Genomic DNA, 57,671 nt, shown 5'->3' on the forward strand with positions numbered 1-57,671 from the left:
AGGCCGAGGGTCACACGCGGGGTGGGACGCAGCAGGCGCAGCCGCAGGGTTTCGTAGTCGGCCAACAGGGTGGCGGCGGTGACGTTCAATGCGCCCTGCTGCCACAGGCGCAGTGCACCGGCAGCATCGCCGAGGGTGCCGCTGACCCAGATGTCATCGCCAATCTGTGCGCGATCACGACGCAGGGCCTGGCCGCGAGATACCTGGCCCATCGCGGTCACCGACAGCGACAGCGGGCCACGCGTGGTGTCACCACCAATCAGGGCGATGTCGTGCTGGTCGGCCAGTGCGAAGAAACCATCGGCGAAGGCATCGATCCAGTCTTCGCTGGCCTCGGGCAACGATAGCGCCAGCGTGCACCAGGCCGGGCGCGCGCCCATCGCAGCGAGATCGGACAGGTTGACGGCCAGGGTCTTCCAGCCGATATCGAACGCCGGGGTCTCGGCCGGGAAATGCACGCCGCTGTTGAGCGTGTCGGCGGTGACCACCAGTTGCTCGTTCGGGCGCGGCTGCAGCAGTGCAGCGTCATCGCCGATGCCGAGCACGATGTCGTCGCGCTCGACGGTGCGGGCGCGGATGCGGTCGATGAGGGCGAATTCGGCCAGGGACATGGGGCGCTCCCGCGTTTGTACGTGCCGCGCCGTGCGCGGTGGGCGGTAGTGCCGGCCGCTGGCCGGCAACCTCAGAATCCCTGCAGTTGCCGGCCAGCGGCCGGCATTACCACAGGTGGGTCAGTGACCCGATTCGACCTTGCGCCATTCCACGGCGGCACGATCCAGCACGCCGTTGACGTAGGTGTGGCCATGTTCGGAACCGAAGCGCTTGGCCGATTCGATGGCTTCGTTGATGACCACGCGGTACGGCACGTCCAGGCGGTAACGTAGTTCGTAACCGGCCAGGCGCAGCACGGCGCGTTCGATTGCGTCCACTTCGTCGATGCCACGGTCCAGGTACGGGCCGAAAGCTTCGTCGATGTCGCGACGGTTGTCGAGCACGCCATGCACCAGTGCTTCGAAGTACGCCAGGTCGGCGATTTCGCGTGCCTGCTCGTGGGCGAACTGGGCGATCAGCGACTGGCCGTTGCCGCCGGAGATCTGCCAGGCGTAGATGGCCTGCACGGCACGACGGCGCGCGCGCGAGCGCAGCACCGGATCGATGCCATCGCGGCGCACGGGTTTACCGGAGGGCTTGCCCTGGGTGTTCTTGTTCATGGCAGCTGCTCCAGAAGGTTGACCATTTCCAATGCGGCGAGTGCGACTTCCTCGCCCTTGTTGCCGTGGCTGCCGCCTGCGCGGGCCTCGGCATCTTCCACACGTTCCACGGCCAGCACGCCGTTCAGCACCGGCACGCCGAAGTCCAGCTGCACGCGCATCAGGCCTTCGGCACAGCGGTCGGCCACGTGTTCGTAGTGGCGGGTGTCGCCACGGATCACGCAGCCCAGGGTGAGGATGGCGGCGTGTTCGTGGGCGGCGGCCAGGCGCGCGGCAACCAAGGGCAGTTCCCAGGCACCCGGCACGCGGATCACGTCGATGCTGGCTTCGGCAATGCCGTTGCCGGCCAGGCTCTGGCGGGCGCCAGCAACCAGCACATCGGTGATGCGGGCGTTCCAGCGGCTGGCCAGGATGGCGAAGCGCGCCGATTCGGGAGTGCGAAGATCGCCTTCGTAGTGGCTCATATGCGGCTTGGGATTCGATTAAGGGGTAATTCTACCGTGGATGGGCCCCGGCCGTGGTTGGCGGGGGCCAGGGGGCGTGCCGACCAACGGTCGGTACCCACCAGCTGCAGTGGGTCGCCCCTTTGTGGGTGCCGACCGTTGGTCGGCACACCAAGCGGGTTACGGGGTGACCGTCTCCACCACTTCCAGGCCGTACCCGGCCAGGCCGATCTGGCGGCGCGGGGTGCCCAGCACGCGCAGCTTGCCCAGGCCCAGGTCGGACAGGATCTGCGCGCCTGCACCGTTGCGGCGCCACTGGCTCACGTCCTTGTCTTTGCCCGGGACCACCGGCGCCGGCTGCTGGCGCAGGCGGGCCAGCAGACCTTCGCTGTCGCGCGGGGCCGACAGCACCACCATCACGCCACTTCCTTCGGCATCGATGGCACGCAGGGCATCAGTCGCTGCCACGCCGAAGTCATCACGGCGCCAGTGCAGCAGATCGGCCAGCGGGTTTTCCACCTGCACACGCACCAGAGTCGGGGTGTCGGCATCCGGGGTGCCACGGACCAGGGCGAAATGCAGGTCGTGGGCGATGCGGTCGCGGTAGGTGACCAGCTTGAACGGACCGAATTCGGTCTCGATCTCGCGCTCATCGACGCGCTCGACGGTCTTTTCGGTGGCCAGGCGGTAGGCGATCAGATCGGCGATGGAACCCATCTTCAGGCCGTGCTCGCGGGCGAACACTTCCAGCTCCGGGCGGCGCGCCATGCTGCCGTCCGGGTTGAGGATCTCCACCAGCACGCCGGCCGGTTCCAGCCCGGCCAGCATGGCCAGGTCGACGCCGGCTTCGGTGTGGCCGGCGCGGGTCAGCACGCCACCGGGCTGGGCGATCAGCGGGAAGATGTGGCCCGGCTGGTGCAGGTCGGCCGGCTTGGCGTTGGGCTTCACCGCAGTGCGGATGGTGTGCGCGCGGTCGTGGGCGGAAATGCCGGTGGTGACGCCTTCCGCCGCTTCGATGCTGACGGTGAAGTTGGTCTGGAACTGCGCGGTATTGGCCTGCACCATCGGCGCCAGGCCGAGGTCGGCAGCACGGGTACGGGTCAACGGCAGGCACACCAGGCCGCGGCCATGGGTAACCATGAAGTTGATGTCGCTGGCCTTGACCAGCTCGGCCGCCATGATCAGGTCGCCTTCGTTCTCGCGGTCTTCGTCATCGACGATGACGACCATGCGGCCGAGGCGGATGTCTTCCAGGATGTCGGGGATGGGGGCGAAGTTCATGGTGCATCTCCCTGTGCGTGCTGACCGTTGGTCGGCACACTGATCAGCCGCTCGACATAACGAGCGACCAGGTCGATTTCAAGATTGACCGCGCTGCCCACGCCGGTGGCCGAGAACGCGGTATTGGCCACGGTGTGCGGGATCAGCGCGACTTCAAAGCCTTCGTCGTCCACTTCGTTGACGGTGAGGCTGACGCCGTCCACGCAGATCGAGCCCTTCTTGGCGATGTAGCGGCGCAGTGCGGCCGGCGCGGCGAAACGCCAACGCTGGGCACGGGCATCTTCGTGGATGGACAGCACCTGGCCGAGGCCGTCGACGTGGCCGCTGACCAGATGGCCGCCAAGGCGGTCGGTCGGGCGCATGGCACGTTCGAGGTTGATGACTGCGCCTTCGGCCAGCTGGCCCAGCGTGGTCAGGCCCAGGGTCTCGGTGGACGCATCGGCCTGGAAGCTGCCGGCGTCGAACGCGATGACGGTGAGGCAGACGCCGTTGATGGCGATGCTCTCGCCCATCTGCACGTTGTCGAACGGCAGGTTCCCGACATTGAAAGTGAAGCGGACATCGCCGCCGATGGATTCGCGAGCGGCCAGACGGCCGACGCCTTCGATGATTCCAGTAAACAAGTAACGTTCTCCGCGAAAAGTGAGCGAAAAACGCCGCAAGGCAAACAGGCGGGCGCAGGGCCGCAAAGGCCCTGTGGCACCGTCTTCTTTCATCCGGACTATGACCGTCGGCTCCGGCATTGGACCGGATCTGCTGACCCCCGACGGTAAGGCCGGGGCGCTCGCGGGCTCGTGCTTGCGCACCTACCGCCGGTGGGGAATTGCACCCCGCCCTGAAGACGTTTGTGTACCGGCGAACCGGCCCGCCAAGTGTAACAGCCCGGGCTGAACGGGGTCGGATGCCCCAGGGTCGGATCCCTTTCCGCAGGAAAGGGCTCTGACCCCGCCTGTCCTATTACTGGGGTCAGAGCCGTTTCCCGTGGGGAAACGGATCCGACCCCGTCGCACACCAGCTGTGACGGCCGTCGCTCGCATTTCGTAAAACTTTCATTAAAATCGGCGCTCGGACGACATGAGGTCGCCACGGACTGCCGCATAGGTGGACCGCCAATGGACTGATATTCACAGGAATTCCCATGCGCAAGATCCTGATCGTGGCCGCCATGCTGGCCGCCGCCCCGTTCTCGGCCTCGGCCGACGCCCTCAGCTACACCTACGTCGAAGGCGGCTGGACCCAGGTCAAGACCGACGACGACGTGTTCAACGATCCGAAGGTGGATGGCGGCTATGTGCGCGGTTCGATCGCGCTGGCCGAGCAGGTGCACGTGTTCGGCGGCTGGAACTACGGCAGCAAGTCGTACGACTACGACTACGGCTCGATGAAGCTGAAGTTGAACCAGCCGGAGCTGGGCATCGGTTACCACATGCCCTTCAGCGACCGCGTCGACTACACCGCCGACATCGCCTGGGTCCGCCAGCAGGCGGAGATCACCGTGAAGGACGTGGACTACGGCCGCTTCAGCGTGAAAGACCACACCAATCTGGTGCGCGCCACCATGGGCCTGCGTGGCAAGCCTTCGCGCATGACCGAAGCCTGGATCAAAGCCGGTTACATGGACGGCGGCAACGAGTTCAAGGGCACTTGGGTCGGCACCCTCGGCGGCCAGATCAACTTCACCCGTACCTGGGGTCTGGTCGGCGAAATCTCCGGCTACCGTGATGTCACCCAGTACTCGGTCGGTGTGCGCGCCAGCTTCTGATTGCCCGATCCTCGTCGTGTGATCGAACGGGCCCCGCAAGGGGCCCGTTTTTTGTTGGCCGCTGCGCGCAATGCGCTTGGCTGTCGCACGCCATCGAATGCCATGACAATTGCGCTAGGCTTGCCGCCCTCTGGAACAGGAACACCGTCATGAAGACCCCCATCCGCGGCCTGCTGGCCACCGCACTGCTGTGCGCCCCGTTGTTCGCTGCGGCTGCACCGGCGCAGCTGACGCCGGAACAGACCTTCGATCTGTATGCACGCGCGTTGCTGGAAGATGACGCCGCTGCCGCGCGCACGCTCAACGATGCATTGAAGCCGGCCTTCGACGGCCAGGACTCGGTAACGCCGGTGCCGGGCATGATGGCCCAGGCCCTGGCCGAGCCGTGGCAGACGGTGCTGGCCGTCGCTGGAGTGAAGGGTGATCCCGCAGCGGCTGAAGCGATGTACGCCAAGGCGCTGAAGGCCTCGCAGTGCCGTGCCACGCGCAGCACCGTGGAAGACAACGAGTACGTGGATGACCAGAAGATCGCCCGGGTTGATTTCAGCTGCCAGCTGGCCGACCTGGGCAGCGTACGCCCGCTGTTCACTGCCAGCTTGAGCGGCGATGACAAAGCCGCCCGCACGCGCTTCACCGAGGCGTATACCAAGGGCCTGCAGCGTGGCCCGCGCAAGACCGTGACCGGCACCCTCACCCTGTACACCGCCAAGGACAAGGGCTACTGGTACAGCAGCAACTTCGACGATCTGGTGGGCCCGGTACTGGGTGCGCTGGCGCCGTTCGAAGAGTGGCTGCAGGACGTCGAGGCCGCCAAGGCACCGAAGGTAACCGGCGTGCCGGCCTGCGACCTGCTGCTGCAGCAGCACCGCAGCTGCGTGGCGAAGATTGCCCCGGACCAGATCAGTGGTGTGGATGCGATGGCCGAAGAGTTGAAGGCCAAGACGCAGGTGATGTCGGCCGAGGAGATGACGCAGGAGTGCAAGTCGCTGCGTCCGATGGCCGAGATGATGTGGACCGATGCGTGCGCGTGAGGTCACTGCGCTGAAACGACTGGGGCTGGCAGCGCTGCTGCTCGCCCCCGTCGCTGCACTGGCGTCAGCACCTGCGCTGACGCCCGAGCAGGCATTCGACCTGTATGCACAGGTGATCGTGCACGGCGATGCAACGGCACAGGCAGCGCTGGCCCGTTACCTCGATACTGACAACGCACCTGCCTTCGCCGCAGCACTGGCAGCAGCAAGCCATATGGAAGAAGCGCCCGAACTGACTGATTGGCCGAAGGCTGCTGCAGCACTACGCAAGCGGCAGAAGTCAGTGCACTGCGCTATCGACAGCGTGCGCCATCCGCAGACCGACAGCGCCGACGTCGACTATCGATGCCACCTGCCCGACCTGTCGGCACTGCTGCCCGTGTATCGGCAGCATCGCGTACCGTTCAATGGGCCGCATCCGCCGCAGATGGCGAGGGAACTGGCGACGGCATATGCGCAGATGATTGCCGTGGCACCGGACCGGGAAAGGATCATCACGGTGTCGTTCAAGCGCGATGATGACGATGGCCCCTGGCGCGTACAGAACCCGACGCCGCTGATGAGCGGGCTGGCGGACGCGTTCCTGCCGTTCTTCGAATGGAACGAGCACCTGCCCGACGAGGCCGAATGATGCCGCGCCTGCTGTTTGTCCTGCTGTGGGTTGCTTCAGCGGCCTCTGCGCAGGCACCGGTGCCGACGCCGGAGCAGAGCTTCGATCTGTTCGCGCGGTTCACGCTGGAAGGTGACACCGACGCTGAGGCACAGGTGGCCGCCTTGACCGGCATGCCAGTGCGCACCGAGCGCTGGGAGGACGCGGTGGACCGGATGGTCGTTGGCGACACTCCGGCGGACGACGCGCGCACGCGCGCTGGCCGCGAACTCTCGCGCCAGGTGGCGCTGGCACTGCGGCAGACCCGCTGCCGCAGCACGGGCAGCGAACGCCAGGACAATGGCGATGTACAGATTGCCATCGTTGCTTATGCCTGCCAGGTCCCCGATTACGCGCAAGTGAAGGAGAGAAGGTCAGACGACGCGGCTCCCGAGCCGGGAGATGAGGATGGACTGGCAGGTGTCAACGAAGTGATCGCCCTGCTGCAACGCGCTCCCAAGCGCGTCCACACTGGAAGCGTGACCTTGGCACGCGGCGACGAGAACGATGTCTGGGCACCGCAGGACCTGCCACCGCTGCACCAGTGGATCCAGCTACTGCTGGCGTTGCCCGAATAGTCGCAGCACCTGCCTGCGGTAGCGCCGGGCGGGGCCCGGCGGATGCTTTCGGGCCGCGTGGGCGGCGCGCGATTCGCACCACGCGAACCGCGGGAATTTCAGACAAGTTGTATGGATCTGCAAGCGCAGGTCCCTGATCCTCGGGGGCTTCCTGGATTGCACAGGCCACGCCATGTTGAAACCCGTCTTCATCCTTCTGCTCGGAGCGCCGCTCGCAGCCACTGCAGCACAACCTGCTGCGCTTTCACTGGAAGACACCTTCGACGCCTATGTGCAGGTCATCCTCCACGGCAACGAGGCGTCCAAGGAAGCGCTACGCAAGCGCAACCTCCTGCTGGAGATCAACGACGGCACTGATGTGATCGTCGATACCCTCGATGTGCTTCAACTGCCCAAGGCCGCTTTCAAAGGTACGGCAATGGAGCCGGTTTCCCGCGCTCTGGAGATGCGGCGGAAGACCCTGTCCTGCACCATCACCAACATCACCAGGGAGACGGTGCATTCGACGCCGCAGGCCAAGGTGGCGTATCGATGTGCCTTCCCCGACCTCTCCGGCTTCTTCGCGACCTATCGAAACGCGCAGAAGCGACGCGCCGTCGTTGGTGACGATCCTGAAGACGCCAAGGCCCTCTTCGTCGAGTTCGCCAACGCCCTGCGCGACGCGCCGGATCGGTCACATGAGGGCAGCGCGGTATTCCTCAAGATGCCAGACAACGGTCCTTGGTTGAGCAGCAACCTGCCGCAACTGGGTATGACATTGCTGCAGCAGGCACTCCCCTTCGACACGTGGAATACGCGTATCGAAGCGGAGTCCGTGCCCACGGTCACCGGCATTCCCACCTGCGACCTGATGATGGCCGCGAAGCTGAGGTTCTTTGACCGGCACCACCCCCAGAGCCCCTTCCTGAGCAACGGCATGCTGCAAAGCAATCTGCTCAAGCGTGTGGAGGGAATGAGCGACGAGGAGGCAACGCGCGACTGCCGCATGGTCCATGAGCGCAACCGCGCGCTGTGGAACAGGGAGAAGACCGACTGATGCGGCGATCGGTCGTGATCAGGCATCTTGTGATGCTGCTGCTGGGCCTGCCACTCTGGGCCGTAGCCTCGGAGCCTGCCGATCTATCGCCGCAGGCCGAATACACGCTGCAGGCGCGGGTACTGCTGCACGACGATGCCGGGGCCCGGCAGATACTGCGCGATCGGGGAGAAGGATACGAGCCTGCCGTCGCGCTGGAGTGGCAGCTGCTTGTGGACGATGTGCCCGCAGCACTCTCCCGGCAGGGAGCCGCTGCACCTTCGCCGGCAGCCACGCATGCCTTCGTGCAGGCACTGGCGTTGCGACTGCCCAGGGTCAACTGCGCTGCCGAGGCGTTCGTGCCGTTGGGATCGCCGCAGATCGGCCTGTACCAGCTGGTCTGCCAGCATCCCGACGTTGAACCGCTGCGGAAGGAGTATCTGGCGTTACGGGCTGCGCCTGAAGCCGGGCGCCAGGCGCGCATCGATGCGCTCTTCCTGCGCTGGGCGGCAACGCTGCGCGACGCACCCGACGTGCCGCATTGCAGTCGGGTCACCGGGTGGCACCAGGCCCGTCATGCGTTCGCCCATGCCGAGCGCGTGCATCAGCTCTACCAGACCATCCTGTGGCGATTGCTGCCGGTCGATTTGTGGCTCGATGAACCGCTGCTGCCGCAGGAAGACGAGCTGTGTGATGACGTTTGAAGTCCGCCCGGCATACTCCTGCACCACCGACGTCCGTTATGCCCGCAGCAGCAACCGGAGATCCTCGCCCACCTGGCGCTGGTCGACCACGCGCAGCCGACGCTGCTGGTCCATCGCTTCGATGCCGAGGCCAGCCAACAGTGGACGGCCGCTGTCGCCCAGCAGCGTCGGTGCCTGGTAGAGCAGCAGCTCATCCACCCAGCCACCGCGCAGCAGTGCACCCGCCAGCGTCGCGCCGGCTTCGGTATGCACTTCGTTGATGCCGCGCTCGGCGAGCAGTGCCAGCACCGCGCCCAGGTCAAGCCGGCCGTGACGCACCGCGACGCTGGCAAATGCCGCATCGGCGGCGTCGGGCGGGCTGACCATCGCATCGTGCAGGTACAGCGTCGGTGCTCCACCTTCGCGCACGCGGCTGCATTCCAGCGAACGCAGGCGCGAATCCAGTACCACGCGCAGCGGTGGCATCACCTCGGTGTCGGTAAGGCGCACGGTCAGCATCGGATCGTCGGCGAGCACGGTGTCGGCGCCGGTGAGGATCGCGCCGGCACGAGCGCGCCAGTGCTGCACGTCCTCGCGCGCAGCGGGGCCGGTGATCCACTTCGAGCTGCCGTCGGCCATCGCGGTACGTCCATCCAGGCTGGCGGCGAGCTTCACCCGCAGCCACGGACGACCGCGCTCCACGCGCGACAGAAAGCCCTTGTTGAGTTCGCGCGCCTGCGCGGCCATCAAGCCCTCGTCGACCTCGATGCCGGCTTCGCGCAGCAGGTCGAAACCCCCGCCATCGACTTTCGGGAACGGGTCGCGCATCGCCGCGACCACGCGCGACACGCCCGCCTCGATCAGCGCCAACGCGCACGGCGGCGTGCGCCCGTAATGCGCGCAGGGCTCCAGGGTGACGTAGGCGGTGGCACCACGCGCTTCGGCGCCGGCCTCGCGCAGGGCGAAGACTTCGGCATGCGGACCACCGGCACGCTGGTGCCAGCCCTGCCCGACCACGCGCTCGCCATGGGCGATCACGCAGCCGACCATCGGGTTGGGGCGGGTGGTGTAGGCGGCACGCTCGGCCAGACGCAGTGCGGTGGCCATGTGCAGGTGGTCGAGGACGGAGAACGATGTGCTCATGCCGCCATGTTACCCCTGTGGGTAGAGCCGAGCCCACGCTCGGCTGCAGCTACCGGCGCCAACCAAGGTTGGCAGCTACCCAGGCAAGGGCCGTCAGCCCTTCTTCTTCTTGGTCAGGGCGATCACATCGCCCAGCAGCTGCAGCTGTTCGGTGCTCGACGGCAGATCACGTTCGAGCTTCTCGATCTCCTCGCGGAAATCGGCCACGTCTTCGAAGCTGCGGTAGACCGAAGCGAAACGCACGTAACCAACATGGTCGAGCTTGCGCAGTTCGTTCATCACGAACTCGCCAACCTTGATCGAGGGCACTTCGCGTTCGCCGCTGATGCGCAGCTGATGCACCACCGCGCGTACCGCGGCTTCAATCTTCTCTTCGGGCACCGCACGCTTCTGCAGCGCGCGGTCGAAGCCGGCGCGGACCTTGCGGGCATCGAAGGCTTCGCGGGTGCCATCGCTCTTGACGATGGCCGGCAGCTTCAGTTCGACGGTTTCCAGGGTACTGAAGCGTTCGCTGCACGCCTCACACTCACGCCGACGACGAATCGTCGCGCCGTCTTCGGAGACGCGCGAGTCGATGACCCGTGTATCGGCATGCTGGCAGAAGGGGCAATGCATTGAACGCCTGGCTCAGGAAAATACCTGCTGCCACGGTCGTGGCAGCGTCGCAACGGTACCTGAGAAGGGGCCAAGCAGCAAACTCCGTTTTTCTTCACTCGCGCCCGCTGGCTTTCGACAGCCATCGGAAGTGGCAGGCGAGGCTGATCCAAGGAGCCCCCCAACCGATTGCCAGTATCAGCAGTATCGGATCCACTCCAAAACTTGAAACTGTTATCACCGATGCGGACACAGCCTGAGCAGCTGACACTAGAAACAGCGTCCCCAGCACTGGCGCGGCGGGCTTCAATCCATCCGGTCCGCGCATCTGCCACGTGTTTGCGAGCTGGAAAACAAGCGGGATCGCCGTCACAGAGAGCAGACCCCACATCGCAAGCAATGCAAGAAGTGCGCTGTTGTCACCGCCGTGCGCCCATACCCATAGGAACAGCAGCGAACCCAACAGGCCAGCCAACGCGCAGGGAATGGAGAAAAGAAGGCTGTGGAGAAGCAGGTAGAGGCCGTGTCGGCGGCGCGAGGATTGCATCGGGGGCTCCTTCCAGTAGGTCGGAAGACCCTAGTCCTGACACCTGCGGCACACCATGCAATTTCTCTGAAACTTCCAACCGCCAGTCACACAGCGTCGGTCGCACCCCGCCGCAGCCAGCCCAGGTGCGCCGCTGGCACCAGCAGTGGCACGCCCAGCACCAGATACCCCAGCACCTGCCAGGGGCTGCCGGCAAACAAGCTGAAAAGCACCACACCGACCACGGCGAGTGCGGCGATGGCGCCAAGCACCAGCCCGATCCATGGCAGCGCGGGTGAATGCCGCAGGCCATCGCGCCCCCGCCGCAGGTAGCGGATGCTGAGCCACAGCCACGCCAGCAACCCGGCAACACCCGCCATCGACCACAGGAACAGCACGGCACCTTCGTCGCCGCGCATCAGTCCATGGCGGGTCAGGAAGGTGTAGATGCCGAACCCGGCGACGCCACCACCGGCCACCAGTGCAGGCAGCCCCAGCAGCAGGCATTGGGCGATATACAGGCGTTTGTGCAGACGCTCATCCATGCGTTCGAATCTCCTTGCAGGTCGCTCGCTTCATGCGCGCGGTCGCAGCCACAAGAGCATGGCGGCCGGAACCAGCAGCGAAGGCCCCATCAGCAGCAGACCAAATCCTTCATTGCCGTGGGTGATGCCCAGCCACAGCCCCATGACCAACAGTGGCAGCGCGGCGAGCATGCCAAGCAGCAGCGCGCCCCACTGCACCCGGCTGCGGGTGCGCAGTGCGCTGCGTCCTCCAAACACGTAGCCGCAGCTGAGGTCGAGCCAGGCGAGGCAACCGGCCAGGCCGGCCAACCCCCACACCAGCATCAAGGCCTGGCTGGGCAGTTCGACGGTGCCGTCGGCAAGTGAAAGCACGCTTCCCGCCATGCCGATCACTGCCATCGCGCCACCGAACAGCACGCTGGGTGCGCCCAACACGGCTGCCAGCACTGCGTACAGGTATTTGCGGCGGCGCTCATCCATGCGCGGGTTTCCTTGCGTGGTCTGGATGGGGTCAGAGCCCTTCCCTGCGGGAAGGGATCCGACCCCACTCCCCCGATCAACCGTAGACCGGGTACTTGCGGCACTGCGCGCTGACGGCATCGCGCACGCGGGCGATGACGGCGTCATCGGCCGGCGCGTCAAGCACGTCGGCTATCCAGTTGGCCAGGTCCACGCAGTCCTGTTCCACATAACCACGCGTGGTCACCGCCGGGGTACCCAGGCGCAGGCCCGAGGTGACGAACGGCGAACGCGGGTCGTTCGGCACCGAGTTCTTGTTGACGGTGATGTGGGCCTTGCCCAGCGCGGCTTCCGCGTCCTTGCCGGACACGTCCTTGCCGATCATGTCCACCAGCATCAGGTGGTTCTGGGTACCGCCGGAGACGATCTTGTAGCCGCGCGCGATCAGCGTGTTGGCCATCGCCTGCGCGTTCTTCACTACCTGCTGCTGGTAGGTCTTGAAGCCCGGCTCCAGCGCTTCCTTGAAGGCCACGGCCTTGCCGGCGATGACGTGCATCAACGGACCGCCCTGGATGCCCGGGAACACGATCGACTGCAGCTTCTTGACCAGGTCTTCGTTGGCGCCCTTGGCGACAATGATGCCGCCGCGCGGACCGCGCAGGGTCTTGTGGGTGGTCGAGGTGACCACGTGGGCATGTTCCAGCGGGCTCGGGTAGACGCCAGCAGCAACCAGACCGGCGACGTGCGCCATGTCCACGAACAGGTAGGCACCGACCTTGTCGGCGATGGCGCGGAAGCGCGCCCAGTCGATCACCTGCGAGTAGGCCGAGAAGCCGGCAACGACCATCTTCGGCTTGTGCTCCAAGGCCAGGCGCTCGACTTCGTCGTAATCGATCAGGCCCTGGTCGTTCACACCGTACTGCACGGCGTTGAACAGCTTGCCCGAGGCATTGACCTTGGCGCCGTGGGTGAGGTGGCCGCCGTGGGCCAGGCTCATGCCGAGGATGGTGTCGCCCGGCTGCAGCAGCGCGAAGTACACGGCCTGGTTGGCCTGCGAGCCGCTGTGCGGCTGCACGTTGGCATAGTCCGCGTCGAACAGCTGCTTGAGGCGGTCGATCGCCAGCTGCTCGGCGATGTCCACGTATTCGCAGCCACCGTAGTAGCGCTTGCCCGGGTAGCCTTCGGCGTACTTGTTGGTCAGCTGGCTGCCTTGGGCTTCCATCACCGCCGGGCTGGTGTAGTTCTCGCTGGCGATCAGCTCGACGTGGTCTTCCTGGCGCTGGGTCTCAGCGGCGATGGCCTTGGCCAGTTCGGGATCGTAGGTTTCGATGCGGACGTCACGCGGGAACATCGGGTACTCCAGCAGGCGGGGAAAGGGGTACGACTCAGCCCTTGATTGTAGCCCCGCCCCGGCCTGGCGGGGCCGAAAAGCGCGGGGCCGGATTCGACGAACGAATCCGGCCCCGTATGGTTTCGAGTGGCGTTGTGGGGCCAGAGCCCTGTCCTGCGGAAAGGGATCCGACCCCGGCGCTGCATCAACGGTTGTTGATGATGTAGTCGGCGATGATGCCGGTTGCCACGGCCACCAGCAGCATGTTGCCGCGGTCATCGCGGATCCAGTGGTGGCCGTACGGCGGGCGGCGCAGCTGGTAACGCGGGTAGTCGTTCACCACGTAGATCGGGCCGCGGTAGTAGTCGCGGTAGCGGTGGCCGCGCTGCCAGCCATAGCCATAGCCGGGCCGGTAGCCCGGGCTGTAGACAACGCGCGGTGGCGGCGGTGCCGGGCGGTAATAGCCGTGGTCGTAACGACGGTCGTGACGGTAATCGCGGCGCGCCTCGCGTCGGTCACGTTCCCAGTCGCGGCGGTCGTGACGCCATTCCCGGCGGTCCTCGCGCCACTCACGGCGGTCGTGGTCGCGGCCACGGTGGTCGTTGTCGGCGAAGGCCGGGGCGATGGCACCCAGCGCCAGTACGGAGGCCACGGCGCCGGCCATGAGTCGATGGAGTTGCATGGGAGACCTCTGCTGGGTGGGTGGTGATCCCATCTTGCGCATACGATCTGAACGGTTTCCGGCTGGAAACGCTTCCCGCAGCGGGACTGTGACGGGGTATTCAGGCCGCGGCCAGCCCCGGACGCTCCGGCCAGCGCGGGCCGGAAGCGGTTCCGGCTATAATTGGGGGTATTCAATTCAATCTGTGCCCGCTGCCGCAACGGGAAGTTCCCCGTGACGGACCGGGCGCAGGGTCGCGCCTACGGAGACCTCATGTCCTCGCAATACATCTACACCATGAACCGCGTGTCCAAGGTGGTCCCGCCCAAGCGGCAGATCATCAAGGACATCTCGCTGTCCTTCTTCCCGGGCGCGAAGATCGGCCTGCTGGGCCTGAACGGCGCCGGCAAGTCCACTGTGCTGAAGATCATGGCCGGCGTGGATACCGATTTCGAAGGCGAGGCCCGCCCGCAGCCCGGCATCAAGGTCGGTTACCTGGCGCAGGAACCGGAGCTGGACCCGACCAAGACCGTGCGTGAAGCGGTGGAGGAAGGCGTGGGCGAAGTGCTGCAGGCGCAGTCCGCACTGGACGCCGTGTACGCCGCCTATGCCGAGGAAGGCGCTGATTTCGACGCGCTGGCCAAGGAACAGGAGCGCCTGGAGGCGATCCTCGCCGCCGGTGACGCGCACACCCTGGAAAACCAGCTGGACGTGGCCGCCGACGCGCTGCGCCTGCCGCCGTGGGAGGCCATCGTCGGCAAGCTGTCCGGTGGTGAAAAGCGCCGCGTGGCGCTGTGCCGCCTGCTGCTGCAGAAGCCGGACATGCTGCTGCTCGATGAACCGACCAACCACCTCGACGCCGAGTCGGTGGAATGGCTGGAACAGTTCCTGGCGCGCTACACCGGCACCGTCGTGGCGGTCACCCATGATCGCTACTTCCTGGACAACGCCGCCGAGTGGATCCTGGAACTGGACCGCGGCCGCGGCATTCCGTGGAAGGGCAACTACACCGACTGGCTGACCCAGAAGGACGAGCGCCTGAAGCAGGAAGACAACCAGGAGAAGTCCCGCCAGAAGGCCATCCAGAAGGAGCTGGAGTGGTCGCGCCAGAACGCCAAGGGCGGCCGCACCAAGGGCAAGGCCCGTCTGGCCCGCCTGGAAGAGCTGCAGTCGGTCGATTACCAGAAGCGCAACGAGACCAATGAAATCTTCATCCCGCCGGGCGAGCGCCTGGGCCAGGCGGTGATGGAATTCAAGAACGTCTCCAAGAAGTTCGGTGACCGCCTGCTGTTCGACAACCTGAACTTCCTGGTGCCCTCGGGCGCCATCGTCGGCATCATCGGCCCCAACGGTGCCGGTAAGTCGACCCTGTTCAAGATGATCACCGGCAAGGAAAAGCCGGACACCGGCGAGATCGTGGTCGGCCCGACCGTGCAGCTGTCCTATGTCGACCAGAGCCGTGACGCGCTGGAAGGCAACCACAGCGTGTTCCAGGAAATTGCTGGCGGCCTGGACATCCTCAACATCAACGGCATCGAGATCCAGTCGCGCGCCTACATCGGCCGCTTCAACTTCAAGGGCCAGGACCAGCAGAAGATGGTCGGTTCGCTGTCCGGTGGTGAGCGTGGCCGCCTGCACATGGCCAAGACCCTGCTGCAGGGCGGCAACGTGCTGCTGCTCGATGAACCGTCCAACGATCTGGACATCGAAACCCTGCGTGCGCTGGAAGATGCGCTGCTGGAGTTCCCGGGCAACACCTTCGTCATTTCGCATGACCGCTGGTTCCTGGATCGCATCGCGACCCACATCCTGGCGTTCGAAGGCGATTCGCACGTGGAGTTCTTCCAGGGCAACTACCGCGAGTACGAAGAAGACAAGCGCCGCCGCATGGGCGACGACGCTGCGCCGAAGCGCCTGCGCTTCAAGGCACTGAAGTAAGGAACAACGAAAGGCCGCGCTCGCGCGGCCTTTCGCCTTTCAGGGGCCGCAATCGATTTTTGTTGACGCTTTTGACCCTTTCGCGCCGCGCTTCAACACCCCTCGGCTGAACGCCGCAGGTGTAAAGCAGTATTGATGCCTTGTCGCACACGGCAACGTCTGCACTTTGCAACTCGTTGTATGTTTCCGGCCCAACGCTTCGGTTTTCCTACGCACCCGATTCACCCCAACGTAGGAAACACCATGAAAGCACTGATCTCGACCACGGCGGCACTGCTGCTGTCCGGTACCGCCGCCGCCGCGCCGGCGAACTGGGAAGGCATCCATCTGGGCGCACAAGCCACCCATGGCGAAGGCGACAGCCAGGACCGCAGCAATGCCAATGCCTCTGAAAAGAGCATGCGTGGCTTTGCCGGCGGGCTGCAGGTCGGCCGCAACTGGCAGTTCGACAACAATGTCGTTGCCGGGATCGAAGGCGCCCTGTCCTTCGGCAACATCAACCAGGAGTGGAAGGACCGCGACAACCATCAGCACAGCCCTTACTACGGCAAGGATGCGGTGACCCGTTCGGGCGCGGTCAACCTGACCCTGGGTTACGCCGCGGGCCAGTGGCTGCCGTACGTCAGCGCCGGTGTGACCGTGGCCCGCCAGGAGTTTTCGCTGGGTTGCGACAAATCCCTGGTGGAGGCCACCAACGGCTGCCGCGTCGCCGAATTCGAAACCCGTGCGTCACATGTGTCCACTGGCGGCAACGTCGGCGCAGGCGTGCTGTACCGCTTCAGCGACCAGCTCTCGGCGGGTGCCGAGTACCGCTACACCCACCTGGGCTCCAGCCCCGTTTACCTGGAAGACCCCAACTACCCGGCTGCGGCGCGACGCAGCTTCCATACCAACTACAGCAGCGTTACGCTGAAGTTGAACTACCACTTCTAACCGCCTGGCGACGCATCCGCAGGCCCTTTGGGCGGCAGGGCGCGCAGGTACGAGAGATCTGCGATGTCCCTGTTCGAACGCCTGTTCCAGCTGCAGCAGCACGGCACCACCGTGCGCACCGAACTGCTGGCCGGTGTCACCACCTTCCTGACGATGTCCTACATCGTCTTCGTCAATCCCGAGATTCTCGGTACCACCGGCATGGATGCAGGTGCGGTGTTCGTGGCCACCTGCCTGGCCGCAGCGCTTGGCTCGGTGGTGATGGCACTGGCAGCCAACTTCCCGGTGGGCATGGCGCCGGGCATGGGCTTGAATGCGTTCTTCGCCTTCACCGTGGTCGGTGCTGCCGGCCTGCCCTGGCAGCAGGCGCTGGCGGCGGTGTTCATTTCCGGCCTGGTGTTCCTGGTGCTGTCGCTGACCGGCGTGCGCGCGTGGCTGGTATCGGGCATTCCGGCGTCATTGCGGTCGGCCATCGTGGCCGGCATCGGCCTGTTCCTGGCGATCATCGCGCTGCAGAAATCCGGCGTGATCATCGGCAACGAGGACACGCTGGTCGCGCTGGGCCCGCTCAATACCGCACCGCCGTTGCTGGCACTGGGCGGCTTCCTGCTGATCGCGATCCTGGAAGCGCGGCGTGTGCGCGGCGCGATCCTGATCGGCATCCTGGCGGTGACCGCGTCCGGCTGGGCGTTGGGCGATCTGCAGTACCACGGGCTGGTGTCGTTGCCGCCGAGCCTGGCACCGACCTTCCTGCAGCTGGACCTGCCCGGCCTGCTGCACCACAACGGCGGCGCACCGATTGCGGTGTTGCTGCAGGTGGTGCTGGTGTTCGTGCTGGTGGAAGTGTTCGATGCCACCGGCACGCTGTATGGCGTGGTCGGCCGTGCCGGCCTGCTGAAACTGCCGGGCGCACAGAAGCGATTCGGGCGCGCGCTGCTGGCCGACAGCACGGCGATTGTGGCCGGCTCGCTGCTGGGCACCAGCAGCACCACCGCCTTCGCCGAAAGCGCCTCTGGCGTGCAGGTGGGCGGCCGCACCGGCTTGACCGCACTGGTGGTGGCCGCGCTGTTCCTGGCCGCACTCTTGTTCTCGCCACTGGCTGCAATGGTGCCCGGCTATGCCACCGCGCCGGCACTGCTGTTCGTAGCCGGCTTGATGCTGCGCGAACTGGTGGAAGTGGACTGGAGCGACCTGACCGAGTCGGTGCCTGCGGCCTTGTGCGCGCTGGCGATGCCGTTCACCTATTCCATCGCCAATGGTCTGGCCTTCGGCTTCATTGCCTATGCCGCGCTGAAGGCCGGCACCGGCCGCTGGCGCGAGGTGCATCCGGCGGTGTGGCTGGTGGCGGTGCTGTTCGTGCTGCGCTACGCGCTGGAGTAAGCCGGCGGGCGCATGTTCATCGTGCGTGGCCCGGTTCACCCGTTGCGAACGGTGCTCTGGGATGATGACCGCATGTCCACGCTCCCTCTGCCTCCCGATCCGTCTTCACCGCTGCGCCGGCGCCTGCTGCGTGCTGCCCTGTTGGCGCCCGTTGCGGCGGCGTTGACCACCCTGCCCGGCTGTTCGCTGCCGGAGCAGGTGGACGGCACCTTCCTGCAGCCGTGGCGCAGCCACCTGCAGTGGCGCATGGCCGATTGGCAACGCTCGCTGCAGCTGGCACGCAGACTCGGCTGCAGGCAGCTGGTGCTGCAGTGGACCGGCATTGTCGGCGGCGCCGAGGGTGATTGGCAGCTGCCCGACACCAGCGTGCGCATGCTGTTCACCGCGGCCTCCGAAGCCGGCATCGCGATTCGCGTTGGCCTGCCCTTCCAGCAACGCTGGTGGCAGGCCATCGGCGGCGACGATGCCGCACTGCAGGCCTTCTTCACCGACAGCCTGACGCAGGCCCGTACGTGGCTGGCACAAGCCCCGTGGTCGCGCCTGCAGGCATTCAATGGCTGGTACATCCCCTACGAACTGGAGCAGTACCACTGGGCCGACCCGGCGCGTCAGCAATGGCTGGCGCAGTGGCTGCACGGCATCTCCCAGGCGGCGCTCGATCGCGGTGGCGGCTGCGCGATTTCCTGCTATTTCAGCCGCCTGCAGACCCATGGCGACCTGGTGACCTTGTGGGATGCCGTCCTCGCGCAGGCATCGGTAAGACCCATGGTGCAGGACGGCGTGGGTGTTGCCGGCGCCGGCAACGTGCAACAGCTGCAGCCGCTGCTGCAGCACCTGCGCACGCGTGGCGTTGCCTTCGATGCCATCGTCGAGCTGTTCCGCGAGCTGCCCGGCGAGAACAACGACGGCACCCAGTTCAAGGGCGAAACCGCTGATGCCGCACGTATCGAGCGGCAGCTGGCGTGGGCACGCGACAGCGGCGCCGAGCACGTGCTGGTGTACGCGCTGGACCCTTGGCTGTCGCAGGACACACCGGAAGCGGCGGCATTGCGCAAACGCTGGGGAATCTGACCCCTTCTGTGGGCGTTACAGCGTGCGGCCGATGATGTCGCGCAGGATCTCGCTGGTGCCACCGAAAATCCGTAGTGCGCGCGCGTCGGCCCAGGCGCGGCCAATTCCATATTCGCTGCTGTATCCGTAGCCACCGTGCAGCTGCAGCAGGTCGTCCAGCACCTGCCCTTGGATTTCGGTAGCGTTGAGCTTGGCTATCGCCGCACGGGTCGGGTCCAACTGCCCGCTGATCTGCTCGCCCAAGCATTGGTCGAGGAAGCTGCGCAGCATCGCCAGCTGTGCCGTGGCCGAGGCCAGCACGAAGCGGGTGTTCTGGTGGTCGATCAGCAGCCGGCCGAACGCCTTGCGCTGTCGAACGTAGGCGACCGTCGCAGCCAGCATGCCTTCGGCCGAGGCTGCCGCGCGCAATGCGATGGCCAGGCGCTCGGCCGCCAGGTGTTCTTCCAGATAACCGAAACCCTTCCGTTCTTCGCCCAGCAGGTGATCGGCCGGCAGGAACACGTCCTCGAAGAACAGTTCGGTGGTGTCCTGCGCATGCTGGCCGATCTTGGCCATCGGTGCGCCACGGCTGACACCCGCAGCGGCCAGGTCCACGCAGAACAAGGTCAGGCCTCCGGCACCGAGTTCCGGGGCAACGGTGGCCACCACCACCGCGACGTCGGCATTGCTGCCGTTGGTGATCCAGGTCTTCTGCCCGTTCAGTCGATATCCGCCATCCACCGTGTCGGCGCGGGTGCGGACCGTCTTCAGGTCACTGCCGGCATTGGGCTCGGTCATCGCGATCGCGCCGATCGCTTCACCCTGCGCCATCTTCGGCAACCAGGCATCGCGCACGGCGGGCGTGGCGTACTGCATCAGATAGGGCGCGACCATGTCCGAGTGGATCGAGAAACCGATGCCAAGATGGTTGGCACGTGCCAGTTCCTCGATCACGCAGGCGGCGTGGCCGTAGTCGCCGCCCATGCCGTACGGCTCGGGCAACTGGCAGTTGAGCAGCCCGGCCTCGCCCGCCGCGCGCCACAGCGCACGTGGTGTGATGCCATCGCGCTCCCACTGCGCGTACCCGGGCGCAATCTGCGCATCGATGAAGCGACGGACCTGCTCGCGGAACAGTGCGTGGTCCTCGCGGAATACCGGCCGGTCTGCCATCGGATCAGCGGCCCACCGCGTCGGTGCCACTGAGCTGGCCCTGCAGCACCGGTGCGTTGGCGGTGCCGGTCAGGAACAGGCTGTAGTGATCGCCAGGCTGCAGCGCAGGCAGTTCGACTGCAGCACTGTCCTTGCCGCCGCAGCCTGCCACCAACCGCGCCTTGACCGGATTGATGCCACGCGCGGCACTGCGGCCTGCGGCGACCGCCGGGAACACGACTGCGCCCTTGTCGGCCATTGCCAGCTTGCCCTGTGCGCAATTGCCGGCGAGGTTATAGAAACGGATTTCGGCCTTGAGCGCGTCACTGCTGCCACCGCCGTCTTCCAGCACGTTGAGGGGTTTGGCCGCTGCGCTCGCATCCAGCACCAGGGTGGTGAAGCTGCCAGCGGCCACCGCCGGCTGCGTGCGGGCCTTGCCGGCGACGCGTACGCTGAACGGCTTGCCGCCTTCAACGATCGCATAACGGGTGGCGCGTGTTGCCGGCCCGACGTTCTGGTCGGCGCCATTGGCGATACCAGCCTTGAGCACCGTGCTGCCCGGGTTGAGCACACGCACGAAGGCAGAACCAGCCGGCGGGCGCGCGGCGTACAACTGGGCCAGGCGCCCTTCCGGTGCACCTTGGGCGAAGCCTGCACACGGCGACAGCAGCAGCGCGGTGGCGACCAACGATTTCAGGACAGCATTCATGCGGGTTTCTCCGTCGTGCGGAGCGTGCGCGCCAAGATCTGGTAGCGCTGCTCCAGTTGCTTGCGATCCACCTTGTTGCTGATCGTCTGCGGCAGCGCATCGACGGCGAACAGCTCGGAAGGAATCATATAGGGCGGCATGTAACGTTCGAGCTGGCCCTTCCAATCGGCCAGTTCCGCAGGCGGGCGCTGCAGCGGGCCGGTCTGTGGCTGCGTGGTTTCAACAAAGCCGATCATCCGCACCAGGCTGCCATCGGGCCGCCGCAGTACCACGGCGGCTCCAGCGACCACGCCAGGCAGACGGGCCAGGCCGACGTCGACCTCGGCCAGTTCAATGCGGTAGCCATTGAGCTTGATCTGGTCGTCGCGGCGGCCACGGAAGTAGAACCGGCCCTGCGCGTCGACATCACCCAGATCACCGCTGCGGTACGCACGTTTGCCGTTGTGTTCGAACAGCACGCCGGCATCCAGGTCGGGACGCTCCAGGTAACCACGCATCACATGGTCGCCGGCCATGCAGATCTCGCCGTCATCGAGGAATACCTCGGCATAGGGCTTGCCGATGCCGATCGGGAACGGGTTGGGTGCCGCCGCACGCAGGGCCGGATCGATTTCCACCCACGTAGTGGAACAGGTCGCTTCGGTCGGCCCGTAGGAATTGATGATGCGCACCTGCGGGAAGCGCGCCCACAGTTCATCAGCCACGCGCGGCGTGAGTGATTCGGCACCGAACACGAACACCTTCAGGTCGGGCAGGTGCGCAGCGTCGAAACGCGGATTGAGCATCTGCTGGCGCACGAACGAGGGCGTGGATGCCCATACGGCCACGTGCGAGTCCCGCAGATGATCGACGAACTGTTCGCTGCTGGCGATCACCTCGCGCGGGCACAGCACGCAGCAGCCGCCCAGGCCCAGTGCTCCACACAGATCGAACAGCGAGAAGTCGAAGCTGAAGAGCATCTGGTTCATGAACGCCGGCGCCGGGCCGAGCGTCAGGCAGTCGCGGATCCAGCCGGTGAACAGAGCGACGCTGTCGCGACCGATCTGCACGCCCTTGGGGTCGCCGGTACTGCCGGAGGTGAACATGATGTAGGCCAGGTCCGGCACCGCCAACGCTCGCGGCGCGTCGGCACCGGGCAGGAACGTGTCGGCTGCAGCATCGTAGACCGCACGCGCGTGCACCAGCATGGTGATGCGCTGCAAGCGTGCTGGCGGGTTGATGGTGTCCACCGGCACATAGGTCACGCCCAGGCAGAGGCAGCCGAGCATGGCCACCACGAAGGCCGATTCCTTGTGTCCGGAGATCACCAACGCATCGCCCTGCCCCAGGCCAGCAGCACGCGCACGATCGATCCACTGCTGGGTGGCGCGATGCAGCCCGGCCCAATCAAGTACGCCATCGGCCGCATGCAGGGCGGGCGCCTGCGTGGCGACATCCAGGTCGGCGAAACGGCATTGGTCGAAATCGAAGTACATCGCGCTACCTCCGGTGCCCGCGGGCGATCAGCTGGGGCGGTGCTCGGCCACGTAGTCGGCCAGCACCTGCACCGAATCAACCAGGGCGTCGATTTCATCCACCGGCAGGGTGACGCCCAGACGGTCCTTGACCTCGACCATCAGCTGCACTTTGGACATCGAATCGAAGAACGATTCCATGTACTCGTCCGGCTGCACGCGGGTACCAATCACCGCCTCGACGATATCGATGAGCTGGTTCTGGATTGTCTGCTTGTCCATGTTGGAATCCACCTTGTCAGAACTGGAAGTAAAGGAAACGGGTTTCTTTGTGCAGGTTCAGCAGGCACAGCGACAGCAGCACCAGCATCACCAGCAGCCAGGCCGCGTTGGGCTGCCAGCGCATCCATGCACGCGGTGCCGGGCTGGGTTTTGCCAGCGAGGGAGAATACACACCCATGATCTGGTGCGCGTTCGGTGCCAGCCAGACGATGGCCAGTGCCACCAGGATGTACAGCAGCTGCAGGTGATGACCCAGCAGCAGGCGCACGCCGTCGGCCAGGCCCATGCCTGCGACATGGCCAAGGTTCTCCATGCTTTCCCAGCCGCGCACGCCGAACATGCCCTGCACCAGCTGCCATGCATCGTGCACGCCATCGGCCCGGAAGAAGGCCTGCGCGACCAGAACCGCACCGAAGGTCAGCAGCAGGTAGCCGGCGTGCTGGAACGGATTGAGCTTGCGCATCGCGGCCGGCTTGCGACCGCCGACAAAGACCCGCCACGCGTGGTTGATGACCAGGTAGGTGGCATGCAGCAGGCCGAAGATCAGGAACTGCATGCCGGCGCCATGCCAGATGCCGGCCAGGCCCATCGCCCACACCGTGGGCAGCACGATCATCGAGAAGAAGCCGCCAGCCGATGCCACGGCGGTGGGGCCGGTGGCACGCCCGTGGCGGGTACGCCAGCGGGTCACGGCCATCGCGACCGGGTAGTACAGGTAGGCGGTGATGTAACGGGTGAGCGTCATGTGCCAGCGCGCCCAGAAGTCGATGATGCTGGTGGCCTTGTACGGCGAATTGAAGTTCAGCGGGAAGCGGATGCCGAACATGCGGGCCAGGCCCAGCGCCATGTCCGAATAGCCGGAGAAATCGAAGTACAGCTGCAACGCATAGCTGAGCGCGGTGGCCCACGCGCCCCAGAACTGCACATCGCCGGTGGAGGCGAAGCCGGCATCGGCATACGGCGCGATGCTGTCGGCGATCAGTACCTTCTTGGCCAGGCCGATGACGAACAGCATGCCGCCGATGGACAGGTTCTCGGCCTGGAAGCGATAGGTCTCGCGCTTGCTGAACTGCGGCATCATCTCCTTGTGGTGCAGGATCGGGCCGGCAATCAGGTGCGGGAAGAAGGTCACGAACAGGACATAGCTGAGCGGGCTGCGGTCGTTGACCACGCCCGCGCGGCAGTCCAGCAGGTAGCCGATCTGGGTGAAGGTGAAGAAGGAAATGCCCAGCGGCAGAATCAGCGTGTCCATCGGGCCGACGTTGAAGCCGATGTCGTGGACGAAGTTCACCATCGCCGCGAAGTACTTGTAATGCACCAGCAGCAGGATGTCGGCAGCCACGCCCAGCGCGGTGGCCAGCAACTGCAACCGGGGGCGTTTGGCCAGCGACAGGATGACCAGACTGACCAGATAGTTGAAGACGATCGAGCCGGCCAGCAGGATCACGAACTGCGGATTCCACCAGCCGTAGAACACGATCGAGGCCACGCACAGCCACAGCGCGGCCAGCCGGGGCTGCAGCGCGCCCAGCAGGTAGTGCACGCCCAGCGCGATCGGCAGGAATATCAGCAGGAACAGGAAGGAGTTGAACAGCATGGTCGGTCGGCGCTCAGTCGATACCGGCCAATGCCTTCTGCTCGCCTTCGGTCAGCGGCAGGGACAGGGCCATTTCGGAAAATTCCCAGATAACCAGTTTCACGGTGGGCGGCCACGTCGACTGCTGCGGCAGTGCCGCCAGCAGTGCGCCGGAAAACTGGCCGCCGTCCATGCTCTGGTTCCACACTTCGCGCCCCAGGCCATGGCCCAGGCGTTCGGCAAACAGGCTGCGACGGCCGTTGGAGCTGCCCAGCAACAGCACCTCCACCGGCGGGGTGTCGTCCAGCAGGCCACCACTGCGCAGCGGCGCGATGACCTGCTCCGGCTCCAGGTCCAACGGCGGCCGCCATGACGGGGGTGCGTGTTCCAGGCCCGCCAGCACGATCAGGTCGCCCATGCGCGGCTTCGGTGTACCCAGTGGGCCAACCTCGAAGGCCTGGCCGCCCTGCCCGCCCAGCAGCGGCAATGCCACCGCGTTCACGGCATCGGCCGCGCGCTGCGCGCCAATGCGGTTCATATGCACGTCGGTGCGGAAGAACACCGGCGCGTCCTGCCCGGCCAGCACCGGCAGCAGGTCCACGCTGGCCACGTTGGCAGCGGCCAAGGCCTGCTGCCACTGCCCGTAGCGCGCACGCATCGGTTCGGAATAGCGCAGGCCACAGGTGTGCACCTGTTCGATGCGCGACTTGTCCGGCACCACCACCACCAGCAGCTTCGCGCCGGTGGCCTGCAGCTGCTGCGACCAGTGCTGCATCAGCCGGATGCGGTCCTGGAAGACCTGTGCGCCGGCACCCGGCTGCGGACGCAGGCCATCGCGGTAGAACAGCCAGTCCGGACAGCCCAGCGCCACCTGCTCGCCAAGATCGCCCAGCAGGCGGTAGCGCACGGCGGCGCCCAGCAGGTCGCCCTGGGCTTGGATCGGCAGCCGCAGCGCCTGGTTGATCGCCTGCCCGGCTTCGCCATCTGCCCAGCGCGAGGGCAGCAGTTTCTCGGCCGGCAGCTTGGCATTGGCCAGCATCCAGGCACCAGCGCAGACGCCGATCAACAGCAGTGCCGATACCACCACGGCGGTCAGCCGATGGGCACGTGGCGGGGCAGCAGGTGGCAGGGGCGCGGGCGCCCCGGGACGGGCATTCATCGGATCACTGCCCCAGCGCCTTGTGCAGGCGTGCCTTCCATTGTTCGGGGGTCATGATCGAGGCGTTGTCCCACTGGCCACGGGCATCGGGTCCCTGCGGGTAGGACGGCTCGAACATCTGCCAGACCAGCACCTGCGGCTTGTTCTGCTTGAACTCGTTGGACTCCAGGTACTCCAGCAGCATGACCCAATGGCCGACGTTGCCCGGCTTCCAGTTCACCGACACCGGGCGATCCAAGGCATTGGACAGCTTCTGCGGGAAGCCGAAGTAAGGCTGCACCATGCTGTGGCCGGTGACGTGCACCGGTGCCGGAGCATCATCCAGCAGCGACTGCTGCTCGGCCTGGCGACGCACGGTGAAGGTGTCGCGGCCGATCGCCTTGCGCTGTTCATCGGTGAGGAACAGCTCGGCCAGGTCGCCGAAACGACGCTCCTTGATCTCGCTGCCCAGGGCCATGCCGCTGCCGGCCTGACCGGCCAGGGTCGGCACCTGCTCCTTCACCTTCGCTGCCACCGCAACCGCCACCGCATCGGCGGCCGGCTGGGTCCAGTGCTGGTCGCTGCGGTAGAACACTTCCTGGCCCCCCTGCTTGACCTGACGCAGCACCTGCAGTGCATCAATGGCCGGCACCTTCGCCTTGGTCAGGCCATCCAGTTCCAGCGCATAGCGTCCGCGCACGGCATCGCCCAGGCGCTTGCCATCGGGCAGCTTGTCGTCATAGAAGAGCGCCTTGTCCGGCAGCACCAGCACCTGCAGCTTGACCCCGGCAGCGGCCAGCGCGCGCTCGGCTTCGGCGATCAGGGCGGTGTTGCGGGTCACCGCGGCGGTGTCCACTTCGGTCAGGCTGCCCCAGGCGGGGAACAGCCAGCCGTCCTTGCCGGTCAGCACGATGGACGAATCCTGTGCGGCGGCGGCGATGGTGGTTGCAGGCGCCTGTGCCTGCACGGAATTGCCCAAGCCCAGCGCGCACAGTGCGGCCAGCAGGAGCATGCGCGGACGACGCGCGGTGGTGGAGAGCGGAACAGGCTTCATCTGCAGATCCTTCGTGCGGAGTCAGTAGTACAGGGTGGCAGTGGCGAACAGGCCCTTGGCCCGCTGGGTATCGCCTCCACCGATGGCGAAGCGGTAGGAGACCGACAGGTCCAGGTAGGAACGCGCCGCGTTGTAGTGGTCCTCGCGGAACCAGTAACGCAGGCCGACACCGGGACCGGCGCCGAGCGACCAGCTGCGCTGGGTGTCGGACAAGGCGAACGACTGCGGCCCGATGCCGGGATAGTCGATGCCGCGCACGCGCGAGCGCTGGTCCTGCCAGTCGGCCCCCACCACCAGGTACGGGGTCAGCAGCCAGCGGGTCTGGTCGACACCGAAACGATAGTTGCGACCGGCGCGCAGCTCCGCCGCGGCGAAGGCCTGCTGACGGCGCAGGCGCCCGTCGGATTCACTCACCCGCTGCGACGGGTTGCCGCTGGCATCGAGCGCATCCACGGTGAAGTGCGCGCGGTTGTCGTCCCAGCTCAGGCCGGCCTGGGCGTAGCCGCTGATCGTCCACCACTGGGTGACATCGGTACGTATGCCGGTGCCGTTGTAGAAACCGTAGGTGGCATAGGTCATCCAGCCACCGGCGCTGTCGTTCAAACGATAGCGGGCCAACAGGTTCGCCTGCAGCGGCCGCTCGGATTCGATCTGGATCTGGCAGCGCACCGCCGCGGAGTCTGCATAGATGCCACCGCGACGGGTAGCGCTGCCCAGGAACTGGCGGCGCTCCAGGCCAACGCTGAGACCGGTCTGGCCGAACGCATAGCGCACGCCGAACGAGCCGATAGTGGACGGCCAACCGGCGATCGAACGCGAACGGCTGAGGCGTTCGGCGCGCTCGCGGCTGTCCGGCGTCGCCACCCCGGTACAGGGATCGGTGAACAGCAGCGATTCGAACGTGCCGCCTTCGTCGTACAGCGTGTTGGCGATGCGTGCATAGGCTTCCAGCGTGCCGTGCTGGTTGTTGGTCGCCTGCGGCCGCCAGAAGGCTTCCAGCGTGCTGAACACCGACGCGCCGGGCGTGCTGATCGACGCACCGCCCAGGTTGGTCGCGGCCTGGCGCGAACCACGATAACCGGCCGAGGCGGTCACACCCCATTCGCGTGAGTAGTTGGCAATGGCGCTGCGCGTGTTGAAGCGCTGCGCTTTGTCCAGCGGCAGCTGACCCGCATCGGCGCTGTCGATCGCACCGCGCAGCAGGGTCACTGCCTGCCGGTTGTCACCGGTGGCGGCGCTGGCGAAGGCCTGGTCCATCACCACGGTCTTGGGTGCCTTGCCGGTGGCTTCGGCGGCGCGGAAGTCGGCCAGTGCCAGTGCAGGCTCGCGCGCGGCCTGATTGAGGTAGCCGCGCTGCATCAGCAGCCCGGCGTCTTCCGGGTGCGCGGCCAGCGAGGTATCCAGGCGTTGCCGCGCCTCACCCTGCTGGCTGCGGTTGCCGGCGGCCAGCGCGGTGGTCAACAGGCCCTGCAGCGGCACGCTGTCCGGTGCTTCCTGCACGGCCTGGCGGGCATCGCTGATCGCCTGTTGGTAGTCCTGCCGACCATAGGCGGCATAGGCCCGCTGGGCGGGTCCACCCTCGCCCTGCAGGTCGGCCGGCATCAGCTCGCACTGGGTGCCGTACGGCGTATCACGGCATTGCTGGAACGGTGCCGGATAGGACTGCAGGGTCAGGGTCTGGCCGGCACGCGCACTGTGGATGCCCTTGCTGCGCAGGGCGATGGCCTCGCGGATGCCCTGCCGGTTCTTCTCTTCCTCGTCGGACAGGGTGTCGGCCAGCAGCGGTGCCAGCAGTGCCGTTGCGCGGGCACGGTCACCGGCGGCGATGGCCGCGTCCACCGCCAGCAGGCGCACGTTGCGCTGCTGCTGCCCATCCAGCCAATCCTGTTTCAGCGCGGCGTCGAAATCGGCGTTGGCCTGGCTGCTGTCGCCCTGCCGCTGGCGCAGGTAGGCGCGCATCACCAGCGCGACGGTATCGTCCGGATCGTTGTCCAGCGCCTGGTTGGCGGTGACTTCCGCCTCGGCCAGCTGCCCGTCGAGCAGCTGCGTGGTCATCAGCAGCAACCGGTGCGAGGCCACGTCGGGTGCGCGCGCCACCGCTTCGCGGGCGAAACCGACGGCGGCGGCGAAATCCAGGGCGATCAACGCCTGGTAACCCTCCTGCGCCGGTTTCACTGCGCGCTGGCGGCCCAGCGCCACGCGCTTGGCACGCAGGTCGGCCACGTTCGGCGCGCCCAGCTGCAACGCGGTGGCGGCGGCGGCGTCGGCCTGTTCCAGCTGTTGCTGGGCTTCCAGCGATGCCACCCACAGCATCGCCCAGGCCCCCTGCTGCGGCTGCTGGCGGAAGGCCTGCTCGGCCTTGCTGGCCGCCACGGCCATCTGGTCGTTGTTGTAGGCGGTATAGGCCTCGGTGGCCAGCGCGAATGACTGCTGGTAGGCACGCTCGGCCGGTGTCTGCCGGGCGGCGGGCACGGCGCGGGTGCCGCCACTGCCGGCCGCTCCTGCGGGTGTGGCGGTCGCCAACCCGACCAACGCCGGATCCTTCAGCCCCGCATCCAGCGCACGCCGCGCCTGCTGCCGTGCCTCATCACTACGACCAAGCTTCTGCAGCGAATAGATCTGCAACAAGCGCAGGCGCACTACGTCCGGGCGCAGCCGCGACGCTTCGCCGGCCTGTCGCAGGGCCGTGCTGTAGTCACCACGCTCGTACGCAGCGAAGGCCTGCTCGGCCATGCGGTAGGCGGGCCCGGATAGCGGCAACGGCGCGTCGGCCTGCGCGTATGCCGGCGCAGCAGCCGCCAGGGCGACAGCGATGACGGTGGACAGCAGCGAGGTCTTCATGCCGATACGACTCCGGGGGGCGGCGACTGCAGCATCGCCGCACGGCGGCGTTGTTCCTCCATGGCCTGGGCGATGGCGTCTTCGGTGGCGATGCCTTTCTTGACCAGGTAATCGCCGATGCGTCCATCACGCTGGGGCTTGTACTCATCCAGTGCGATCTCGAAACGCGCGTGGTCGATCAAGCGCATTTCCACCAGCAGGTCGCCCAGCAACGGCACGGTATCGATACGCCACAACTCGGCGCCACTGATCATGCGCAGGCCGGCGTTGATCTCGCTTTCGCGTGCAATGCTCTGCTCGACCTGGGCGTTGCCGGTTTCCTGCTTCAACAGGTCCAGCGCGGCCTCGGACAATGGATTGGCCACGGCCAGTCGCAGGGTGCCTTCCTGCAAGGGAGGCAACGGCAGCATGCGCCATTGCACGCAGGCGTCGACGCTGACCGGGAACCCGCCCTTGCCCAGATAATCGACATCGATCACCGCACGCGGCAGGTCGCCCTGGAAAGCGATCGCTTCGGCCAGGGTTTCATCATCCAGCCAGCCCTGTGACAGCAGGATGCGGCCAAGGGGCTGCTGGCGCCCGCCTTGCTGTTGCTGCAGCGCCTGTTCCAGGCGCTCGGGCTCGACCGCCTGCCAGGTGGTCAGCAGTTCGCCCAGGCGCTTGCGTGTCTGCACCAGTGCTGCGGCATCGGGGAAATCATGCATGGTCTTGTCCCAGACCATGCGCTTGCCGAAGAACAGATAGGCCAGGAACATCCGCCACGCGCGTGCGGTGGCCATGAAGTTGACCATGTTGCCGACCACCATGCGCGGGATCGACATCAACGCGTGTTCCCAGCCATACAGCCGGTTGACGAAGTAGAAGCGCTGCACCACGCGCGTGGCCAGGGCAGCGGTGGTCAGCAGCGCCACGTTCATCTGCCAGCTGCCCGACTGGAACACGCTGGGGTACTGCAGGTTCCACACACCGGTCATCTTCAGCAGCCAGAACAGCAGCAGCTGCAGGAAGATGAGGTAGGCGATGATGCTGACAAAGGAGGTGATGATGCCCTTGCGGTCACGCGCCAGCAGGTACTTGGTCGCCAGCGAGCCACGCCAGCCCAGCGTTTCCCAGCTCTGCAGGCCGATACCCAGCACCCAGCGCGCCTTCTGCCGGTAGGACGCACGGAAGTTGTCGGGGAAGTATTCGCGTACGCACAGCGCCATCTGCTGGGTGCGCTCGCGCACCGGCCCCCAGCCGAACCACGACGGCCGCCGCACCAGGAACTGCACCGGGAAGCGGGCGAAGATCGAGTGCATGCCCATCGTCGCCAACCGTGCGCCGACGTCATAGTCCTCGGTCAGGCTGTCGGTGTTGAACGGCTGGTTGTCGGTAGCCTCGCTCAACGCCAGCAGCGCACGTCGCGAGAAGCAGGTGCCGACACCGGCGGAGGGCACCATGCCGGACACGCTTTCGCGCACCACCAGGTCTTTGGCATGCCATTCGGCGAACTCGTCCATGTACACGCCCGCCACCAGTTCGTACCACTCGCGGTCGAGCGAGGTCACCGGCAGCTGGATCATGTCCTTGCGTGGCAGCAGGTAGTTGAAGAAGCGCAGTTCCATCGGGTGCAGCACGTCTTCACTGTCGTGCAGGATGACGCCGGCGAATTCGATGTCGTGGCGCTTCTCGTAGTCGAAGATCGACAGGATCAGCCAGTTCAGGCAATCGGCCTTGCTGGTCGGGCCATCATGCGGCACCTCCACGCGGCGCAGGCGCTTGTAGCGCCGGCGCATGCGCTCGACTTCGTCAATGGTCGCCTGGTCGTTGGGATAGGTACCGACGAACACCACGTACTCGCGGTAGTCGAGCACGTTGATCATGTTCTCGACCATCTGCGCGATGACGTCGTATTCCATCCACGCCGGCACCATGATCGCCAGCGGCTGTTCCGGCCGCTGCAGCAGATCCTGCTGGGTCAGTGGCTTGTACTCACGGCGCTTCTTGACCGTCAGCGTGCGCCAGCTTTCACGCACCCAGTACCAGACGTCGATGAACAGGTCATCGAGGCTGGAAATCAGGATCAGCACGGCCACTGCCGCTGCCACTGTTTCCAGGGCAGCGTAGTAATTGGCCAGCTGGATGTTCCAGAACAGACCGTCCACGGTCGATCAGTGCCCGGTGCTGGCAGACTTGCGGCGGCGACGGATCTGGGTGATGCGGGCGGCCGCCAGGGCGAACACCACGATGCCCACCAGCAACAGCAGCCATACCATGTGCTGTTCCCATTTCGACTGCGGATTGCCCTCTTGGGCGATACGCGAACCGTAGGGATCCTGGCTGTCGAAATCGCGGACGACGTTACTGCCGTCGATCACGGCGAGGTCGCCACGCAGCAGGCGGAACGGTGTGTCGAGCGTCGGACCCCGGGTGCCCAGATCGCTGTACAGCACACCGGTCTGGCCACCGGCAGTGGCCACCTGCACGGCAGCGGCGTGTTCCAACCCGGTCAGGTCCAGCAGCGGCTGCGGCTTGCCGGCAATCAGCAGCTGGCCATTCTTCAGGCCCGCCAGCGAGACACCGGACGGTGCCAGCGCGAAGGCCAGGTAAGGCTTGGTTGGGCTGATCGCCGTGCCCGCATCCACTACCTTGAAGCTGGCTGCTTCCGGCGATGCGCCCACGGCGCTGGCGATGGCGATGACCTTGGCCAACGAGGTCGGCGCATCCTGCAGCCAGGTACCTGGCACGAACACTTCATTGGCATGCGCCAACTGGCTGGCCGCACCGATGAAGTCTGCGCCGAGCGTGCGCTTGGCCAGTTTCAGGTGGCTGCTGGGCAGGATCGACACCGGGAACGCGGTGGCTGGATCGTGGCAGTAAGGCCGCGCCGGCTGCCGCAGGAAGCTGACCCGCACTTCATTGCGGGCCGACAACGCGTAGGTGGGCACCTTGGCAACCAACCGCTGCGGCTTGCCATCGGTGGAAAGCACCTTGGCCCCGAGCAGGTAGTCGTTGAAGTAGATCGTCGCAACCGCGCCCTGCCCGGCCGCGTTGGGTGCAGCCGATACATCCAGCACCACTTCTTCCGGCAACCGGCCATCGGCTGACAGCGCGCCCAGTTCGAAGGTCGCGCTGCGGTCGCCACGGGTGACGATGTCCTGCGTACCGGCGATGTTGCCCAGCCGGCTCAGCAGCACGCGATCCCCTTCCATCGCCGGTGCGGTCGCCTGCGCGACCTGCAGCGAACGCCCCAGCGCATAGTTGCGCCACTGTTCGGACAGCAGCCCTGCCACCTTGCCGCCTGCTGCGGGGTCTACCACCAGGGTCGGGCGTCCGGCAACGGTGGTCACGCTCACCGAGGCATTGGCCACCGGCTTTTCCAATGCCGCCATGTCGGCGGCGCGCCAGGTGCTGAAGGCGCTGGCGGCATCCGCGCCGCTGGCACCGACCTGCACGGCCAGCGCATCCAGTGCCGCACGTACGCCATTGCGTAGCGCATCGCTGCCGATCATCACATCGGCTGCAAGTGGGCCGCTGTCACGCAGCGACAGCAGCGCGCCGACTTCGGCCAGATCCTTGATCGCGTGCGCGCGCTCACCGGCGGCCAGCGCCGCATAGGCAGGCACGCCCTGCAGACTGGCGGGAATGATGATGCCGGTCAGGTCGACGCTGTCGCCGACCTTGGGCAGCGCGACCACGTCAACCTGTTTGCCACCGGTCTGCAGTGCGGCACCGATGCGCCAGGCCGCGTCGTAGGTCGATGCCTGAAGCGCCTTGCCCTCCACCAGCAGGCGCACACGCGGAGGCAGTGCGCCCCAGGCCTTGGCCACGGTGTCCACCGCACGCCCATCGAAGCGATAGCTGAAGCGCGAATCCGGCGACAGCCGCAACACGTTGGCCGGCGCGCTCTGATCCGCGCAGCGGTAATCGGAAACGATCGACCACCAGCCCACGCCGACACGGACGAACCCGTTCTCGCGGGGCTCGCCATCAATGGCCAGCAGCTGGCTGGCATCGCCCTGCGCGTCGGTGATCGAGCGCGCGGCGATCGGATCGCCATCGACCGACCACAGCCCGGACGTGCGCCCGGTATGGCCGCGCACATAGCGGCCATCCAGCTGCAGCTGCGCATCGCGCGTCGCCACGCCTACAGGTACGGGCAGGTAGACCTCGCGCTGGCTCTCCTGCCCGCTGAGCACGAGCGGCTGGCGGAAGCCGAGCTGACGCAGCGTCATCTGCCGGCTCACCGTGCTGTCCCCGGTCCATTCGATGAACTGGCCGGCAGCGCTGTCTGCAGCGCCAGCGGCAGCGGAGCTCGCCAAGGCCAGTACGGAGGAAACAACGAGGAAGCTACGTCGGCCGGTCTGGGTCATGGCGTCACTTCTTGCAGAGGAGAGGGGGCAAGACCGGCACTACGGTGGCCGGTAGCGAATTCGGGCAGTGGATGCCCACGCAGGGCTGCGACGATGCGCGCACTGGCTCGACCATCGCCATAAGGACTGGCGTCGGGGTCGAAATGCGTCGGATGGGGTGGCTGTTCCAGCGCGGCGTTGACGGCATCGACGATCCGCTTCGGCGCGGTGCCGACCAGCTTCACCACCCCGGCATCAACCGCCTCCGGGCGCTCGGTGACATCGCGCATCACCAGCACCGGTTTGCCCAGCGCGGGTGCCTCTTCCTGCACGCCGCCGGAGTCGGTGAGGATCACGTCGGCGCGTTGCATCAGGCGCACGAAGCTCAGGTAATCCTGCGGCGGCACCAGGTGCACGTTGCCGAGATTTCCCAGCTGCGCGTTGACCGGCCCTTGAACGTTCGGGTTGAGGTGGACCGGGTATAGGATCTGCAGATCCGGTCGTTGCGCCAGCTCGGCCAATGCACGGCAGATGTTCTCGAACCCGTCGCCGAAGCTCTCGCGGCGATGGCCGGTGACCAGCAGCAGGCGACGCTCGGGATCAAGCATCTGGAAGGGTGCATCGGCGCGCGCGCGCAGCGCTGGATCGCGATCAAGCTGCTGCACGGTCTGCTGCAGGGCGTCGATGACGGTGTTGCCGGTCACCAGGATCCTGCCGCCCAGATGTTCACGTGCGAGGTTGGCGCGCGAGCTCGGTGTGGGCGCGAACAGGAAATCAGAGACGACATCGATGACACGACGATTCATCTCCTCCGGCCACGGCCGGGTGATGTCGCCAGTGCGCAGGCCCGCTTCGACGTGTCCAACCGGGATGCGGTGATGGAAGGCCGCCACTGCAGCCGTCATTGCCGTGGTGGTATCACCATGGACCAGCACGCGATCAGGCCGCACCTGCGCATACAACGCATCCAGGCGCTCGAACAGCTTGGCGCACAGGCCGTTGAGGGTCTGGTTGGGAACCATCACATCAAGATCATGATCGGCGGTGATCTCGAACAGCGACATCACCTGGTCCAGCATCGCCCGATGCTGACCTGTGGTGCAGACGATGGATTCGATATCCGGCGCCTCACCCAGCGCCTTTACCAGCGGCCCCATCTTGATTGCTTCAGGACGGGTACCGAAAACAGAAAGAACCTTCACCGCAGAACTCCCTCAAGACCTGCAAACATCCTGTACGCGGATCGTAAGCGATCCCGTGAAGTTCGGCCACGTAAATGTGATGCGCATCACAAAGATGCGTAGTAAGGTACCGGTCACAGGGTGACGCTGAGCGTCACAGTGTGACGTTCAGCTCCCCTCGGGCGGCAATTCGAACACCTGCCGCAGGTAGGACAGGTAGCCCGGGTCGTCGCACATGCTCTTGCCCGGCGAATCGCTGAGCTTGGCCACCGGCTGGCCATTGCAGCGGACCATCTTGATGACGATGTTCAGCGGGGTCGGCCCCAGATCGTTGGTCAGATGGGTACCCACGCCGAACGCCACCTGGCAGCGGCCACGGAAATAGTCGTACAGGCGCATCACCTTGGTGATGTCGAGCCCATCGCTGAACACCAGTACTTTGCTGCGCGCGTCGACGCGGCGCTGCTGGAAGTGGGCCAGCATGCGGTCGCCCCAGTCGAACGGGTCGCCGGAATCATGGCGCACGCCGTCGAAGAGCTTGCAGAAATACATGTCGAAGTCGCGCAGGAACGCATCCAGCCCGACCACGTCGGACAGCGCGATGCCGAGGTCGCCGCGGTACTCGCGCGCCCACGATTCCAGCGCCGCCACCTGCGAATCGCGCAGGCGCGGGCCCAGCGCCTGGAATGCCTGCAGGTATTCGTGGGCCATGGTGCCGTGCGGGGTCATGCCGTACAGGCGCGCGAAGTGCACGTTGCTGGTACCGACCAGTTGCGGGCCCAGCGCATCGCGCAGCAGCGGCAGCAGGCGCGCATGCCAGTCGCGCGAGTAGCGGCGGCGGCTGCCGTAGTCGGCGATGCGGCACTGTTCGAAGCCGGGGGTATCGCGCAGCAGCGCGGCCTTGGCCTGCAGGCGGCGTTCGCCTTCGGCGAAATCCGCCGTGGTGGTGTTGCGGAACCAGACTTCGTTGATGATCGCCAGCAGCGGCACTTCGAACAGGATGGTGTGCAGCCACGGGCCGGTGATGTCCAGTTCGATCTCACCGGGTACGGTCTTCGATGCGCGCAGCTGGATGTACTTGCGATCCAGATGGAACAGGCCGAGGAAGTCGGCGAAATCCGGCTTAACGAAGCGCAGGCCACGCATGTAGTCCAGCTCTTCCTGGCTGAAGCGCAGGCTGCACAGGTGATCGATCTCTTCATCGATCTGGTCGATGTAGCGGGCCAGCTCGATACCGGGGGTGCGGCATTTGAAACGGTATTGAACCTGCGCGCCGGGGTGCTGGTGCAGCACCGCCTGCATCATGGTGAACTTGTACAGGTCGGTGTCGAGCAGGGACTGGATGATAGGCATGGCGGGAATTATGCGCCTGTAGGGGTGAACCGGGGGCGCCGCCAGTAGAGCCACGCTCTCACCCACGGTGCGGCTCTGCAGTAGATCCACGCCATGCGTGGATGATTCGGCGGAAGCGCGTTACAGCGACCTGCGCAGCAACCTCGGCACCTGTACCAGTGCGTGAGCCCAGATCGCACCCCACACCGCCAACCGTACCGGCAGCGACCGATGCGACGCTTCGAACTTGCTGAAGTAGCGCCATAGCCCGCGATGCTTGTGCCATTCCACGAAGAACGGGCGCGAACGACTGGACACCCCACGCACGTGGGTCACCTTCAGGTCGTTGGCGATGGCGACCACGCCGCCAGCCTCGCGCACACGGCGGCACAGGTCCAGGTCTTCGGCATGCAGCCGGTAGCCGGCATCCCAGCCGCCGATGCGATCGAACAGGGCGCGCGGCATCAGCAGCAGCGCACCGGACAATGCCGGCACCTGCTGCAACGGCTGCGCCGGGTCGCGGGTAATGGCCAACCGCGCGCCGCGCCCGGGTGAGCGCAGCATGGCGAGGAAGTCCGGATCACGACGCCGCACCGCGTCATCGGCCTGCCCGTGTTCGTCCACCTGCTCCACGCCCAGCAGACTGTCGCCCACCGCAACAGCGCGGTCACGCAGTGCGGCGAGGGTATCGATCTCGACCATCAGGTCGGGATTGATGAAGGCCAGCCACGGGCTGCGTGAATCGGCAACGCCCTGGTTGTTGGCTGCGGCGAAACCGGGATTGTCCGGGTTGGCAATGAAACGCACACGCGGATCGTGGCTGGCGTGGCGCTGTATGACTTCCAGGGTGTCATCCAGCGAACCGTTGTCGATCACCCGGATCTCGGCCACGTCCTGCGCCTCGCGCAGTCGCGACAGGCAGGCATCGATGGTGCTGCCGCTCTGGTAGGTGACGACGATGGCGGCAATGGCGGCATTCAAACAGGCGGCTCCAGCGATGATGGCGAGACGAACAGGTCGCCCTGCCCGCGCGGCATTATCGCCTGCTGCAGGTTGCGCTGCAGATCCTGGCGCAGCGTGTGCAGCGGGTCGTGCATCAGGAAGTCAGCCAAGCGCGGCACCCAACCTGGCCAGCGCGCGGCCAGTGCCTCCAGATCGCCGTCGCGGCTGGGCGCTTCATTGGCACGGCCGACGAAGGCGTTTTCGCACAGCACATTGCGCCAGCCGAGACCGGCCATGCGCAGGCTCAGATCGACCAGCGCCGCGTTCCAGCCGAGGTAGCTTTCGGCATCCAGGCCACCGGCGCGGCGCCGTGCATTGGCGCGCACCAGTACCGCGTGGGTGACTGCCGAAGGGAGTTCGGGGTGCAGGGTCGGCAGTGCGGCGCAGGCGTGGGACAACAGCGCCGGGTCGCCCGGTTCGGGGTTGAGCTCACCCAACCGCGGCCACGCAGCGGTTTCGCCGACGTTGCACCACGGCGTGGCCGTGGCGATGGCGGCATCACTGTCGAAGGTGGCCTGCAACTGCTGCAGCCAGCCCGGTGCAGGCACGCTGTCCGGGGCCAGCACCGCGACGTCCAGTCCATCGCAGGCACGCAGCATTTCGTCCAGATGTGCGACCTCGCCGAGGGGTCTGGCGCGACGGGTGTATTCGGCCTGCAGCGGGGTATGCGCCAGCCAGTGTTCGACCACCGCCTGTGCACGCGGCCCGGCCTGCGCGTCATCGCCCAGCCAGATCGATGTACCTGCTGCGGTACCGGCATCGAGCGCGGCCAGGCAGCGGTCAAGCACCGCGTCGTCCACGCCCAGCGGCAACAACACGATCGCCCCCATCCCGCCTCCGTGGTTGTCGGTGGCCACAGCCTAGCACCGGGAGGGTATCGGCCGGGTTGCACCCGGCACCTGCAGAGGCTTCAAGCCAGGGCCGAAGCAACAGCAACAGCTGGGCTCCTGGGGGATGGCGGGGTGGGTCCGGTTGCGGGGGACGCTGCAAGTACGTCCATGTAAGCTCGGTCGCCGCATCCATGCGGCTCACGCCCCCGCAACCGGACCCACCCCGCCTTCGACAGTTTTCCGCGAACTGTCGGAACGACTCCTGGGGTCAGATCCGTTTTCCACAGGAAAACGGATCTGACCCCATTCCTGTATTTCGATATCTGAAAGATGTGTCGACCAAGGTCGACACCTACCAACAGCAGCAGGAAACTGTCGAAGGTGGGGCACTGTGGGTTTGCGGGGTGTGAGCCGCATGGATGCGGCGACCAAGCCTACATGGACGTATTCACGGCGTCCCCGCAAACCCACAGTGCCCCGCCCTCCCCCAGTAAACCCGCTGTTGCTGTTGCTGCTGCCATTGCTTCGGCTTCGGCTTCGGCGGGTGCCGGGCGCAGCCCGGCCGAACCCCCTTACTTCTTTGCGCGCGGCTGGTTCAGCGGCTCCATCGCGCGGAAGCGCTGGCTGTATTCGTCGGTCAGGGTGCGTGCTTCCTGGCCGTTGCGGACGATGGTCGGGGTCAGCAGCACGATCACTTCCGAACGACGGCTGGTGCGGCTCTTCTGGCCGAACAGCGCACCCAGCACCGGAATCCGGCTGAGGCCGGGAATGCCGCTGCTGCCATCCGTGGCCGAATCGGTGATCAGGCCGGCCAGCATGATGGTGTCCCCACTCTGCACCGCTGCCTCGGTGGCCAGCTTCTTGGTGGAGATGCGCGGATTGCAGTTGCGCTCCTGCGGATTGCAGTTCTCCGGTACGTCCGAGGCACTGCTGATCTCCTGCACGATATCCAGGAACACCGTTCCGTCGCGGGTTACGCGCGGGCGCACCTTGAGGATCACGCCGGTGTCGATGTACTGCACCGAGCTGTAGCTGCTGGTACCGATGCCGGTGTTGACCGTGGTGGTGTTGATCGGCACCTTGTCGCCGACGTTGAGCGTGGCTTCGGCGTTGTTGCGCACGAACACCGAGGGTGTCTGCAGCAGGCGCACGTCGGTGACCTTGTCCAGCGCACTGACCACGGCGGCGCCGTTGTGGCCGGTGAACGCCCAGTTGGCACCATCGGTCCCGGTCACCGCACCAGCGAAGGTGTTCCAGGAACCGCCGGCCATCGCCGGCAGTGACAACCCGGACAGCGCACCGGTCAGCGCGCGCCCTGCCACGGCGTTGTCGAAGTACCAGTTCACGCCGTACTTCAGGTCGCCGGTCAGCCCGACTTCGGCCACCTGCGCTTCGATATGTACCTGAAGCGGCATCACGTCCAGCTTTTCAATCACTTCGCGGATCGAACGCCAGGCCTGCGGCGTCGAACGCACCAGCAGCGTGTTGGTTTCCTCCACCGCCGACACGCCGACACGATCGCCCTCCACTTCCAGGCTGACGCTGACGTTGCCCGACTGGCGCTGCGGCAGGTTCAGGCTGCCGGCGCTGCTGCCACTACCGCTGCTGCCGCCGCCGACCTGGTTGTTGAAGCTGCTGCCGTTGTTGGCGTCCATGCCGCGCTCGCCATCGCTGCCCAGCTGCGACGGAATGGCGCCTGGTGCCAGTGATGCCGAGCCGCCGCCGCTACGGTTGCCGCTGCTGGCAAAGGCTTCGCTGAGGCGTTCAGCCAGGTCGCGGGCCTTGATGTAACGCAGTTCATGAGAGAACAGGCGCGCGCTGCCACCAGCGGTATCGATCCGATCCAGCCACTGCTGGATCTGGTCCAGGTAGCGCACCTGCGGGGTGATCACCAGCACGGCATTGGCGTTTTCCAGCGGCAGGAAACGGAACATGCCGGCGCTGGGCGTCTTGCTCTCTTCGCCGAATACCTTTTCCAGATCGGCGGCGACCTGCTCGGCCTTGCCGGACTGGATCGGGAACACGCCCACCGACATGCCCGAGAGCCAGTCGACGTCGAAGATTTCGACGGTATGCAGGTAGTTCTCGAGTTCGGCACGGGTGCCGCCCAGGGTAATCACGTTGCGGCCGCTGTCGACGTTGACGATGGCATTGGGCCGCGCATAGGGCTCCAGCACCTTCTTCATCTCGGTGGCGGAGATGAACTGCAGCGGCACCACGCGCACTTCGAAGCCGCGTGCGCTGGATGCCGGCGCGGTGCTCGGCGCCACGGTACCGGCCAGTGCCTGGTCGGCGGCGACGATGTTGTAGCGGCCACCGCTGTAGACCATGCGGGCATTGTTCCAGCCCAACACCATCTCCAGCAGGTTCAGTGCCTGTGCCGGCGATACCGGCTTGGGCGTGGCCAGGGTCACGGTGCCCTGCACCCCGGGCGCGATCACGTAGTTCTGGCCGAGCATGTCACCGAGGATGGCCTTGACCACCGCGTGCACCGACTCGCCCTCGAAGTTGAAGGTGGCTTCGCCGGAGCTGGCCGCATGCAACGCGGGCGACGGCTTGCGCGCGGCCTCGCGGTTGATCATGGTGCCGGTGCCACGGCGGATAACCGCCTGCGGCGTCCCCTGGGCTTGAGCGGCCGCTTCGGTCTGCGCATCGGTGGCGGCCTGACCGGCGCTTGCCGATGGCTGCAGGTTGCCGTTGCGTTGCACATGCGGGGCGGACACGGTGCTGCAGCCGACCAGCAGTGTCAGGGCAAGGGACCAGGGAAGAAAACGCAGATTCATGCATTCACTCTATCGGTTGGTGCCATCGCCCGGGGGCGGCGACGGTTGTTGCTGCTGTTGCTGCAGCTGACGGCGGCGGGCCTGGATGCGTTCGCGGATGGCCTGCATCTGCGCTTCGCTGGGACCGTTGGTGTTGGCAGGTGGCGCGGCGGCCGCGGCCGGTGCGGGCGACGCAGGCGCCACATTGCCATCGGTGGCGCGCGGGTTGGGCAGGGTCTGGCTGGGTGCCGGCTGTGGTGGCGGCGGTGGAACCACCGCGCCGGGTACAGGCGGCGCGCCATTGGCACCGCGCAGGGCCGTCGGCGCTTCACCGCCCTGGCCATTGAACACGGCCAGTTCCAGCACCTGGCTGCCACTGGAACCGATCACCGTGGCCTGGCGCGGTTCCAATGCAACCAGCTGCCAGCCATCGACTGCATCGCCGTTGAGGCGAAGGCGCAGCGACCTGCCCTGCTCGGTGGTGAAGGTGGCCATGCTGAAATCACCGGTCATCAGCACGCCGGTCAGGCGTAGTGCGGGACTGGCGGCGGCTTCGCTGCCCCCCAACAGATACGGGCGCGGCTTGCGGTCTTCGGCGAACAGGGGCCGTTCGCTGATCACGCTGTAGCTGTCTGCGCCGGCCATGCGTTCGGGCGCCAGCACAGGCAGTGCCGGCAGCGCGGCCTGGGCATCGCCCTCTGTGCTGACCGTGGGCAGCTGGCTGCCAAGCCCGAGGCCGGTAGCCAGCCAGATCGCAGCGGCCCATCCGGCCAGCGCCAGCAGCAGCCCGGTGCGCAGGTTGATCTGATCAAGCTTCATCGGCCACCTCCTGCGCATCGGCAGCAGGTTGCTCCGCCGGTGGCGGTACAGGTGCCGGCGGCGACACCACCGGCGCCGCTGCAGGCGGTGTGGCCACGGGCGCTGTGGAGGAATCGGCGGCAGCACCCGGCAGCAGGTAGCCGGCCAGCTCGAAGGACACATCCAGGCCGAGGCCGGATTCGTTCGGCGATTGCTGGAAGCGCTGCGCGATCAGGTTGAGGTTGTCCACGAACAGGCGCGGGCTGCCGGTCTCCAGGCTGTGCAGCACGGTGGCCAGTTCGGCCACGCCACAGCGCAGGCGCACCTGCATGGCCACGCGCACAAAGGCGGCATCGCGGCGGTTGTCGCTCAATGGTGTGCGGTTGCTGATGGTGCAGCTGCGGTTGCCCGGGCTGGCCATCGCCACCGCATCCTGCAGGCGTGCGCCAAGCGCAGCCGCAGCCGCCTCGGCGGTGGCTTCCTGCAGGAAACCCGGGCGCTGCTGCAGGGCGTCGCGGGTTGCGCGCAGCCGCTGTTCGATCTGCGGCTGCTGCTGCAGCTGTGCCTGCACGCGCTGCTGGCGTTCGCGCAGGGCAGCGGCATCGGTGTCGATCTCGCGCAGCGGCTGGGTGAACCACGGATGCACCAGCAGCAGATAGGCCAGGCCCAGCACTGCCAACAGCAGTGCCAATGCCAGCCAGCGGTCACGGCGTGCGGTTGGCATCGGCATGGGCCGCCTCCGGGGTTTCAGTCGGGGCGGCGGCAGGCGCAGGTGCCGCCGAGGGCAATGGCTGCAGCTCGGCGGTCAGGGTGAAGCGGTCGCGGCCACTGGCGGCACCATCAGCCTGCAGCACGCCGGTGAGGTTCACCTTGCGCCACTGCGGCGCGTCCTGCAGCAATGGAACCAGCTGCGATGCTTCGCTGCTGAGGCCGATCAGCTGCAGGCTGTTGTTCTCGATCGCCAGTTTTTCCAGGTAGGTGCCATCGGGCAGGCGTCGGGTCAGCTCATTCCACACTTCAACGGTACTGGCGCGCTGGTTGCGTTGTGTTTCCAGGAACGCCGCTCCATCCAGCAGCGCCTGCAGCTGGCTGCGTTCGCTGGCCACGCCACGCGCACTGCGGGCGCTGCGCTCAACCTCTTCGCGCAGTGCATCGACGGCGGCGCGGCGGTTGTCCAGCAACTGCATCGCCGCCAGCACCAGCATCACCAGCGCCGCTACGGCAAGCAGCAGGTTCCAGCGCCGCATCGGGTCCGGCCGCTGTTGACGCTGCGCAGGCGGCAGCAGGTTGATCTGCAGCGCGCGGCCCTGTGCATCGATCGCATCGACACCGGCCAACGCATCGGCCCAGTCGCCGATCTGCGCGCGCCAGTCATCGAGCTGACGCAGCGGCCAGGCCACCAGCTCCACCTGCAGCAGGCCTTCGCCGGCACTACCCAGTTCACGGATGTCATAGCTGACCTGGCTGGCTTCGAACGGTGTCTGCCGGTCGATCTCGTAGCCGACCACCGCACGCAGGCGGTCACCGGCTGCGGCGGGCAGACGCAGAGTGCGCCGCAGGACCTGCCCGGCGGGCAGCAGCCACACCCGCGGCAGGCTGCGCAGGCGCGGCTCAAGCACGCGGTCCAGGTCCGCCGGTTGCAGCGGCCACGGCAGACGGGCCACGGGCTCGAGGCCGTCACCGGTTTCGCGCCACACCTGCAGTTGCCCGTCTTCGCACTGCAGCAGCAGGCGGGTCTGCGACCAGCCCAGCGCCCATTGCCAGCGCATCGGCACCCAGGCCAGCAACGACTGCCGCCACCAGCGCAGGAAACGGCCGGCACCGGGGCCGATCTGGCCCTGCACCTGCCGCAGACTGTCCTGCCAAGCCGTCATCTTGCTGCCATTCCCTGCTCCCAGCGAAGCACTGTGTAGGTCCGGCCGGGCACCCCGCCCGATCCGTTGCGCACCACCGCCTGCAGCACCGACAGGCGTCCGCTGCCGTCAGTGGCGCGGGACTCGATACTATAGGTGCCACTGCCGCTGGCAAGCGCCGATGCACCCGCAGCGTTATCTCCGTCACGCTCCTGCTGGGCGCGTTGCGCCAGCAGTTGTTCCGCATCCAGGCCCATGGCGGTCAACACCGGGCCACTGGCAAAGCGCGGATCCGGGCGCGCCTGCCGGCTGTAGAGCGTCAGGTGCGGCAGCATCGCGGCATACAGTGGCCCGCGCATCCCCAGCACCCGCTGCAGTTCGCCCAGGGTTTCAAAGCGCTTGTTGCGCGGGCCATAGGGCAGGCCTGCGGCGGCGTACTCGGGTGCTTCGGCACCGCCACCGGGCTGCAGCAGACTGTCTTCGTCGCGCCAGTCGATGATTGCTCCGGCCAGCTGCCGCGCGGTTTCAGCGGGCTCGCCCAGTGCCTGCATGAATGCGGACAGCAGCGCCGCATCCGCCAGGTTGAGGTTGATCTTGCCGTTCTCGTCCAGCACCCGGATCTCGATGCGGGCATCGTCGAACTGCCAGCGATAGGTGCGGCCGTCGGCCTGCCACGGCGGACGTTGCGGGTCTGGCTGCAGCCGCAGCAGCGCGTATTCCAGGCCCGCGCGCGCCCGCTCCTGGCCGCGTGCATCGTCACCGAGCACCCGCTGCTGCAGGTGTTCGACCCGTGCGCTGAGCGCAAAGGCGCCGACCAGCGCGGTCATCAGCGCGATCAGCCACAGCACCAGGACCAGCGCGGCACCGCGTGGACGGCTCATCGCCCGCCTCCGCTGCCACCGGCGCGCAGTGCCACCACCAGCGGCGGCCACGGCGTGCCCCTGCTTGGCACGATCTGCACTTCCACCAGCAACGGCAGGCGCCGGGTGTCATCCCAACGGGGCAACCATTCGGTCATCTGCCCGTTGCTGGCGTCGACACCGCGATAGCGCAGCCGCACGTCCTTCAAGTCCTCGGCCAGCACCTCGGGCGGGCGCGGCGGATTCTCTTCAATGCGCTCGCCCTCCTGCAGCAGCACCAGCTCCAGCAGCAAGCGGCGGTGGCCGGTTGCGCCATCCACCTGCAGCGCATGCAGGTACGGGCCGCCGCGACCGAGATAGCCCGGCAGGTCGGCTACGAACTGCATGCCCTGATCGTCGCCCTGGAAGAACACCGGTTCACGGGTGGGATCGGGCACTTCCAGCGGGCTGCGCAGGGCACTGGCGAGCTGGCGCCGCAGCAGGGCCTGCACTGCGCGCATGCGTTCGCTCTGCGCGGCGATCTGCTCACCGCGCTGGCTGATCGCCATCGCCGAGCGCACGCTGGCGAACGCCAACGCCAGGCCGCCGGCCAGCAGCACGGTGGCCAGCATGACTTCGATCAGGGTGAAGCCCCGCGCACGGCGCCTCATCGCGCATTCTCCAGGGCAGGTGGCAACAGACGCAGGCTGCGCCAGCGCATCTGTTCACGCTCGCTGTCACCCCAGCGCACCTGCAGCTGCAGTTCCGCCAGCCAAGGTCCACCCGGCGCCTGCGCAGCGGGCAGCGCGCCGCTGCGCGGCTCGACCCAGGGCTGCACCTGCAATTGCCAGTGATAACGCCCCTGCTCCCACTCGCCCTGCTGGCTGCCGGCCTGCAGCGGCACTTCCACGCCGGCAGCAGCCAGCAATGATTGTGCGTGCAGCACCGCGCGCGTGCGCAGCTCGGCATCGCGCACCTGGCGCGCGCCACCGGACAGGCTGCCCAGCAACAGGGTCAACGCCAACCCAAGCAAGGCGAAGGCAATGATCACTTCAAGCAGGGTGAAGCCACGGGCGCGCGATCTCATTGCGCCCGCCATGGTCCGGAACGGACTTCACCGGTCAACCAGCCCACATCGATGCGCCACTCGGCGCTCTCCAGCTGCAGGCGGATACGGCCGCCGCTGGAGCCGCCGTCGGGATGGAATTCGATCACGCCCTGGCCAGGCGCGGTGGCCAGCTGCGCGGCACCTTCGAACTGCACCTTCAGCTTGGCCGGCACTTCACCGTGGCGCTGGCTGGCGCCCTGCCAGCGATGCTGCGCCGGTTCGATCACGAAGCGCTGTGGCTCGCCGCGGGCAATCGCCTGCGCGCGCACCATGCGCAGCTGGTTGGCGATGTCCTTGCCGGCACTGCGCAGCTGCATGCCGGCAAAGCCGCGCGACATGCCGGCGGCGGTGATCAGGCCGATGGCCGCGATCAACGCGATCACCAGCAGCATTTCCAGCAGCGACAGCCCCGCTGCGCGCCTGCCGTGCAGGCGCGGGCGTGACACCCGGCGCGGCAGGAAAAGCAGCATGCGTGCTTACGGCTGGTAGCGGATGTCAGCGTCGACGCTGCTGCCGCCGGCCTTGCCGTCCTTGCCCAGGCTGATCAGCTCGTAGGCCTGGCCTTCGCCCGGTGCGCGGTACTCCAGCGCGTGGCCCCACGGGTCGTTGAGGTCGGCGGGCTTGGCATACGGGCCCAGCCAGCCACCGACGCCGGCCGGTGCGGTCACCAGGTCGTTGAGCGAGGCAGGCAGCTTGCCGGTGTCGATCTGGTAGTTGTCGACCTTGGAGGCAACGGTCTGCACCTGCGCCTTGGCGATGTTGGCCTTGCCGCGGTCGGCGCCGCCGAGCACGCGGCTGGCGACCAGGGTCAGCACCGCGCCGATCAGCACGATGACGATGATGATCTCCAGCAGGCTCATGCCCGACTGGTGGCGTGCGCCGGTGAAGGAAAGGCGGATCGGTCGACGGGAAGCAATCATGGTCGGTCCTTTCAGGTACGGGATGTCGGGGTTGCGAAGGAGGCCATCGTCAGCCGATGGCGTTGGTGAGGTCGTACAACGGCACCAGCACGGCCACGATCACCGCGCCGACCACCGAGGCCAGCACCAGGGTGATCGCCGGCACCATCGCCGCCAGCAGGCGGTCGATGCGGCGGGCACTGTCCTGTTCGAAGGTATCAGCAGCTTTCAGCAGCATGGTATCGAGTGCGCCAGACTCTTCGCCGACCTGGATCATCTGCAGCGCCAACCGGGGAAAACGCTTGCCGCGCGACAGCGCCAGCGACAGGCCGGTGCCGTTCTTGACCTCGTCGGCGGCGGTTTCCAGATCGGCCGCCAGCGCGCGGTTGCCGAGCACGTTGCGGGCGATGCCCAGCGCCGCCAGCAGCGGTACCCCGTTGCGCAGCAGCGTTCCCAGCGTGCGTGCAAGCCGCGCGGTTTCCAGTTCGCCCAGCAGACGGCCGATGCCGCGGCGCTGCAGCAGCCAGCCATCCAGCGCCAGCCGGAACGCTGGCTGCCGCGCCTTGCGTTCGAACAACAGCAGCAGCACGCCCGGCACCACCAGCAGCAGCACCCACCAGTCGCGTACGAACAGGCCCAGCTGCAGCACCAGGTTGGTGAACCACGGCAACGCCACGTCCAGGCTTTCGTACATCTGTGCGAACTGCGGCACCACATAGCCCAGCAGGAACAGCAGCGCACCGCCCACCACCACCAGCAGGATCGCCGGGTAGACCAGCGCGTTGATCACCTTGCCCTGCAGCGCACGGCTGCGTTCGAGGTAATCGGCCAGGCGTTGCAGGGTGTCGTGCAGGCTGCCACCGGCTTCCCCGGCGCGCACCATGTTCACGTACAGGCGCGAGAACAGGCCGTGCTGGCGTTCCAGCGCGGTCGACAGCGGCGCGCCACCGCGCACCACGTCGCGGATGTCGGTGATCGCACGGCGCGAGCGCTCGTCTTCGGGCAGGCTGAGCAGGATCGACAGCGCGCGGTCCAGTGGCTGCCCGGCACCGAGCAGGGTGGCCAGCTGCTGGGTGAACTGCAGCAGTGCCGCGCCCTGCAGCGGACGCTGGCGGAACAGGCCACGCAGGCTGCTGCCGCCAACCGCACCACCGTCGGCCAGCTGCGTTTCCATCGGCAGATGGCCCTGGTCCTGCAGGCGCGCGACCAGCTCGGCCTCGCTGGCCGCTTCCATCTGCCCGTCGAACACTTCACCGTGTGTATTCAGTGCCTTGTAACGGTAGTTCGGCATGTCAGCGTCGTCCCTGCGCGCGCATCAGCCTTCCTCGGTCACGCGCAGGACTTCCTCGAGGGTCGTCTGCCCGCTCAGGGCCTTGCTCAGGCCGTCCTCGTACATGGTGCGCATGCCGGCTTCACGGGCGATGCGTTCGATCTCGCCCATGCCATCTCGGCGCATCACCGCACGCCGCAGCGCGTCGTTCATCACCAGGAATTCCATGATGGTGGTGCGCCCCAGGTAGCCGGTCGGCGCCAGCGCCGACGGCTTCGGCCGATACAGGTGGATCGTTCCCTGCGGCTGCAGGCGACGCAGGTCGAAGCGCTCGATTTCTTCCGGCGAGGCTTCATAGCGCTCGGCATGGGTCGGCTCCAGCCGGCGCACCAGGCGCTGGGCCAGAATGCCGTTGATGGTGGAGGTGAGCAGATAGTCTTCCACGCCCATATCCAGCAGACGGGTGATGCCACCTGCCGCATTGTTGGTATGCAGCGTGGACAGCACCAGGTGGCCGGTCAACGCCGACTGGATCGCGATGCGCGCGGTTTCCAGGTCGCGCATTTCGCCGATCATGATGATGTCCGGATCCTGGCGCACGATGCTGCGCAGCGCATTGGCGAAATCCAGCCCGATCTGCGGCTTGGCCTGGATCTGGTTGATGCCCTCGATCTGGTACTCGACCGGATCTTCAACGGTGATGATCTTGACGTCGGCGGTGTTGAGCTGGCTCAGCGCGGTGTACAGCGTGGTGGTCTTGCCCGAACCGGTGGGACCGGTCACCAGCAGGATGCCGTGCGGCTGTTCAAGCACCTTGCGGAACTGCGGCAGGAAGGCATCGGTGAAGCCCAGCCGGTGGAAGTCGAACACCACCGTTTCGCGGTCCAGCAGTCGCATCACCACGCTTTCGCCGTGCGCGGTGGGTACCGTGCTGACGCGCAGGTCCAGCTCCTTGCCCTGCACGCGCAGCATGATGCGGCCGTCCTGCGGCAGGCGGCGCTCGGCGATGTTGAGCCGGGCCATGATCTTGATGCGGCTGATCACCGCGGCGGTCAGGTTGGCCGGCGGGCTCTCGCCTTCGACCAGCACGCCATCGACGCGGTAGCGCACTTTGAGTCGGTTTTCGAAAGGCTCGACGTGGATGTCCGATGCGCGCAGTTCGACTGCGCGCTGGATGACCAGGTTGACCAGGCGGATCACCGGCGCTTCCGAGGCGAGATCGCGCAGGTGCTCGATATCGTCCACCGCGCCGCCTTCGCCATCGGCGGTTTCCACGATGGCCCCCATCGCGCTGCGGCCCTGTCCGAACCAGCGCTCGACCAGGTCATCGATCTCGGCGCGCATGCCCAGCAGCGGCGTGACCGGCACGCCCAGTGCCAGCTGCACGGCCTGCTGCGGGTAAGGGTCGTGGGCGTCGGCCAGCCACAACTGCACGCCGTGTTCATCCAGCGCCAGCGGGCATACGTGGAACTGTTTGAGGAAGCGCAGTGACAGCGGCAGGCCTTCGGCCAATGCCTGCGGTGGCGACTCAGGCAGCTGCCGTCCTTCCAGCAGTGGCAGGCCAAGCACATTGGCACTGGCCTGCGCCTGGTCACGTTCGGACACCAGCCCAAGCCGTACCAGCAGGCCGAGCAGGCTGCCACCGGCCTCGGCATGCAGCGGCCGCGCACGCGCCAGATCTCCTTCCTTGAGCCGACCACGTGCCAGCAGCGCATCGAGGATGCGGCCTTCAGTGTCGTCGATGGCGGTGGCAGCGAGCGCGTTCACGTGACTCTCCTGTCGATCGTCCCGACTTTAGCAGTTAAGCCGTGGTTTCCACCCTCTCCGATTCTTCTTTCGTAAAAAGACGAAGCCCGTCACACAGGTGACGGGCCTCGCTTATTCATTTACGACAGCCCGTTATTACTGGGTCGCCAGGATGCTCACCCCGCTGTATGCGGCCTCACCCACCACCTTGATGTAGTAGGTACCGGCCACCGGCTTGGCGACGCGCACGGTTTCGGTATTGCCCGGGCGGGTCGACTTGGCATCGTTGTCGGTCGCGGTGGGCACGCGGCCCTGCGCCAGATACACCGACACGTTGCCGCTGCCGCCGTAGGTCAGCACGCTCAGCGTCTTGCCGGCCGCCGCTTCGAAGGTGTACACGGTTTCGCTGGCGGCGGCACCGGTCAGCCCACCCACGGTCACCTTGTTGGTCAGCGGAATGCCTTCCGGCTCGCAGTTCTCGGTGCACGGCTCCTTCAACGCGGCATCCAGTGCGGCCTTGGCATCGAGGATGCCGCTGCCGATCGGGGTGGCCGCCGGGATGGTCACCGGGAACTTGCGCGCGGTCTGCTTCAGCAGCGTTTCCAGTGCGGCCGGTGCCAGCGGCTCCTTGCCCTTGGCGATCAGTGCGCTCTGCACCATCGCGGCCACCGCGGCCACGTGCGGCGAGGACATCGACGTGCCGCCCTTGCCCATGTAGATCCACTGGCCACCAGTCGGGCCCTGCGTTGCATCGGTGCCGATCTGCCAGATATAGCCGTTCGGATTACCATCCACGCTGCCGCCACCGCCCGGCGCTGCCAGGTCGACCACCGTGCCGTAGTTGGAGTAGTAGGTGATGCCGCCGGTCACGCGGGTCGCACCCACGGCAACGACATTCGCGCAGCTGGACGGACGGTACTTGGAGGCGTTGTCGGTTTCGTTGCCGGCGGCCACGACCACCAGGGTACCGCGCGAGACCGCACCGTTGATCGCATCCTGGTACGCGGCATCACAGGCACCGCCGCCGCCCAGGCTCATGTTGATGATTTCGGCCGGGTTGGCATTGGCCGGAACACCCTGCACGGTACCGCCGGAGGCCCAGATGATGGCGTCGCTGATGTCGGCCAGGGTGCCGCCGCACTTGCCCAGCACGCGGACCGGCAGGACCTTGGCCTTGTAGGCCAGGCCCGCCACGGCCGAGCCGTTGTTGGCCACTTCGGCGATGGTGCCGGCGACGTGCGTGCCGTGCCAGGAGCTGTCGTCGGGCAGCGAGCCGGTGTAGCACTCGTTGGCCGTTTCCACCCAGTCGCCGTAATCGGTGGCACCCGGTGCGCGACCATCGTTCGGGCGGCGCGAGGTTTCCTTGTCACTGATGAAATCGTAGCCTTCCAGCAGGTTGCTGCCGAAGTCGGGCACGTTGGGGATGATGCCGGTATCGAGCACGGCCACCACCACGCCTTCGCCCTGCGATACGTCCCATGCCGGCTGCGCGTTCACGCCACCGGTGGCGTTGTGGAAGTTCCACTGCAGGCGCTGGTAGTCCGGATCGTTGGGCACCAGCGACGGCTGCGCGTCGGAGGCACGCAGCTCCGAGCGCTGCAGGCGCACGTTGGCGACGGCGTACTGCACCGACGGATCGGCATTCAGTTCAGCCAGCACCTTCTGCATGTCGGCGTTGCCAAGCCGGGACTTCAGCCGGACCAGGTCGGCACCGGTGCCGAGCTTGCGCTCGACCTGCGGGGCCAGCGCAGCAGCGCGGCTGGTGGTACCGGTGCTGACGATGGCGCGCGACAGCGCCGACTGCACCACCGACAGCTTGGCCGAGCGGTCGCTGGAGGCGGCCGTGCCGCTGCGATATTTGATGATGACGCCGTCCACGCTCTGCTGGGCAGCGCTGGCCAGGCGCGACGGCTCCTTGGCCACACCCTGTCCGGTCGCATGGGCGGCACCGACGCCGACAGTCAACGACAGCACGGCGGCAGCCAGCACATTGATGCGAAGGGTCTGCTTCTTGGTCACGTTCGAAATCCTCTTCAAGGTCATGGTTGAGCTTTCCTTCTCCGCCCGTTGCACGGACGGAGCTCACTACGGCCATCACTCCCTGCGACTGCCCTGGCTGGCCCACCAGGGTTGCCGTGCCACGCCCCTTTGGCGCTCACTGCTCGACGTGCCGATGGGATGGCCCACCGGCACGTTGTTGCGCACTTACCAGCCGAAGCCGGCACCAACGCCGACCGAGCTGTCATCACTGCTGAAGGCACCACCGATGGTGACCGTGGCGCGATCGCTGATCGCACGCTGGTAGCCCAGCGACATGGCCGACTCGCCGCCCTGGAAACCGATGCCGACGCCGACCCGGTTCTGGGTACGGATGCCGGCGGCACTGGTGGCCATGTTGAGCATCGCCGAGCTCATCGCGCCCTGACGGTCGATGCGGCGATCCATGTGGCGCAGGCGCCCATCAACTTCGCCCTTGAACACATCGAAGCTGTCGGTGACCGCCTGCACGCGGCTGTCGGTGTAGCTGTTGGCGGTGGTGATGCCACGATCCAGCTGGCCCTTGTTGACCGCATCGGTTGCGGTGGTACCAGCCGCCACGTTGGTGACCTGGCGTTCGTTGCCCTCGCTGCCGACCGAGACGGTGTTGGCGCGATCGGCAACCGAGCCTTGGCCCAGCGCCACCGCATTGGCCGCGGTTGCACTCGCGCCCTGGCCGACGGCAGTGGACGATGCACCACTGGCGACAGCGCCATCACCCATCGCGACGGCGTTGATGCCACCGCCGACCAGTGCCGGCTGTGCATTGCCGGCGCTGGCTGCAGTCGGAGTGCCCTGCACACGGGCAGTGGCCGTTGCCGACCCGCCATCCGCCAGGCTCGCATCGGCGCTGGCCGAAGCCGTGGCCGCGCTGGCCGCGTCGGCGTCCAGCGGAGCGGCCATCGAACGCAGGCTTGCCGCGCCGGAACGCGTGCCGCTGGCGGTACGACGATCGATCTCGCTGACCTTGCGGTCCAGTGCGCCCAGCGCGTCGCCGACGTTGCTGTAGGTCGAGCCCTGGATCACATAGTTCGGTGCAACGAACACCCCCTGCATGCCGACGCTGGCACCGCCGCCGAGGAAGCTGGCGGCATCGCTGAGCGACTGGAACAACTGCCCACCGTTGATCGCCTGGCGGCTGCCGGACGCAATGCTGCCGGCCCCGACGTTGTCGATCGTGGTGCCTTGGATACCGGCGAGGGTCAGGCGGTCACGGCTGGCATCGTCATAGCCGACCGAACTGGCCGCGCTGGTTTCAACGGTGGCGATGCGCGAGTCGAAATCACCGACGCGGGTTTCCACCGCGCCCACACGCTGGTTGGTGACGTTGAGCTGCGAACCGGTCACTGCATCGCTGCTGCCGGCGGTGATGCGGCCATCGGCGACGTTGACGATGCGGCGCGTGGCAGGGCCTGCGGTGCCGTTGCCACCACCGACCGATACCACGTTGGCTTCCAGAGCGCGTGCACCGGTGCCGAGGGCGACCGAGTTGGTCCCGGTAACGCCGCTGTTGGCACCCAGCGCAAGCGCGCCGCCACCAATGGCCGAGGCATTGGCACCCAGTGCGTTGCTGCGTGCACCGCCGGCGTTGGCCGCAGAGCCGATGGCCACTGCGTCGGTGCCGCTGGCGGTTGCAGTGCCACTGCCGCTGGCGCGGAAGTGGCGGCTGGTGGTGTCAGCGGTGGAAGCGACCGCATCCAGCTGCGCGCGGTTCACCGCATCGGTGGCCTGGGTACCGGCGGCAACGCGGGTGATCTGACGCTCTGCGCCCGCACTGCCCACCGATACCGTGTTGGCCCGATCGGCCACTGCCGATGCGCCCAGCGCCGTGCTGTTGGCGGCACTTGCGGTGGCACCGAAACCAACCGCCGTGGAACCGGCGGCGGTGGCCTTGGCGCTGTAGCCGACAGCGGTACCCAGGCGACCACTGGCCTCGGCGTAGCTGCCCAGCGCCGACGTGCCGTCGGCGGTTGCCGTGGCACGGAAGCCACTGGCCTGCGACTGCGTGCCGCTGGCGGTGGACTGCGCGCCGCTGGCGGTGCTGTAGGCACCCTTGGCCTGCGCGCCGGCGCCGGTGGCACTGGAGCCGAGTTCGCTGGCAGCAGCACCACTGCCCAGGGCTACGCTGTCCACGCCGGTGGCCTGAGCCGCATTGCCCAGCGCCGCACCGTTGGCGCCGCTGGCCAGCGCATTGAAACCGACCGCGGTAGCGTTGGCCGCAACTGCGGTGGCACCGCTGCCGAGCGCACTGGCGCCGTTGCCGATCGCATTGGCTGCTTCACCTGCAGCCAGCGCGTTGTCGCCTTCGACGTACGCCCCGGCATCGCTGTCGGCACTGCCGCTGGCCTGGAAGTGCTTGCTGGTCTTGTCGGCGACACTGGCCACTGCATCCAGCTGGCCCTTGTTCACCGCATCGGTGGTCTCGGTGCCAGCGGCAACATGGGCGACCTGGCGTTCGTTGCCTGCGCTGCCGACGGCCACCGTGTTGGCACGGTCTGCCTTCGAGCCTGCGCCAAGAGCAACGCTGTTGGCAGCGCTGGCCGTAGCACTGGCACCCAGCGCGGTGCTGTCAGCCGCATCGGCCCACGCATTCCAACCGATCGCGGTGGCGTAGTCATCGGTGGCCCAGGCACCGGCACCGAACGCCGCTGCACCGGTACCGCTGGCACGCGACGGGATCAGGCCGAAGAAGGTGCTGCCACCGATGGCGACACTCTCTGCGCCACTGGCTTCGCTGGATTGACCGACGGCGACCGCGCCGCTGCCTGCCGCTGCTGCACCGAAGCCGACAGCCGTGGTGTTGGCACCGGTCGCCGCCGAACCGTAGCCGAGCGCAGTGCCGAGGCGGCCGCTGGCTTCGCTGTAGCCACCGATGGCGGTGGTGCCATCGGCCGAGGCCGCACTGCGGAAACCACTGGCCAGCGATTGCGCACCGCTGGCGACAGCCTCTGCACCATTGGCCGTGCTGTAGACGCCGCTGGCCTGTGCAGCGGTGCCGGTGGCGGTAGCGCTGATTCCACTGGCCACCGCGCCATTGCCGAGTGCGGCACTGTCTGCGCCGGTGGCCTGTGCGTTGCTGCCCACCGCGGCCGCATTGCTGCCGGTCGCCAGCGTGTTGAAGCCGACGGCGGTCGCGTTCGCGGCCACGGCCGTGGCACCGCTGCCGAGCGCGGTTGCGCCATTGCCGATCGCATTGGCCGCTTCACCGGCAGCCAGTGCGTTGTCGCCTTCCACGTAGGCACCGGCATCGCTGTCGGCGCTGCCGCTGGCCTTGAAGTACTTGCTGGTCTTGTCCGCCGTGGCTGCGACGGCATCGAGCTGGTTCTTGTTGACCGCATCGGTGCCTTCGGTGCCGGCGGCCACATGGGCGACCTGGCGTTCGCTGCCGGCACTGCCGACGGCCACCGTGTTGTCACGGTCCGCCTTGGAGCCTGCGCCCAGGGCCACGCTGTTGGCGCCGTTGGCGGTAGCGCTGGCACCCAGCGCAGTCGACTCGGCGCCATCGGCCCACGAGTTCCAGCCGATGGCGGTGGCGTAGTCGTCGGTGGCCCAGGCACCGGCACCGAACGCCGCTGCGCCGTAGCCACTGGCACGCGACGGCACCAGGCCGAAGAAGGTGCTGCCACCGATGGCCACGCTTTCATCGCCGCTGGCTTCGCTGGATTGACCGACGGCGACTGCGCCGCTGCCTGCTGCTGCCGCACCGAAACCGACAGCCGTGGTGTTGGCACCGGTCGCCGCCGAGCCGTAGCCCAGCGCGGTGCCGAGGCGGCCGCTGGCTTCGCTGTAACCACCGATGGCGGTGGTGCCATCGGCCGAGGCCGCACTGCGGAAACCACTGGCCAGCGACTGCGCACCGCTGGCGACAGCCTCCGCACCGTTGGCGGTGCTGTAGACGCCGCTGGCCTGTGCAGCGGTGCCCGTGGCGGTGGCGCTGATGCCGCTGGCGACCGCACCGCTGCCGAGCGCCGCGCTGTCTTCACCGGTCGCCTGCGCGTTGTTGCCCACTGCAGCCGCATTGCCGCCGCTGGCCAGGCTGTTGAAGCCCACCGCCGTCGCGTTCGCAGCTACCGCCGTTGCGCCACTGCCAAGTGCCGTGGCACCGGTGCCGATCGCATTGGCCGCTTCACCGGCGGCCAGCGCGCTGTCGCCTTCCACGTAGGCACCGGCATCGCTGTCGGCGCTGCCACTGGCCTGGAAGTACTTGCTGGTCTTGGCCCCTTCGGCGGCCACGGCGTCCAGCTGATCCTTGTTCACCGCGTCGGTACCCTGGGTACCCGCTGCCACGTTGGTGATCTGGCGGGTGTTGCCGCCGCCCCCCACCGACACGGTGTTGTCGCGGTCGGCAATCGAATCGGCACCCAGCGCCACGCTGTTGGCACCGCGCGATTCAGCCGCATTGCCCAGCGCGGTGCTGTTGGTGCCCGCCGCATAGGCGCCGCCACCGACCGCGGTGGAATAGTCGCCGGATGCTTCGGTCGCCAGCAGGCCGAACAACGAACCACCAACAGCCACGGCATTGGTGCCGGTAGCCAGGCTGCCCTGGCCGGTGGCGGTACTGTAGGCACCGGATGCTTCCGAATCGCCGCCGAGCGCCACGCTGTTGGAGCCGGAGGCGTTGGCGAAGTTGCCGAAGGCGGTGGCGTTGAATGCCGATGCGTTGGCGTAACCACCGATGGCCGTGCTGTAGCCGCCGGTCGCTTCGGCACCGATGCCGAACGCCGCCGAAGCGGTGCCGCTGGCCACGCTTTCACTGCCGACCGCCGTGGCGGCCTCACCGCTGGCGTTGCTGAAGTAGCCCACCGCCACGGCTTCTTCGCCGCTGGCCTCGGACAGCACACCGGTAGCAGTGCTGCCGGCGCCGCTGGCCACCGAGGCCGCACCGAAGGCCGCGCTCTGCTCGCCACTGGCTTCGCTCTCGGCACCGTGCGCGGTGGCGTATTCGCCAGTCGCCTGTGCGTTGGCACCGATGGCGCTGGCATTGGCTGCAGTGGCCAGCGCATTGAAGCCGATGGCCTGTGCATTGCTGCCCAGCGCATTGGCGCCACTGCCCAGCGCGGTTGCGCCGTTGCCGATGGCGTTGGCCGATTCACCAGCGGCCAGCGCGTTGTCACCTTCCACGTAGGCACCGGCGTTGCTGTCGGCACTGCCGCTGGCCTGGAAGTACTTGCTGGTGGTCGCCGCACTGGCTGCAACCGCATCGAGCTGCGACTTGTTCACCGCATCGGTGGCCTGGGTACCGGCCGCCACGCTGGTGATCTGCCGCTCGTTGCCGGCGCTGCCCACCGACACGCTGCGGTCACGGCTGGCCACCGAACCGGCACCCAGCGCAACCGCGTTGTTGCCGCTGGCCGCACTGCCCGCGCCCAACGCAATCGCACTTTCACCGCCAGCCACTGTGTTGGTGCCGATGGCGATGCTGTTGATGCTGTTGCCCAGCGCCTGGAAGCCCAGCGCAACACTGTTGTCGCCGTAGCTGAAGGCGCCGCGGCCGACAGCGGTGGAACTGATGCCGTTGGCCCAGCTGTTGTAGCCGATGGAGGTCGCGCCGTTGGCACTGGCCCATGCCGCCGGACCAAACGCCGAGGCATTGCGGCCGGTGGCCCAGGCACCCGCGCCGAAGGCGGTGGCACCCTCCTCGCTGGCGGTGCTGTAACCACCCACGGCGGTGCTGTCGTCGGACTTGGCGAAGGCACTGTCACCGATGGCGACGGCATAGCTGCCGGTAGCGCGCGACTTGCCGCCCGCCGCAAAGCTGTTGTCGCCGGTGGCCTGTGCCGCATTGCCGAAGGCGCTGCTGCTGGCACCGGTCGCCTGCGCAGCATTGCCGACGGCGGTGGAACCGGCCGAAGCGGTGGTGCCGATCTGCACCGGGTTGCCCTGGTCATCCAGCAGCGGCTGGTTGTATTCGTCGTACGCCTGGCCCAGGCCACCCACGGCCACTGCACCATCACCGTCGGCGAAGGTATTGCGACCCAGTGCCACGCTGTCGGCGCCGATGGCCGCAGCGCCTGCGCCCTGTGCCAGCGCGCCGGCACCGATGGCATTGCTGGCCGAACCTGCCGCGACCGCACCCTCGCCTTCTGCATAGGCGCCGGCATCGCTGCCGCTTTCCGGCTGCGCCTGGAAGAAGCGCGCGGTGGTGTCGGCGGTGCTGGCTACGGCGTCCAGCTGGGCCTTGTTCACCGCATCGGTGGCTTCGCTGCCGGCTGCCACGCTGGTGATCTGCCGCTCGTTGCCGGCACTGCCCACGGCCACGCTGTTGGCGCGCACCGCTTCGGAATTCGCA

The 57,671-nt window shown here is 66.9% G+C and carries 49 protein-coding genes and 1 riboswitch (2 of these 50 cut by a window edge); of the genes, 10 read left to right on the top strand and 39 right to left on the bottom strand.

From position 1 onward, the window contains the following. From thiL to ACQ5SA_RS09625, 5 genes are all read right to left on the bottom strand, one after another. Nucleotides 1-611, bottom strand: the 5' portion of a protein-coding gene (thiL, locus tag ACQ5SA_RS09605; protein ID WP_230110874.1) for a thiamine-phosphate kinase. It extends 352 nt beyond the left edge of the window; 611 of the gene's 963 nt are visible here — the first part of the coding sequence; its start codon is at nt 609-611; its stop codon lies beyond the left edge, outside the window. A gap of 120 nt (nt 612-731) precedes the next feature. Further along, nucleotides 732-1,211: a transcription antitermination factor NusB gene (nusB, locus tag ACQ5SA_RS09610; RefSeq protein WP_025876637.1), complete on the bottom strand. Its 480-nt coding sequence runs from the start codon at nt 1,209-1,211 to the stop codon at nt 732-734. Beyond that, nucleotides 1,208-1,675 carry a 6,7-dimethyl-8-ribityllumazine synthase gene (ribH, locus tag ACQ5SA_RS09615; RefSeq protein WP_089238735.1) on the bottom strand — a complete coding sequence of 156 codons (468 nt, stop codon included), beginning with the start codon at nt 1,673-1,675 and terminating at the stop codon, nt 1,208-1,210. The genes nusB and ribH overlap by 4 nt, the downstream gene beginning before the upstream one ends. A gap of 159 nt (nt 1,676-1,834) precedes the next feature. Then, the gene (gene ribB, locus ACQ5SA_RS09620) at nt 1,835-2,935 is read right to left on the bottom strand and encodes a 3,4-dihydroxy-2-butanone-4-phosphate synthase (RefSeq protein ID WP_499314093.1); all 1,101 of its coding nucleotides are present in this window, start codon (nt 2,933-2,935) and stop codon (nt 1,835-1,837) included. After that, entirely contained in the window at nt 2,932-3,558 is a 627-nt protein-coding gene (locus ACQ5SA_RS09625; RefSeq protein ID WP_499314094.1) for a riboflavin synthase, read from the bottom strand. The genes ribB and ACQ5SA_RS09625 overlap by 4 nt, the downstream gene beginning before the upstream one ends. Before the next feature lie 77 nt (nt 3,559-3,635). Continuing rightward, nucleotides 3,636-3,782, bottom strand: a riboswitch (FMN riboswitch). Nucleotides 3,783-4,073: 291 nt separating this feature from the next. On the opposite strand from ACQ5SA_RS09625, the gene ACQ5SA_RS09630 reads away from it, so the two are divergent. The 6 genes from ACQ5SA_RS09630 (at nt 4,074) to ACQ5SA_RS09655 (ending at nt 8,674) form a co-directional block, all read left to right on the top strand. Beyond that, nucleotides 4,074-4,697 carry an outer membrane beta-barrel protein gene (locus ACQ5SA_RS09630; protein ID WP_499314095.1) on the top strand — a complete coding sequence of 208 codons (624 nt, stop codon included), beginning with the start codon at nt 4,074-4,076 and terminating at the stop codon, nt 4,695-4,697. Nucleotides 4,698-4,846: 149 nt separating this feature from the next. Then, nucleotides 4,847-5,728 (top strand): hypothetical protein, encoded by an 882-nt coding sequence (locus ACQ5SA_RS09635; RefSeq protein WP_499314096.1) that lies wholly within the window; start codon nt 4,847-4,849, stop codon nt 5,726-5,728. After that, nucleotides 5,715-6,359, top strand: coding sequence for a hypothetical protein (locus tag ACQ5SA_RS09640; protein ID WP_353100592.1), 645 nt, complete (start codon nt 5,715-5,717; stop codon nt 6,357-6,359). The genes ACQ5SA_RS09635 and ACQ5SA_RS09640 overlap by 14 nt, the downstream gene beginning before the upstream one ends. Beyond that, entirely contained in the window at nt 6,359-6,955 is a 597-nt protein-coding gene (locus tag ACQ5SA_RS09645) for a hypothetical protein (protein ID WP_353100590.1), read from the top strand. Before ACQ5SA_RS09640 ends, ACQ5SA_RS09645 begins: the two co-directional genes overlap by 1 nt. A 172-nt stretch (nt 6,956-7,127) precedes the next feature. Then, complete coding sequence (locus ACQ5SA_RS09650; protein ID WP_499314097.1) at nt 7,128-7,991, top strand: hypothetical protein; 864 nt, start codon at nt 7,128-7,130, stop codon at nt 7,989-7,991. 32 nt (nt 7,992-8,023) lie between these two features. Beyond that, nucleotides 8,024-8,674, top strand: coding sequence for a hypothetical protein (locus ACQ5SA_RS09655; protein WP_499314098.1), 651 nt, complete (start codon nt 8,024-8,026; stop codon nt 8,672-8,674). Between the two features lie 36 nt (nt 8,675-8,710). On the opposite strand, the gene ribD is transcribed toward ACQ5SA_RS09655, so the two are convergent. The 7 genes from ribD to ACQ5SA_RS09690 form a co-directional block, all read right to left on the bottom strand. After that, nucleotides 8,711-9,796, bottom strand: coding sequence for a bifunctional diaminohydroxyphosphoribosylaminopyrimidine deaminase/5-amino-6-(5-phosphoribosylamino)uracil reductase RibD (gene ribD, locus ACQ5SA_RS09660; protein WP_353100584.1), 1,086 nt, complete (start codon nt 9,794-9,796; stop codon nt 8,711-8,713). Nucleotides 9,797-9,889: 93 nt separating this feature from the next. Next, nucleotides 9,890-10,411: a transcriptional regulator NrdR gene (gene nrdR, locus ACQ5SA_RS09665; protein WP_089238721.1), complete on the bottom strand. Its 522-nt coding sequence runs from the start codon at nt 10,409-10,411 to the stop codon at nt 9,890-9,892. 94 nt (nt 10,412-10,505) lie between these two features. Then, a complete protein-coding gene (locus ACQ5SA_RS09670; RefSeq protein WP_099841897.1) occupies nt 10,506-10,937 on the bottom strand; it encodes a hypothetical protein in 432 nt (143 codons plus the stop codon). 86 nt (nt 10,938-11,023) lie between these two features. Then, nucleotides 11,024-11,461: a hypothetical protein gene (locus ACQ5SA_RS09675; protein WP_353100582.1), complete on the bottom strand. Its 438-nt coding sequence runs from the start codon at nt 11,459-11,461 to the stop codon at nt 11,024-11,026. 30 nt (nt 11,462-11,491) lie between these two features. Next, nucleotides 11,492-11,920 (bottom strand): hypothetical protein, encoded by a 429-nt coding sequence (locus tag ACQ5SA_RS09680; protein ID WP_353100581.1) that lies wholly within the window; start codon nt 11,918-11,920, stop codon nt 11,492-11,494. Between the two features lie 76 nt (nt 11,921-11,996). Then, the gene (gene glyA / locus ACQ5SA_RS09685) at nt 11,997-13,250 is read right to left on the bottom strand and encodes a serine hydroxymethyltransferase (RefSeq protein WP_499314099.1); all 1,254 of its coding nucleotides are present in this window, start codon (nt 13,248-13,250) and stop codon (nt 11,997-11,999) included. A gap of 184 nt (nt 13,251-13,434) precedes the next feature. After that, nucleotides 13,435-13,911: an RcnB family protein gene (locus tag ACQ5SA_RS09690; RefSeq protein WP_099820331.1), complete on the bottom strand. Its 477-nt coding sequence runs from the start codon at nt 13,909-13,911 to the stop codon at nt 13,435-13,437. Between the two features lie 252 nt (nt 13,912-14,163). On the opposite strand from ACQ5SA_RS09690, the gene ettA reads away from it, so the two are divergent. From ettA to ACQ5SA_RS09710, 4 genes are all read left to right on the top strand, one after another. Next, the gene (ettA, locus tag ACQ5SA_RS09695; protein ID WP_100551534.1) at nt 14,164-15,828 is read left to right on the top strand and encodes an energy-dependent translational throttle protein EttA; all 1,665 of its coding nucleotides are present in this window, start codon (nt 14,164-14,166) and stop codon (nt 15,826-15,828) included. A gap of 243 nt (nt 15,829-16,071) precedes the next feature. Next, entirely contained in the window at nt 16,072-16,761 is a 690-nt protein-coding gene (locus ACQ5SA_RS09700) for an outer membrane protein (protein ID WP_353100575.1), read from the top strand. Between the two features lie 63 nt (nt 16,762-16,824). After that, nucleotides 16,825-18,141 carry an NCS2 family permease gene (locus ACQ5SA_RS09705; RefSeq protein ID WP_499314100.1) on the top strand — a complete coding sequence of 439 codons (1,317 nt, stop codon included), beginning with the start codon at nt 16,825-16,827 and terminating at the stop codon, nt 18,139-18,141. A 72-nt stretch (nt 18,142-18,213) separates the two neighbouring features. Further along, nucleotides 18,214-19,212 carry a DUF4434 domain-containing protein gene (locus tag ACQ5SA_RS09710; protein WP_353100324.1) on the top strand — a complete coding sequence of 333 codons (999 nt, stop codon included), beginning with the start codon at nt 18,214-18,216 and terminating at the stop codon, nt 19,210-19,212. 15 nt (nt 19,213-19,227) lie between these two features. On the opposite strand, the gene ACQ5SA_RS09715 is transcribed toward ACQ5SA_RS09710, so the two are convergent. From ACQ5SA_RS09715 to ACQ5SA_RS09845, 27 genes are all read right to left on the bottom strand, one after another. Then, a complete protein-coding gene (locus tag ACQ5SA_RS09715; protein ID WP_353100322.1) occupies nt 19,228-20,361 on the bottom strand; it encodes an acyl-CoA dehydrogenase family protein in 1,134 nt (377 codons plus the stop codon). Between the two features lie 4 nt (nt 20,362-20,365). Next, nucleotides 20,366-21,049, bottom strand: coding sequence for an alginate O-acetyltransferase AlgF (locus tag ACQ5SA_RS09720; protein ID WP_353100320.1), 684 nt, complete (start codon nt 21,047-21,049; stop codon nt 20,366-20,368). Beyond that, nucleotides 21,046-22,524: an AMP-binding protein gene (locus ACQ5SA_RS09725; RefSeq protein WP_353100318.1), complete on the bottom strand. Its 1,479-nt coding sequence runs from the start codon at nt 22,522-22,524 to the stop codon at nt 21,046-21,048. The genes ACQ5SA_RS09720 and ACQ5SA_RS09725 overlap by 4 nt, the downstream gene beginning before the upstream one ends. Before the next feature lie 27 nt (nt 22,525-22,551). Continuing rightward, complete coding sequence (locus tag ACQ5SA_RS09730; protein ID WP_032978935.1) at nt 22,552-22,785, bottom strand: acyl carrier protein; 234 nt, start codon at nt 22,783-22,785, stop codon at nt 22,552-22,554. Nucleotides 22,786-22,801: 16 nt separating this feature from the next. Continuing rightward, a complete protein-coding gene (locus ACQ5SA_RS09735) occupies nt 22,802-24,382 on the bottom strand; it encodes an MBOAT family O-acyltransferase (RefSeq protein WP_353100316.1) in 1,581 nt (526 codons plus the stop codon). Nucleotides 24,383-24,395: 13 nt separating this feature from the next. Beyond that, a complete protein-coding gene (locus tag ACQ5SA_RS09740; protein ID WP_353100314.1) occupies nt 24,396-25,520 on the bottom strand; it encodes an alginate O-acetyltransferase AlgX-related protein in 1,125 nt (374 codons plus the stop codon). Nucleotides 25,521-25,524: 4 nt separating this feature from the next. Next, nucleotides 25,525-26,553 carry an alginate O-acetyltransferase AlgX-related protein gene (locus tag ACQ5SA_RS09745; protein ID WP_230112707.1) on the bottom strand — a complete coding sequence of 343 codons (1,029 nt, stop codon included), beginning with the start codon at nt 26,551-26,553 and terminating at the stop codon, nt 25,525-25,527. A 21-nt stretch (nt 26,554-26,574) separates the two neighbouring features. Further along, nucleotides 26,575-29,394 (bottom strand): NfrA family protein, encoded by a 2,820-nt coding sequence (locus ACQ5SA_RS09750; protein WP_499314101.1) that lies wholly within the window; start codon nt 29,392-29,394, stop codon nt 26,575-26,577. Further along, nucleotides 29,391-31,538 (bottom strand): glycosyl transferase family protein, encoded by a 2,148-nt coding sequence (locus ACQ5SA_RS09755; RefSeq protein ID WP_499314102.1) that lies wholly within the window; start codon nt 31,536-31,538, stop codon nt 29,391-29,393. Before ACQ5SA_RS09755 ends, ACQ5SA_RS09750 begins: the two co-directional genes overlap by 4 nt. A gap of 6 nt (nt 31,539-31,544) precedes the next feature. After that, nucleotides 31,545-33,746: a hypothetical protein gene (locus ACQ5SA_RS09760; RefSeq protein WP_353100310.1), complete on the bottom strand. Its 2,202-nt coding sequence runs from the start codon at nt 33,744-33,746 to the stop codon at nt 31,545-31,547. Further along, nucleotides 33,743-34,927, bottom strand: a complete 1,185-nt coding sequence (gene wecB, locus ACQ5SA_RS09765; RefSeq protein WP_230112703.1) for a non-hydrolyzing UDP-N-acetylglucosamine 2-epimerase — start codon at nt 34,925-34,927, stop codon at nt 33,743-33,745. The genes ACQ5SA_RS09760 and wecB overlap by 4 nt, the downstream gene beginning before the upstream one ends. A gap of 147 nt (nt 34,928-35,074) precedes the next feature. Next, complete coding sequence (gene pncB / locus ACQ5SA_RS09770) at nt 35,075-36,259, bottom strand: nicotinate phosphoribosyltransferase (RefSeq protein ID WP_353100308.1); 1,185 nt, start codon at nt 36,257-36,259, stop codon at nt 35,075-35,077. Between the two features lie 120 nt (nt 36,260-36,379). Beyond that, entirely contained in the window at nt 36,380-37,219 is an 840-nt protein-coding gene (locus tag ACQ5SA_RS09775; RefSeq protein ID WP_499314103.1) for a glycosyltransferase family 2 protein, read from the bottom strand. After that, on the bottom strand, nt 37,216-38,070 hold the full coding sequence (locus ACQ5SA_RS09780) for a glycosyltransferase family 2 protein (RefSeq protein ID WP_499314104.1): 855 nt from the start codon (nt 38,068-38,070) through the stop codon (nt 37,216-37,218). Before ACQ5SA_RS09780 ends, ACQ5SA_RS09775 begins: the two co-directional genes overlap by 4 nt. A gap of 572 nt (nt 38,071-38,642) precedes the next feature. Beyond that, nucleotides 38,643-40,853 (bottom strand): type II secretion system secretin GspD, encoded by a 2,211-nt coding sequence (gene gspD, locus ACQ5SA_RS09785; RefSeq protein ID WP_230113024.1) that lies wholly within the window; start codon nt 40,851-40,853, stop codon nt 38,643-38,645. A 9-nt stretch (nt 40,854-40,862) separates the two neighbouring features. Beyond that, the gene (locus ACQ5SA_RS09790; RefSeq protein ID WP_353101819.1) at nt 40,863-41,651 is read right to left on the bottom strand and encodes a type II secretion system protein, XpsN-like; all 789 of its coding nucleotides are present in this window, start codon (nt 41,649-41,651) and stop codon (nt 40,863-40,865) included. Further along, nucleotides 41,641-42,360, bottom strand: a complete 720-nt coding sequence (gene gspM / locus ACQ5SA_RS09795) for a type II secretion system protein GspM (protein WP_434557046.1) — start codon at nt 42,358-42,360, stop codon at nt 41,641-41,643. Before gspM ends, ACQ5SA_RS09790 begins: the two co-directional genes overlap by 11 nt. Continuing rightward, nucleotides 42,335-43,504: a PilN domain-containing protein gene (locus tag ACQ5SA_RS09800; RefSeq protein ID WP_353101821.1), complete on the bottom strand. Its 1,170-nt coding sequence runs from the start codon at nt 43,502-43,504 to the stop codon at nt 42,335-42,337. Before ACQ5SA_RS09800 ends, gspM begins: the two co-directional genes overlap by 26 nt. Next, on the bottom strand, nt 43,501-44,364 hold the full coding sequence (locus ACQ5SA_RS09805) for a type II secretion system minor pseudopilin (RefSeq protein ID WP_353101823.1): 864 nt from the start codon (nt 44,362-44,364) through the stop codon (nt 43,501-43,503). The genes ACQ5SA_RS09800 and ACQ5SA_RS09805 overlap by 4 nt, the downstream gene beginning before the upstream one ends. Further along, nucleotides 44,361-44,993, bottom strand: a complete 633-nt coding sequence (locus tag ACQ5SA_RS09810; protein WP_499314105.1) for a type II secretion system protein J — start codon at nt 44,991-44,993, stop codon at nt 44,361-44,363. The genes ACQ5SA_RS09805 and ACQ5SA_RS09810 overlap by 4 nt, the downstream gene beginning before the upstream one ends. Continuing rightward, nucleotides 44,990-45,409 carry a type II secretion system protein XpsI gene (gene xpsI / locus ACQ5SA_RS09815; protein ID WP_353101826.1) on the bottom strand — a complete coding sequence of 140 codons (420 nt, stop codon included), beginning with the start codon at nt 45,407-45,409 and terminating at the stop codon, nt 44,990-44,992. Before xpsI ends, ACQ5SA_RS09810 begins: the two co-directional genes overlap by 4 nt. Further along, entirely contained in the window at nt 45,406-45,900 is a 495-nt protein-coding gene (xpsH, locus tag ACQ5SA_RS09820) for a type II secretion system protein XpsH (protein ID WP_025876706.1), read from the bottom strand. The genes xpsI and xpsH overlap by 4 nt, the downstream gene beginning before the upstream one ends. A gap of 6 nt (nt 45,901-45,906) precedes the next feature. After that, nucleotides 45,907-46,350 carry a type II secretion system major pseudopilin GspG gene (gspG, locus tag ACQ5SA_RS09825; protein ID WP_499314106.1) on the bottom strand — a complete coding sequence of 148 codons (444 nt, stop codon included), beginning with the start codon at nt 46,348-46,350 and terminating at the stop codon, nt 45,907-45,909. A 49-nt stretch (nt 46,351-46,399) separates the two neighbouring features. Then, on the bottom strand, nt 46,400-47,620 hold the full coding sequence (gene xpsF / locus ACQ5SA_RS09830; protein ID WP_100551522.1) for a type II secretion system protein XpsF: 1,221 nt from the start codon (nt 47,618-47,620) through the stop codon (nt 46,400-46,402). 24 nt (nt 47,621-47,644) lie between these two features. Beyond that, complete coding sequence (gene gspE / locus ACQ5SA_RS09835) at nt 47,645-49,366, bottom strand: type II secretion system ATPase GspE (protein ID WP_499314107.1); 1,722 nt, start codon at nt 49,364-49,366, stop codon at nt 47,645-47,647. Nucleotides 49,367-49,501: 135 nt separating this feature from the next. Beyond that, nucleotides 49,502-51,388, bottom strand: coding sequence for a S8 family peptidase (locus ACQ5SA_RS09840; protein ID WP_353100341.1), 1,887 nt, complete (start codon nt 51,386-51,388; stop codon nt 49,502-49,504). Nucleotides 51,389-51,550: 162 nt separating this feature from the next. Continuing rightward, on the bottom strand, nt 51,551-57,671 hold the 3' portion of the coding sequence (locus tag ACQ5SA_RS09845) for an ESPR-type extended signal peptide-containing protein (protein WP_499314108.1). 1,994 nt of this gene lie beyond the right edge of the window; 6,121 of the gene's 8,115 nt are visible here — the last part of the coding sequence; the start codon falls outside the window, past its right edge; its stop codon occupies nt 51,551-51,553.

The organism is Stenotrophomonas indicatrix, assembly GCF_050573115.1.
In the GTDB taxonomy this organism is placed as follows: Bacteria; Pseudomonadota; Gammaproteobacteria; order Xanthomonadales; family Xanthomonadaceae; genus Stenotrophomonas; species Stenotrophomonas lactitubi_A.

Coding starts and splice junctions, on each gene's coding strand:
- nusB (WP_025876637.1), bottom strand. CDS start 1,211: ATGAACAAGAACACCCAGGGCAAGCCCTCCGGTAAACCCGTGCGCCGC.
- ribH (WP_089238735.1), bottom strand. CDS start 1,675: ATGAGCCACTACGAAGGCGATCTTCGCACTCCCGAATCGGCGCGCTTC.
- ribB (WP_499314093.1), bottom strand. CDS start 2,935: ATGAACTTCGCCCCCATCCCCGACATCCTGGAAGACATCCGCCTCGGC.
- ACQ5SA_RS09630 (WP_499314095.1), top strand. CDS start 4,074: ATGCGCAAGATCCTGATCGTGGCCGCCATGCTGGCCGCCGCCCCGTTC.
- ACQ5SA_RS09635 (WP_499314096.1), top strand. CDS start 4,847: ATGAAGACCCCCATCCGCGGCCTGCTGGCCACCGCACTGCTGTGCGCC.
- ACQ5SA_RS09640 (WP_353100592.1), top strand. CDS start 5,715: ATGCGTGCGCGTGAGGTCACTGCGCTGAAACGACTGGGGCTGGCAGCG.
- ACQ5SA_RS09645 (WP_353100590.1), top strand. CDS start 6,359: ATGCCGCGCCTGCTGTTTGTCCTGCTGTGGGTTGCTTCAGCGGCCTCT.
- ACQ5SA_RS09650 (WP_499314097.1), top strand. CDS start 7,128: ATGTTGAAACCCGTCTTCATCCTTCTGCTCGGAGCGCCGCTCGCAGCC.
- ACQ5SA_RS09655 (WP_499314098.1), top strand. CDS start 8,024: ATGCTGCTGCTGGGCCTGCCACTCTGGGCCGTAGCCTCGGAGCCTGCC.
- ribD (WP_353100584.1), bottom strand. CDS start 9,796: ATGAGCACATCGTTCTCCGTCCTCGACCACCTGCACATGGCCACCGCA.
- nrdR (WP_089238721.1), bottom strand. CDS start 10,411: ATGCATTGCCCCTTCTGCCAGCATGCCGATACACGGGTCATCGACTCG.
- ACQ5SA_RS09670 (WP_099841897.1), bottom strand. CDS start 10,937: ATGCAATCCTCGCGCCGCCGACACGGCCTCTACCTGCTTCTCCACAGC.
- ACQ5SA_RS09675 (WP_353100582.1), bottom strand. CDS start 11,461: ATGGATGAGCGTCTGCACAAACGCCTGTATATCGCCCAATGCCTGCTG.
- ACQ5SA_RS09680 (WP_353100581.1), bottom strand. CDS start 11,920: ATGGATGAGCGCCGCCGCAAATACCTGTACGCAGTGCTGGCAGCCGTG.
- glyA (WP_499314099.1), bottom strand. CDS start 13,250: ATGTTCCCGCGTGACGTCCGCATCGAAACCTACGATCCCGAACTGGCC.
- ACQ5SA_RS09690 (WP_099820331.1), bottom strand. CDS start 13,911: ATGCAACTCCATCGACTCATGGCCGGCGCCGTGGCCTCCGTACTGGCG.
- ettA (WP_100551534.1), top strand. CDS start 14,164: ATGTCCTCGCAATACATCTACACCATGAACCGCGTGTCCAAGGTGGTC.
- ACQ5SA_RS09700 (WP_353100575.1), top strand. CDS start 16,072: ATGAAAGCACTGATCTCGACCACGGCGGCACTGCTGCTGTCCGGTACC.
- ACQ5SA_RS09705 (WP_499314100.1), top strand. CDS start 16,825: ATGTCCCTGTTCGAACGCCTGTTCCAGCTGCAGCAGCACGGCACCACC.
- ACQ5SA_RS09710 (WP_353100324.1), top strand. CDS start 18,214: ATGTCCACGCTCCCTCTGCCTCCCGATCCGTCTTCACCGCTGCGCCGG.
- ACQ5SA_RS09715 (WP_353100322.1), bottom strand. CDS start 20,361: ATGGCAGACCGGCCGGTATTCCGCGAGGACCACGCACTGTTCCGCGAG.
- ACQ5SA_RS09720 (WP_353100320.1), bottom strand. CDS start 21,049: ATGAATGCTGTCCTGAAATCGTTGGTCGCCACCGCGCTGCTGCTGTCG.
- ACQ5SA_RS09725 (WP_353100318.1), bottom strand. CDS start 22,524: ATGTACTTCGATTTCGACCAATGCCGTTTCGCCGACCTGGATGTCGCC.
- ACQ5SA_RS09730 (WP_032978935.1), bottom strand. CDS start 22,785: ATGGACAAGCAGACAATCCAGAACCAGCTCATCGATATCGTCGAGGCG.
- ACQ5SA_RS09735 (WP_353100316.1), bottom strand. CDS start 24,382: ATGCTGTTCAACTCCTTCCTGTTCCTGCTGATATTCCTGCCGATCGCG.
- ACQ5SA_RS09740 (WP_353100314.1), bottom strand. CDS start 25,520: ATGAATGCCCGTCCCGGGGCGCCCGCGCCCCTGCCACCTGCTGCCCCG.
- ACQ5SA_RS09745 (WP_230112707.1), bottom strand. CDS start 26,553: ATGAAGCCTGTTCCGCTCTCCACCACCGCGCGTCGTCCGCGCATGCTC.
- ACQ5SA_RS09750 (WP_499314101.1), bottom strand. CDS start 29,394: ATGAAGACCTCGCTGCTGTCCACCGTCATCGCTGTCGCCCTGGCGGCT.
- ACQ5SA_RS09760 (WP_353100310.1), bottom strand. CDS start 33,746: ATGACCCAGACCGGCCGACGTAGCTTCCTCGTTGTTTCCTCCGTACTG.
- pncB (WP_353100308.1), bottom strand. CDS start 36,259: ATGCCTATCATCCAGTCCCTGCTCGACACCGACCTGTACAAGTTCACC.
- ACQ5SA_RS09780 (WP_499314104.1), bottom strand. CDS start 38,070: ATGGGGGCGATCGTGTTGTTGCCGCTGGGCGTGGACGACGCGGTGCTT.
- gspD (WP_230113024.1), bottom strand. CDS start 40,853: ATGAATCTGCGTTTTCTTCCCTGGTCCCTTGCCCTGACACTGCTGGTC.
- ACQ5SA_RS09790 (WP_353101819.1), bottom strand. CDS start 41,651: ATGAAGCTTGATCAGATCAACCTGCGCACCGGGCTGCTGCTGGCGCTG.
- gspM (WP_434557046.1), bottom strand. CDS start 42,360: ATGCCGATGCCAACCGCACGCCGTGACCGCTGGCTGGCATTGGCACTG.
- ACQ5SA_RS09800 (WP_353101821.1), bottom strand. CDS start 43,504: ATGACGGCTTGGCAGGACAGTCTGCGGCAGGTGCAGGGCCAGATCGGC.
- ACQ5SA_RS09805 (WP_353101823.1), bottom strand. CDS start 44,364: ATGAGCCGTCCACGCGGTGCCGCGCTGGTCCTGGTGCTGTGGCTGATC.
- ACQ5SA_RS09810 (WP_499314105.1), bottom strand. CDS start 44,993: ATGAGGCGCCGTGCGCGGGGCTTCACCCTGATCGAAGTCATGCTGGCC.
- xpsI (WP_353101826.1), bottom strand. CDS start 45,409: ATGAGATCGCGCGCCCGTGGCTTCACCCTGCTTGAAGTGATCATTGCC.
- xpsH (WP_025876706.1), bottom strand. CDS start 45,900: ATGCTGCTTTTCCTGCCGCGCCGGGTGTCACGCCCGCGCCTGCACGGC.
- gspG (WP_499314106.1), bottom strand. CDS start 46,350: ATGATTGCTTCCCGTCGACCGATCCGCCTTTCCTTCACCGGCGCACGC.
- xpsF (WP_100551522.1), bottom strand. CDS start 47,620: ATGCCGAACTACCGTTACAAGGCACTGAATACACACGGTGAAGTGTTC.
- ACQ5SA_RS09840 (WP_353100341.1), bottom strand. CDS start 51,388: ATGACCTTGAAGAGGATTTCGAACGTGACCAAGAAGCAGACCCTTCGC.